This is a genomic window from Halobaculum gomorrense (genome assembly GCF_900129775.1).
GTDB lineage: Archaea > Halobacteriota > Halobacteria > Halobacteriales > Haloferacaceae > Halobaculum > Halobaculum gomorrense.
Map to the genome: position 1 here is coordinate 445,532 of NZ_FQWV01000002.1, position 55,684 is coordinate 501,215.

The window sequence follows — 55,684 nt, forward strand, 5'->3', positions numbered from 1 at the left end:
GGGGGGTGGTTACTGTGATAATCGAAGCACTCATCGGAGTGACGTTCCTCGCCGCGCTGGTCGTCATGCTGGCGCCCGACGAGTACGCAGGCAAGCTCGCGTTCGCGCTGAGCCTCCTGCCGGTCGCCGGGAGCCTGTGGATGTGGGCCGGCTTCGACGCCGGCGGGAACGCGCTCATGGCCGGGAGCATCGCCTACCAGACGCAACTCGACTGGCTGACCGTCGCCGGCTACGACCTGCAGTGGTTCGTCGGCGTCGACGGGATCAGCCTCCCGCTGGTCGTCCTCTCGACGGTGCTGTCCTCGCTGGCGATCGTGTCGGCGTGGACGCCCATCGACACCCGACAGTCGCAGTTCTACGGGCTCATGCTGTTCATGGAGGCGAACCTCCTGGGCGTGTTCACCGCGCTCGACTTCTTTTTGTGGTTCGTCTTCTGGGAGGCCGTGCTGGTGCCGATGTACTTCCTCATCGGCGTGTGGGGCGGCCCGCGCCGGAAGTACGCCGCGATCAAGTTCTTCGTCTACACGAACATCGCCAGCCTCGTCATGTTCATCGGGTTCATGGCGCTGGTGTTCAACCTCCCCGTCAGCTCCTTTGGGCTGCCGGAGATAACGCAGGCGCTCCAGGCGGGCAAACTGTCCGGGTTCGTCGGGCTCGACCCGGCGACGCTGAAGCTCGCCGCCTTCACGGCCATGTTCGCGGGCTTCGCGGTCAAGGTGCCCATCGTCCCGTTCCACACGTGGCTGCCGGACGCCCACGTCGAGGCGCCCACGCCGGTGTCGGTGATGCTGGCGGGCGTCCTCCTGAAGATGGGGACGTACGCGCTGCTGCGCTTCAACTTCACCATGCTGCCTGATGTGGCGACCCGACCGCTCGTGGCGACGGTCATCGCGGCCGTCGCCGTCGTCTCGGTCATCTACGGCGCGATGCTCGCGCTGGCCCAGCAGGACCTCAAACGCATTGTCGCGTACTCCTCCGTCTCGTCGATGGGGTACGTCATCCTCGGCCTCATCGCCTACACGGGGCTGGGGATCGGCGGCGCGACGTTCCAGATGGTCGCCCACGGCCTCATCTCTGGGCTGATGTTCATGGCGGTCGGCGTCATCTACAACGTCACCCACACGCGCATGGTGGGCGACATGTCCGGGATGGCCGACCGGATGCCGGTCACGGTGGGAATCCTCGTCGCCGGCGCGTTCGGCTACATGGGCCTCCCGCTCATGGCCGGCTTCGCCGCCGAGTACTTCATCTTCCAAGGCGCGTTCGCCTCCACGGTGATCCCGTCGGCGCCGCTGTTCACCGCGGCGTCGATGTTCGGCATCGTCATCGTGGCGGGCTACCTGCTGTTCGCGATGCAGCGCACGCTGTTCGGGGAGTTTTCCCTCGAGACGGACTACGAGGTGCGCCGCGCGCACTTCCACGACGTGGCGCCGCTGGCGGTGCTGCTGCTGTGCACCATCGCGCTCGGCGTCGCACCCAACATCTTCTTCGAGATGATCACTGACGCGATCGAGCCGGTCGTCGCGGTCGTCGGGGGTGGTGCCTGATGGAGCCCGCGCTCTTGCAGGCCGATCAGCTCCCCACGTGGACCGCGCTCGCCCCGGTACTGGCGCTCGCGGTGACGGGCCTGCTGCTGCTCGTCATCGACAGCATCGACCCGAACGACACGCGGCCGACGCTGCTGGCCGGCGTCGGCACCGTCGGCGCGCTCGCCGCACTGGGCCTGGCCGGCTGGTTCCTCTCGGCCGGCACCGGGCAGCCGAGCACGAACGGCGCCATCACGCTCTACGGCGATGCGCTGATCGTCGATGGGATGACGCTGTTCTTCCAGGCGCTGTTCGCCTCCGTGACCGCGCTCGTCGTGGTCGCGAGCTACGACTACCTCCGCGGTCGCGCCTACCAGGCGGAGTTCTACGCGCTGATGCTGTTCGCGGCGACCGGGATGGCGCTGATGGCGGCCGCCAACTCGCTGGCCGTCGCGTTCGTCGCGCTCGAACTCGCATCGCTTCCGTCGTACGCCCTCGTCGCGTTCCTGAAGCGCGACACGGGCTCGGTTGAGGCGGGGCTGAAGTACTTCCTCATCGGCGCGCTGTCGTCGGCGGTGTTCGCCTTCGGCATCTCGCTGGTGTACGCCGCGACCGGCAGCCTCCTGCTGCCGGACGTGTACGAGGCGCTCGCGGGCGATCTCACGGGGCTCACCGGCGTCGCCGGCGTCGGCATCCTGATGGTCGCCGGCGGCTTCGCGTTCAAGACCGCCTCCGTCCCGTTCCACTTCTGGGCACCGGAGGCGTACGAGGGCGCGCCCGCGCCCGTCTCCGGGTTCCTCTCGTCGGCGTCGAAGGCAGCCGGCTTCGCGGTCGCGTTCCGCGTGTTCGTCACCGGCTTCCCGCTCGAGGCCGGCGTCGACTGGGTGCTCCTGTTCCAGGTGCTCGCGGTCGTCACGATGACGCTGGGTAACTTCGCCGCGGCGACCCAGGAGGAGGTCAAGCGAATGCTCGCGTACTCCTCGATCGGGCACGCTGGCTACGCGCTCATCGGGCTGGCCGCGTTCACGGGCGCCGCCGGCGGCGACGTGCTCGGCGCGTCGATGGCGCACCTGCTCGTGTACGGCTTCATGAACACCGGGGCGTTCCTGTTCGTCGCGCTGGCCGAGCACTGGGGCGTCGGTCGGACGTTCGACGACTACGCCGGCCTGGCGAGCAAGGCGCCGGTGGCGTCGGTCGCCATGTCGGTGTTCATGTTCTCGCTGGCGGGGCTGCCCCCGTTCGGCGGGTTCTTCTCGAAGTACTTCCTGTTCATGGGCGCCGTCGACGCCGGCTTCTGGTGGCTGGCGGCCGTCGGCGCGGTCAACAGCGCGCTGTCGCTGTTCTACTACAGCCGCGTCGTGAAGGCGCTGTGGCTCGACGACGCGGTCAGCGAGTTCGAGCTCGGGTCGACGCCGACGGCGCTGTACGCCGCGGTCGTGTTCGCGGCGCTCGCGACGGTTCTGTTGTTGCCCGGCTTCGGGCCGGTCATCGAGACGGCCCAGTCGGCCGCGGCGGCGATCGTCCCGTAACCCGGAGGCGCGTTTTCCGCCGGCGCGGTTCCGCCAGCACAACCCGCGATACCGTTCTGTTCTTGTCGTCTTCACCGGTGTCATCGTCGCCTCGCGCCCGATCGCGATCCGGGAGCCTCGCTCCGCCGGAGGACGGCAGGGTTTTCCCCGATCGGGACCGATTCGACCGTGTAATGCGTCGGCTGGTGCTCGGCTGTGGAACAGTCGGCAGCGATATCATCGAGGCGCTGACCGGCCGGACCGGCGACCTGCACGTGATCACCGACGACAGCGGTCGAGTGTCCGCGCTGCGCGACGAACACGTCGCGGCGCTGGAAGCCGACCCCCGCGACCCGGACAACTACCCCGATCACGCCAACCTCGTCGTCGTGGCGGGGGCGTCGGCGACGGCGAACCTCACGGTCGCCGACCGCGCGCGAGAGCGCTTCCCCGACGCGGCCCTCGTCGCGTACGCCGGCGACGACGCGACCGAGGCGGACCTCCGGGCGCTGCGCGAGCTGGCGGACCGCGTCATCGACCCGATCGGCGTCGTCGCCGACCGCGTGCTCGACGTGGCGACGGGTGCGACAGCAGAGCGCCTTCGCGGGCTCGTGCGGACGCTGCGCTCCGTCGAGGGGACGCTGGCGGTCGTCGCCCACGACAACCCGGACCCAGACGCGATCGCCTCGGCGATCGCGCTGGTTCGGATCGCCCGATTCGCCGGCACCGACGCCGAAGCGTGCTACTACGGCGACATCTCCCACCAGGAAAACCGCGCGCTCGTCAACCTCCTCGACATCGAGATGCGCCAGCTCGACCCGGACACGGACCCCCGCGAGGAGTTCGCCGGGTTCGCGCTCGTCGATCACTCGCGGCCGGGCGTCAACGACTCGCTCCCGGAGGAGATCGATCCGCTCGTCGTGATCGACCATCATCCGCCGCGCGAGCCCATTGACGCCGAGTTCCTCGACCTGCGCGACGACGTGGGCGCCACGTCGACGCTGCTGGTCGAGTACCTCGACCGCCTCGGGGTGACGCCGGACACGCAGGTGGCGACCGCGCTGCTGTACGGCATCCGGATCGACACCAAAGACTTCACGCGGGAGGTGAGCGAGGCGGACTTCGACGCCGCGGCGTCGCTGCTGTCGCACGCGGACGCGTCGGTGCTCGACCGGGTGGAGTCGCCGAGCTTCGACCCCGCGGTGCTGAACGTGCTCGCGCGCGCCATCGGGGCGCGTGAGCAGCGCGGCTCGGTCGTCGCCTCCTGCGTCGGGGAGATCGCCGACCGCGACGCGCTCGCACAGGCGGCCGAGCGACTGCTCGACATGGAGGGCGTCAACACGACTCTGGTGTACGGCTACCGCGACGGGGTGGTCTACGCGTCCGGCCGGACGCGCGGTACCGACCTCGACTTGGGTGAGACGCTTCGCGACGCGCTCGATCAGATCGGCTCCGCGGGCGGGCACGCCGACATGGCCGGCGCGCAAATCTCGCTGGGCATCCTCGGCGACGTGGGCGAGGACTCGAAGGAGTCGCTGACCGAAATCGTCCGCGACATCGTCGCCGGTCGGTTCTTCGAAACGCTCGAGGACGCTCCGGCGACACCCACCCGTTCGGCCGATCGAGCGGTCTCGTTCCCCGACGAGGGCTGATCGCCGCCGAGAGGAACGCTTACCTCGGCGCCGTCCGAACCGAGCGACGAATGAACGACGGCGCGAGCGAGCTGTCGGCGCCCGAAGTTAAGGGGTACATGACGCGCGAGGTGGCGACGGTGTCGCCCGACGACACGGTGCGCGAGGCCGTCGATCGGATCCTCGATAACAACCACAACGGTTTCCCCGTGACTGACGGACGCACCGTGGTGGGGTTCGTCTCCGCGCGCGATCTGCTGTCGGCCGACGAGGACGCCCCCCTGTTCACCGTCATGAGCGACGACATCATCGTCGCGCACCCGGAGATGGACGTCAACGATGCCGCGCGAGTGATCCTCCGATCGGGCATCCAGAAGCTCCCGGTCGTCGACGACGCGGGCAACCTCGTGGGCATCATCTCCAACACCGACGTGATCCGCTCGCAGATCGAGCGCGCGACCCCGGAGAAGGTGGGAAAGCTGATGCACACGCTCGAGGAGATCCACGGCGTCGCCACGAGCGAGGAGCGACGGGAGGTCCGCCTCGACGACCTTATCCCGACGCAGGCGCGGGTGTACGCCGACGAACTCGAAGGGCGGCGCTACGAACTCGAACGGGGACTCGCCGAGCCGCTCGTCGTCATCGACAACCCCAGCGCCAGCGGCGAGATCGAAGACGACGGCACGCTCGTGCTCGCCGACGGTCACCACCGAGTGATGGCGGCCCACCGGCTCGGGATCAAGGAGATGGACGCGTACGTCATCGCCATCGCCGACCACGTCGAACTCGGCATGGAGAAGACGGCGCGCAAGGAGGGCCTCCAGTCGATCACCGATATCGAGGTGGTCGACTACGCGCGCCACCCACTGGTCGAGACGACGAAGCGGTTTCAAGACGAGTAGGGATCGGTCGCTCGCCCCCGCTATCGGGATGACTCCTCGGACAGATCGAACGCCTCCTTCCAGTCCGTCACCAGTTCGTCCGCGCGCTCGCGGTCGCCGACCCGTTCGCGTCGGTAGCTGCGACCGTCGGGCGCCTGTTCGAGTCGGTCGAGCCGGACGACGTAGCTGCCGTCCGCGCGTTCGCGAACGCGCAGGGTCGCGTAGCCGTCCGCGCGTTCCCACTCGTCGTACCGCTCCGTGGTCTCGACCTCGCTCCATGGCATGGCCGTCCCTTCGGGTTCCCCCGTCGTCAACGCGGCGGTTACCGTTCGATCGGGACGCCCAGAACGGTCTCTCCGGTGCGGCGTGCGGTCCGTCGGAGCCGTGACGCGCCGCGAGTCGAACCGTGGCGGTCAGAGGGCGTCGACGATGTCGAGGAAGCCGGACCCGTAGTACGCCTTGTCGTAGCCGTCGGGAACCTCTGCGGCCTTCTTGAGCGCGCTCTCGGCTTGGTTCGCGTTGTAGTCGGGATTCGCGCTCTTCACCAGCGCGGCCGCGCCCGCGACGTTCGGTGCGGCCATCGACGTGCCGGCCTTCCAGCCGTACGTGTACTCGACGGACGCGATCCCGACGATGTCGCCGTCGGCGTCGGTCTCGTAGGTGGGGATCGCGAGGGTGTTGAACACGAGATCGAGGTACCACGGGACGCCGGTCCCGATGGCGTCGAGGTCGGCGTCGCCGCCGGGCGCCCCGAGGGTGATCGCATTGGTGCCGTAGTTCGTGTAGAACGCGGGGCTCTCGGGCGGGGCCGCGAAGTCGGTCGTCTCGCCGTCGGCGTCGGCGTCCCAGCCGAACCCGATCGGGCCGGTCGCTGCGACCGACACCGCCTGTGCGCCCTCGTTTGGCAGACTGATGAGGTTCTTGTCGTGCTGGAGGTCGGCGGCGTCGTTGCCCGCGGCGACCACGAGCAGTGTTCCCTCCCTGTTCGCGTACGTCATCACGCTGTTGAGCACCTTCCCGTAGAACGACCCGAGCCCCTGACGGGGGATCGGGTACGCGCCCAGCGAGAGGTTCGCCACGTCGGCGCCGATCGCTGCGCTGTAGACGACCGCCGCGAGGATATCCCCGAAGGACGCCAGCGCGTTCGGCGAGAACACCCGGCAGTCGACCAACTCCGTCTCGGGGGCGGTGCCGACCACCCCATCCCCGTTGTCGAGGGCGGCGACGATACCGGCGACGTGGGTGCCGTGATCACCGCCAGCGGGGACCGCGGCTCCGAGTCCGTCGCCCGTGAAGTTCCGCGAGAGCGACTCGTTCACCTTCAGGTCGGGGTGGCCGGCGGCGACGCCGGTATCGATGACCGTCACGCGGGTGCCCGCTCCCCGCGTCACCCCGTGTGCGTCCGGGACGTTCAGCGCCTGCTTGTCCCACTGGAGGGGATAATACGGCTCGTCTGTCGGACTCGCGGTCGACGACGGGGCGTTCACGTCCGCCTCGTCGACGGTCGGCGCTCCCGTGTTCACGTCCGGATCGTCCAGTTCGACCTCGATGTCGGCCGCGTAGCTCTTCACCGCCTTCGACCGCCTCATCTCGGACTCGCTCCCCTCCACGACCGCGAACTGCACGCCCGGCATCTCGTGGACCACGTCGAGATCCGAGGGCAGGCGCTTGCCGTTCGTCCCCACGATGAACCGATCGGTGCGCTCGGCCGCCGTGACCGTGCTTCCGGCGAAGACACCGCCCAGTACGCCACCGCTCAGCTTCAGGAACGTCCGTCGTCCGTGTCGGGACATACCACCCATTGAAGATTGATTTGATATAAAATTTCGTAAATGCTGCCTGGTATTCTGTTAATCACGCGCTAACCATAGCCGATACAACAGCCGGCGTCACTCGTGACCGGACACCCGGACCGGCTCGTACGGCTCCTCGAGGTACGCCATGTCCGACGACGACAGCGAGATGTCGAGCGCCTCGACCGCGTCCTCGAGGTGTTCGGCGCTCGTGGTCCCGACGATGGGGGCGTCGACGGCGTCCTGCTCGAACAGCCACGCGAGCGCGATCTGGGCCATCTTCACCCCTCGCTCGTCGGCCAGCTCTGCGACGCGGGCGTTGACTTCCTCGCCGCCCCCCTCCAGGTACGGATGCCGCCGGGCGTGCTCCTCGCTCTCACCGCGCGTCGTGGCGTCGAGCTCGTCGACCGGGCGGGCGAGCCACCCGCGCGCGAGCGGCGACCACGGGATCACGCCGACGCCCTCGCGCTCGCACAGCGGCAGCATCTCGCGCTCCTCCTCGCGGTACAGGAGGTTGTAGTGGTTCTGCATGGTGACGTACCGCTCCAGCCCGAGGTCGTCGGCCGTGTGCAGCGCGTCGGCGAACTGGTGGGCCCACATCGATGAGGCGCCGACGTAGCGCGCCTTGCGGTCGCGGACCGCCTCGTCGAGCGCCCGCACCGTCTGCTCGACGGGCGTGTCGTCGTCCCACCGGTGCGTCTGGTACAGGTCGACCGTCTCCATGCCGAGCCGGTCCAGCGAGTTGTCGAGTTCCTGCTGGATCGTCTTCCGGGAGAGGCCGCCCGAGTTCGGGTCGTCCTCGCGCATCTGGAAGTAGCCCTTCGTCGCGACGACGAACTCGTCGCGGTCGTACTCGGCGAGCGCGTCGCCGAGCACGCGCTCGGAGGCGCCGTCGGAGTACATGTTGGCGGTGTCGAAGAAGTTCACGCCGAGTTCGATCGCGCGGTCGACGAGTTCGGTCCCCGCCTCCTCGTCGAGGACCCACTCGCGCCAGTCGGGATCGCCGAAGCTCATGCAGCCCAGACAGATCCGCGAGACGGTCATTCCCGTGTCGCCGAGGGTTGTGTACTCCATGCGCGGGGGGTCGCCGGCGCGGGACAAAAATCCGAGTGTCGCCCCCCGCCGTGCCGGGGCCAGAAACGTTCCAACGCGACCCAAACGATTATTCCTCATAGTATCTACGGTCCGCGTATGCCGGTCGACTACGACACCGCCGTCGCCGACTTCGAGTGGGACATCCCCGACGACTACACCCTCCCCTCGGTCGTCGAGGGCCACGCGGAGGCGTTCGGCGAGCGCGTGGCCGTCACGTTCCTCGACGACGAAGGGGGACGCGCCGAGCGCACGTACTCGGCCATCCACGGCGACATGAACCGCTTCGCGAACGCCCTCGCGGAGCTGGGCGTCGGCGAGGGTGACCGCGTGATGCACCTCCTCCCGCGCCACCCGGACGTGTTCGCGATCCAGTTGGGCGTGCTCAAGCGGGGCGCGCTGGTCGTCCCGTGCTCGGAGATGCTCAAGCCGAAGGATCTGGCCTTCCGCGCGAACGACTGCGAGGCGACCACCGTCGTCGCCCACGAGTCGCTCGTCGACATGGTCGATCCCATCCTCGACGAGACGCCCGTCGACACCCTGATCGCGGTGGGCGGGGAGGGGCTCGACGGGTGGCACGCCTTCGACGACCTGCTGGAGGGCCAGGAGACCGAACACGACGGGCCCGACGTGGGCGCGCAGGACCCGATGAGCATCAACTACACCTCCGGCACCACCGGCCAGCCGAAGCCCGTGCTCCACAAGCACCGCTGGATGCGCGCGTTCGAGCTGGTGAACGCGCCGTACTGGTGGGGCGTCACCGCCGAGGGCACCGACGCGCCGGGGGTCGAGGACGACGAGGTCGATCTGGACGAAGAGCTGCTGTGGGCGACGACCGGCACCGGCTGGGCGAAGTGGTTCTGGTCGCCCGTCGGCGTCGGGATCACGACCGGCGCGCGCCAACTGCTGTACGAGGGCGAGTTCGACGCCGACGAGTTCCTCTCGGTGATGGAGCGCGAGGGCGTCACCCGCCTGTGCGCCGTCCCGACGCAGTACCGGATGTTCACGCAGACCGACCTGAGCCGGTACGATCTGGACCTCACGGAGGCGCTGTCGGCGGGCGAGCCGCTCAACCGCGAGCCGATCGAGGCGCTGCAAGACGCCTACGGCATCACCCCGCGCGACGGCTACGGCCAGACCGAGACGGTGTGTCTCGTCTCCAACTACCCCGGCATCGACGTGAAGGAGGGATCGATGGGAAAGCCCACGCCCGGCCTCGGAACTACGATCATCGACACGCAAGAGGAGACTGAGGTTGAGCCCGGCGAGATCGGCGAGATCGCGGTGCCCGTGGGCTGTCCGGGCATCTTCGAGCAGTACTACGAGAAGCCGAATCTGGACGACAAGACGTTCTCGGGCGACTACTATCGAACCGGGGATCTGGCCCGTGAGGACGAGGACGGCTACTTCTTCTTCGAGGGCCGCGCCGACGACATCATCCTCTCGGCGGGCTACCGAATCGGCCCGTTCGAGGTCGAGGACGCGCTCGTCTCCCACGAGGCCATCGCCGAGGCGGCCGCGGTCGGCTCCCCGCACGACGAGCGCGGCAACGTCGTGAAGGCGTACGTCGTCCTCGCCGACGGCTACGAGGGGAGCGACGAGCTGACCGACGAACTGCAAGAGTACATGAAAGAAGAGACGGCGCCGTACAAGTACCCGCGGCGGATCGAGTACGTCGACGAGCTCCCGAAGACCTCCTCCGGGAAGACGCGGCGGATCGAGCTCCGCGAGCGCGAACAGGAGAAGTTCGGCGAGTAACGCGACACGAGCGGGGCGGAGCCCCACTCGGCGCACCACTCGCCTCCGCGCTCGGCGCACCACTCGCTCGGGACTTATCCTGGACCGCTGAGCTGACGGAGGCATGGCAGCCGCGCCCTCCACCGACAGCGAGGACGGCTGTCCCGAGTGGGGCCACACCGACGCGGAGCTCGGAACCAGCTCCGCCACCGGCGGCGTTCACGAGACGCACAGCCTCTCGTGAGCCGATCGGAACCCAGGGAAGTCCGATGGCGGTCTAACCGCGCTGTTCGACATCCGGACCAACTCGTTCCGGGTGGTCTCGTGCACGAACTGCGGCTCTCGGAGCTGTACCGCGACACCGGCTCCGCAGGCAGCGACCTCGTGGACGTGTTCCGCGGGTAGATGGCCGGCGTCGGCATCGCCGTCGGGCTGTTCGTGCTGCTCGCGCTCGCGGCGCCGCTCGCGGTGTCCCTGCTGGTCCGCGAGGAGCGCGAGCGCGACGCCGCGACCGTCGCCGATCGCGAGACGGCCGAGCGGGCGACCCGGCGCGACACTCGCGAGCGCTGAGTCGGCCGGCGAGCGGACGGTGGATGGGAGATGCGACGCGGCCCCGCTGTGTCCCGCCGCAACGCCCTTGCGCCCGGCGGCCGTGGATCGGTTCGTCGCGCCCGGACCGGCCGGGCCCTCTCCACCCATGACCGTCTGGCTCCTCGGCGACCAACTCCACCCCGACGCCGCACCGCTGCAGTCCGACGACCACGTCCTCATGATCGAGGCGCACGGCTTCGCCGAGCGCATGCCGTACCACCCGCAGAAGCTCACGCTCGTGTTCTCGGCCATGCGCCACGCCCGCGACGCCCTCCGCGCGGACGGTTACGACGTGACGTACCTCGAAGCGGAGTCGTTCGGCGAGGGGCTCGACCGCTACTTCGAGGCGAATCCCGGCGACTCGCTGGTGCTCCAGCGCCCGGCGAGTCACGACGCCGGCGCGCGGCTGAAGGAACTGGTCGAGGCTCGCGGCGGCGACTGCACGCTCGTCGCCAACGACGGCTTCCTCACGACGCCGGACGACTGGGACGAGTGGGTCGCCTCGCGCGGCGGATCGTCCGCGGGCGACGGCGGCGGCACGTACCGACAGGAGCACTGGTACCGCCACGTCCGCCGGGAGACGGAGATCCTGATGGACGACGACGGCGACCCCGTGGGCGGCGAGTGGAACTACGACGACGAGAACCGCGAGACGCCGCCGGACGACTGGTCGCCCCCGCCGGTCCCCGAGTTCGACCCCGACGAGATCACCCGCGAGGTCCACGAGTTCGTCGTCGACCGCTACGGCGGCCACTGGGGGAACGCCGAGCTCGACGGGTTCGCGTGGCCCGTCACCCGCGAGGAGGCGCTGCACGCGCTGGCGCAGTTCGTCGAGGTCCGGCTCCCGGAGTTCGGCCCGTATCAGGACGCGATGGTCGAGGGAGAGTGGGCCCTGGATCACTCGCTGCTGTCGCCGGCGATCAACCTCGGACTGCTTCACCCCCGCGAGGCCGTCGAGGTGGTCGTCGACGCCTACCGCGACAGCGGCGGCTCCGACGGCGCCGACGGCGCGGACGGGGCCGTTCCGCTCAACTCCGTCGAGGGATTCGTCCGGCAGGTGATCGGCTGGCGGGAGTTCGTGCGCCACGTCTACCGCGAGTCGATGCCCGAGATGAGCGAGGCGAACCAGCTCGACCAGACCGAACCGCTCCCGGAGGCGTACTGGACCGGCGACACCGACATGGTCTGTCTCTCGGAGGCGGTCTCACACGTCCGCGACCGCGGCTACGCCCACCACATCGAGCGCCTGATGGTGCTCGCGAACTTCGCGCTCGTGTACGGCACGGACCCCCACGAGCTGAACCGCTGGTTCCATCTCGGGTTCGTCGACGCATTCCACTGGGTGACGACGCCGAATGTCGTCGCGATGGGGTCGTTCGCCACGGATGTGCTCTCCTCGAAACCGTACGCTTCCTCGGCGAACTACGTGAACGAGATGAGCGACTACTGCTCGGGGTGTCCGTACTCCCACACCAAGACCACCGGCGAGGGGGCCTGTCCGTTCAACGCGCTGTACTGGGACTTCCTGAAGCGCAACGAGGAGACCCTCCGCGGGACGGGACGAATGGGCCTGATGTACTCCCACGTCGACGGGAAAGACGACGAGGAGTGGGACGCGATCCGGAAGCGCGCCGACGCGATCCGGGAGCTGGGCGCCAACGGAACGCTGTAGCCGAAAGAGTGGCCGAAGATCGCTCTCCTCAGCGGAACCGTCTCAGCAGGCGGTAGCGTTCGTCGGGGTCGTACGACCGGAACGCCATGCTGTTGGCGAGCACCGAGACGCTGGAGAACGCCATCGCGGCGGCCGCCAGCGCGGGCTGGAGCAGCCCCAGCGAGGCCAGCGGGATCATCGCCGTGTTGTAGCCGAGCGCCCAGAAGAGGTTCTGCTTGATCTTCGCGAGCGTCCCCTCCGAGACGTTGATCGCCTTCACCACGTCCTCGGGGTCCGAGCGCATCAGCGTCACGTCGGCGGCTTCGATGGCCACGTCGGTGCCCGAGCCGATGGCGACGCCGACGAACGCGGCCGCGAGCGCGGGCGCGTCGTTGATGCCGTCGCCGACCATCATCGCCCGCGAGCCGTCCGACTGGATCGCCTCGACGGCGTCGGCCTTGTCCTCCGGCAGGACGCCCGCGCGGACGTTCCCCGGCTCGATCCCGACGCGGTCGGCGACCGCGCGGGCGGTGCGCTCGTTGTCGCCGGTGATCATGTGGACCACGATCCCGCGTTCGTGGAGCGCCTCGACCGCGGTGACGGCCGACTCACGCACCTCGTCCGCGACCGCCAGCACCCCGAGCAGCTCGCCGTCGAGGGCGACGAGCATCGCCGTCTTCCCCTCTGACTCCAGCTCGCGCATCCGTTCCAGCCCGGGCTCGGGGGCCACCTCCTCCTCGCGCAGCAGTTCGGGTTTGCCGACGACGACGGTGCCGTGCTCGGTTCGCGCGCGGATCCCCTTCCCCGAGACGTTCTGGAGCACCTGTAGCTCGGCCGGCTCGACGCCGCGCTCGCGGGCGCCGGCGACGACCGCCTCGGCGATCGGGTGCTCGCTGCCGCGCTCGGCGGTCGCGGCCGCCGCGAGCAGTCGCTCGGTCGCGTCGCCGAGCCCCTCGGCGTATTCGGCGCCGGCGGCCCGCTCGGCCTCGTCGGTCGGTTCGAGTTCGTCTTCCCCGGCGGGCACCGCACCGTCGGGCGCGGGCGAGATGGGCACCGCGTCGGTGAGCGTCATCTCGCCGCGCGTGAGCGTCCCGGTCTTGTCGAACACGACGGCGTCGGTGTCGCGGACGCGTTCGAGCACGTCGCCGCCCTCGAACAAGACGCCGTGCTGGGCGCCGATGCTCGTGCCGACCATCGTCGCCGCCGGCGTCGCCAGCCCCAGCGCGCACGGGCAGGCGATGAGCACCGCGGAGGCGAACACCAACACCGCGAACTCCGTCACCCCGACGGCGGCCGGGCCGCCGGCGGCGAGCCCCCACAGCGGGAGCGCCGAGACCAGCCCGGCGAGCGCCTCGGGCGCGACGTACCAGACGGCCCCCCACAGGAGGGCGTTTGCGATGACCGCCGGGACGAAGTACGCCGAGATGCGGTCCGCGAGGTTCTGTATCTCCGGCTGGCGAGACTGGGCCTCCTTCACGCGCTTGACGATCTGCTGGATCGCGGTCTCCTCGCCGACCTTCGTGGCCTCGACGACGAGCACGCCGTTCTCGTTGACCGTCGAGCCGATCACCTCGTCGCCCGGCTCCTTCCTGACGGGGACGGACTCGCCGGTGACCATCGACTCGTCGACGGCGGACTCGCCCTCGCGGACGACGCCGTCGGTCGGGACGCGCTCGCCGGGGCGCACCTTCAGGCGGTCGCCCACGGCGATCTCGTCGACGGGGACCTCCTCTTCGGTGCCGTCCTCGTGGATGACGGTCGCAGTGTCGGCCTCCAGCTCCAGCAGCGACCGGATCGCCTCGCCGGCCTGCGACTTCGAGCGGGCCTCGAGGTAGTTCCCGAGCGTGATGAACACGAGGATGAGCGCGGCCGTGTCGAAGTACAGCCCCGCTCGCGGCAGCACGCCGAGTAAGGCGATCACGGAGTAGCCGTACGCCGTGGACGACCCGAGCGCGATGAGCACGTCCATGTTGGCGCGGCGGTTGACGACGAGCGCCTTGTAGGAGTTCACGTAGAACTCGCGTCCGAGGACGACCTGCACGGGCGTCGCGAGCGCGAACGCGACCCAGCCGAGGGGCAGTCCGGTTCCGGGGAGCTCCTCGGGAAGGGTGCCCGGCGCGAACAGTTCGAGCGCGAGCATCGCGAGCAGCGGCGCCGCCAGCGCCGCACCGAACAGCGTCAGTCGGCGCTGCCGCCGCAGTTCCGCCGCCCGCGCGGCGTCCTTCGCGGACTCGCCGTCGTCGTCGCCCTCGTCGCGGATCGGCTCGTACCCGGCGTCCTCGACGGCGTCGTCTATCTCCTCGCGCGTCGTCACCGACGGCGCGTACCGCACCGTCGCCTCGTCGGTGGCGTAGTTCGCGTCGACGCTCACGACACCTGGGAGACCGCCGACGGCGTCCTCGATGGTCGCCGAGCAGTTCGCGCACGTCATCCCGGTGATGCCGACGGTGACGGTCTCGGCGATTGGATCGTAGCCGGCCGACTCGACTGCGTCGAACACCTCCGACAGCGAGACGTGCTCTGGGTCGTACTCCACGGTCGCCTCGTCGGTGGCGTAGTTCGCCGTCGCCGCCGCGCCGTCGAGGTCCGACACGGCGTCCTCGATGGTGGCGGCGCAGTTGGCGCAGGTCATGCCGCCGACATCTATCCGGACGGTCCGTTGTTCACTCATTAGATGTCTATACGGGGGCCATACTCATTCGGTTTGTGACTTCGAGACCCGCACTAATAGACCTCTGAATAGTTTGATTCCGAACTTCACAGCGCCAGAAACATTCGAGAGCAAACCGAGCACCGATCCCCGACCGAAACAAGAATGACACTCCGGCCGCTACGGCGAGGTATGACGACGACGATGCGGATCACCGGCATGACCTGCGGTGGCTGTGAGGCGAGCGTCGTGGAGGCACTGGAGGGCGTTGACGAGGCGACGGCGGACCACGAGGCCGACGAGGCGGTCATCGAGGGCGACGCCGACCCGCTCGACCTCATCGCGGCCGTGCCCGGAGAGTACGAGGTCGAGTCGACGGCGTAACGCCGTCCGGGTCAGTAGGCGGCGTCCGTCGCCCGGTCGCCAGCGGACCAGCCGGCCGTCTGCCGCCTACCGCCCCATCGTGTAGAACTCCTCGTTGGGGCGCCAGTCGGCGAACGTCGCCATCCGGTTGCTGAGGTTGAAGAATGCAGCGACCATCCCGATGTCCCACACCTCCTCCTCCGTGTAGCCCGCCTCGGACAGCAGGTCGAGGTCGTCGGTCGCTACCGCGTCCGGCTCCTCCGTCAGCTTCACCGCCACCTCCAGCATCGCCATGCGTTCGTCGCTCACGTCCGCAGTCCGGTGGTTGGACACGAGCTGGTCCGCGAGGTGCGGGTCCTTCGCGTAGATGCGCACGAGCGCGCCGTGGGCGACGTTGCAGTACAGGCAGTTGTTCCGCCCGGAGACGGCGACGACGATCATCTCCACCTCCTCCCGGTCGAGCGTGGTGTCGTCGACGAGCGCGTCGTGGAACGCCATGAACGCCCGGAAGTGGCTGGGCTTGTACGCCAGCGCCGACATGACGTTGGGCGTGAAGCCGGCGCGCTCGGTTTCCTCCTCGAGGCGCTCGCGGATGTCCTCCGGAACCTCGTCGTAGTCGGGTATCGGGAAGCGTCGCTGCGCGTCGTCGAGTAGCTCCGGTCGGGGGGACTCCTCGCTCATGTGCGTGTGGATTCGGCGACTCGGAGTAAAGGGCTATCCCTCGCCCGCCCGGCTCAGATCGCCACGCCCTGCGCCGCCAGCGCGACGGCGGCGGCCATCGCGAACACGCCGAGGGCGAACAGCCCCCAGTTCCACAGCGTCGAGTCGGCGGTCGTGAGAGACAGCGACCACTCCCGCGGGTACGGCCACAGGAAGTTGACGCCGGCGGGCGTGATCACGTCGCCCAGCAGGTGGGCGAGGACGGCGCCGAACCCCAGCAGGAAGCCGAAGGCGACCATCGACACGCCGCCGGGGACGGCGATCGAGAACACCGGCTCGACGAGCGAGGCGGCGCCCGCGAACGCCGCGCCGACGACGCCCGCGAACAGCAGCGAGTGGGTCGGCCCGCGGTGGGAGATGCCCGGGATCCGGTGATCCACGTCCGGGAGCATCGCGAGGTACAGCACCGTGCCGGCGACGAGGACGGCGAACGTCGGATAGCCGTCGACCAGCAGCCAGAACGTGATCGGCGCGAGCGCCAGCATGGCGGCGCCGAGGTGACCCCGTCGGTACACACACGTCACTCCCGCCCGCTCGGATACAAACGTTCGGGCCGACGGCCGGCGGCGGCCTCGGATACAGCGCCGTCGTTCCGGCCACCGACGGCGAGTCCGCTCCGTGAGCCCGGAGCGGCGAGGCGACTACCGATTCCAGGCCGCCCCGTCGGGGTCGATGACGCGCTCGCGAACGTCGTACGCCGCGATGCGCGCGAGGTCCTCCTCGTCCAGTTCCAGTTCCCGCGCCTCGTAGTTCGCCCGGACGTGGTCGCCGGTGGCCTTCGGGATGGGCACGAGCGCCTTCTGTGCGAACGCCCACGCGAGACACACCGCGGCGGTGCTGGCGTCGTGCTTCTCGGCGATCTCCGTGAGCAGCGGGTCGTCCAGCGCCTCGCCGCGCCCGAGCGGCGAGTAGCCCACGAGGGAGTGACCGTGCTCGACGGCGTACCTCCGGAGTTCCTCCTGCGGGAACAGCGGGTGACACTCGACCTGGTGGGCGGCGACCGGTGAGTCGAGGACCGCCCGCGCCTCGTCGAGCAGCTCGGGCGGGAAGTTCGAGAGGCCGACGTGGTCGCACAGCCCCTCCTCGCGGAGGTCGCCTATCGCGCGCAGCGTCTCCTCCGGGTCGTACGCCGAGGTGGGCCAGTGGACGTACAGCAGGTCGACCGCGTCGAGCCCGAGTCGGTCCAGCGACTCGCGGGCGGTGCGCGTGGCGTCGTCGTACGCGAGGTTGTCGGGGTGGACCTTCGTCGCCACCACCACGTCCTCGCGGGGCACGTCCGCGCGGCGGATCCCCTCGCCGACGGCCGTCTCGTTGTCGTACATCTGCGCGGTGTCGACGTGGCGGTAGCCCAGTTCCAGCGCCGCCCGGACGGTCTCGGCGCACTCCTCGAAGTCGTCGTTCGCGGAGGTGCCGAGTCCCGGCGACGGGAGGTCGAAGTCGGTCATCGGGGAACGTGGGTGCGTACGCGGGGAAAGCGTTCGGGAGGCGGAAGGCGACGGCACCGAGGCGGTGACGAAGCTCCCTAGCTCCCGGGGCCAGCATGTCGGCGACTCCCCTGCGGCCGGCACGACCACGCGCTTCCGGTTTCCGACCGTTGGACAACAGCCATGGGGCGTCGAGTGATCGGTCCGTCTGTGTCCCGATCCTCGCAACTGATCGCCGCCGTCTCCGGTATCGCCTCGACCGTGTTCGCCCTCGGTGGAGTCGCCCTCGCGGTCGCGCTCGCCCCGTGGTTCTCGGTGACGGCGAACGCGCTCTCGGATCTCGGCGTCGCCGACAGCGCCGTCGTCGCCGCTGCGTTCAACGGCGGTCTGCTACTCGCGGGTATGCTCGCGCTTCCGTACGCGTGGGCGCTGTGGGTCGCGGCCGGCGACGCCGCGGGCCGCGCGGTCGCCGCGGCGTTCGCGGTCGCGGCGCTGCTCATGGCCGGCGTCGGCGCGTTCCCCTCGGGCTCACCGCTTCATTACCCCGTCGCGGTCGGCCTCTATCTCGCGATCACGGTCGTGCTGGCGACGGACGGCCTCGGGCGGCGCGCGACGGCGGCCGGGCGCCTCTCGGGGGTCGCGGCCGCGGTCCACCTCGTACAGTGGTCGCTCTACGTCGAGGGCGTGCGCCTCGGCCCGGGACTAGCGATCCCGGAACTCGTCGGCGCGGCGCTGTTGGCCGCGTGGGTGATCGCCGGGTCACCGGTCGCGCCGGTCGACTCGTGGCAGGAAACTGACGAGTGACGGAGCAATCAAGCCGATCGCGCCTGTGCGTCGAGCAATGACCACCGGCGCGACCGGGCGAGCGCGCTCGCTCCCGGAGGAGACGGCAGCGTTGGTCGACCGACACGAGCGGATCCGCGCGGCTCGCGACGGCGAGTTCGCGGCCGCGAAGGCCCTCGTGTCCGAACTGGGCGCGCACGTTCGCGACGACCACGCGACGGTCGGGATCTGGACGCCGGGCCTCGTGGAACACGACGTGCCGGCCGGAGCGGTCGCTCTGGAGGTGCTGACCCCGCCGGCCGACGCCGACCCCGGGGAGACGGCCCCGCGCGAGGTGTCGTTCGAGCGCTCGCTCGTCGAGACGCGGCGCGCCGGCGAGGTGACCTACGCCGCCGTCGAGGGGATGGCCGCCGGCACCCGCGACCGCCTCGGCTCGCTGTACCAGCTGGTGTACGACCCCGCCGACGCCGGGAGCGACGCGGCGCCCGCCGACCTCCCCGGGGAGGTCGGCGAGGACGGCCTCGCGACGGTGCAGGACCCGCTGGCCGACTCCGTCCCGTTCGGCGCGTTCGCGCCGGCGGAGCTGTACGACCGGGGCCGCCTCGACCGCGAGCGCGAGGACCGCGAGTACTTCGACGCGCTCGGCACCGACGCCGAGCGCGTCGCCACGAGCGCCGACGACGGCCTGCCGCGCGTCGACCCGGCGACGAGCATGGTCGAGATCCACCCCGGCACCGCGACCGCGGCGGGGTCGCTCGCCGGCCTCGCCGAGTTCGTCGCGGGCATCGGCGACAAGCGGCGCGCTGGCGAGCCGCTGACCCCGTTCGAGGAGACGGTCGCCGGCTACGACGCCGTCCAGCTGATGCCGGTCGAGCCGCTGACGGAGCGCTCGGACGCGGCCGGGAGCTGGCGGGGGCTCTCCCGCGACGGCGACGCGGCGACCGCGACGGTCGCGCGCCCGGACAAGGTGAACTGGGGGTACGACGTCGTCGTCCGCGGGTTCGGCGCGCCGTGTCCGTCGGTCCTGGAGTCGGGGCGCCCCGACGAGCTGGTCGACTTCATCGCCGCCTGTCACGGGCTCCCCGAGCCCGTGAAGGTCGTCTTCGACGTGGCGCTCGGACACGCCGACGACGGCGGCCTCCGGCTGCTCCCGGACCGCTTCTTCCACGGGCCGGGGATGTACGGCCAACACCTGAACTACCTCGACCCCATGGTCCGCGCGCACGTGCTCGACCTCCAGCGCCGGAAGATGGACTGGGGGGCCGACGGCATCCGCGTCGACGGCGCACAGGACTTTCGCAACTACAACCCCGAGACCGACGAGATGGAGCACGACGACGCGTTCCTCGCGGAGATGGACGCCGTCACCCAGGAGGTGGCGGGCACGGAGTACCGGCCGTGGCTGATATACGAGGACGGCCGCCCGTGGCCGCGCCACGACTGGGAGCTCGCCTCCACCTACCGGACGCTCATCGAGCGGCACCCCCACTCGTTCCAGTGGTCGCCGATCACGTTCGCGCACAACAAGCCCGCGATGCTCACCTTCTGGGCGAGCAAGTGGTGGCGCGTCCGCGAGGTCGCGGCGATGGGGCGCAACTGGGTCACGGGCGTCGCGAACCACGACACCGTTCGGCGCGGGACGCAGGTGGACGTGCCCGAGTCGTGGGAGGGCGACCCGATCAACCGCTACCTCGGAGACTCACCGCCCGAGATCATTGACCGCGCGTACGACAACCCCGCGACGAACGCCTTGCTGCACTGCCTGCTGCCGGGCGTCCCGATGGACTTCTTGAACGCCAACGCGCGCGGTCCGTGGGGGTTCGTCCGCGACACGGACGCCGAGTGGAACGTGAAGGTCGTCGCCGACGAGCACAACCTCCTCGACTGGCAGGTGCGCCCCGAGCACTACGCGGCCGACGAGCACTTCCGGCGGCTGAAGGCGCTCGGCTTCGAGACGCGCGGCGACCTCGACGCGTTCGTGAAGGCGCTGGCGGCGACGGTCGACCCGACCGACTACGACCGCGAGACGATGGCGGCGATGCTGTCGCAGTTGGACCTCGCGGTCGACCCGGACCCCGAGTTCCTGGACGCGTTCGCGGACGCGTGGATGCGCGACGTGGCGGACTTCGCGACCCTCTCGCACTGGCGCGACGCGCAAGCGGGCGAGCGGACCGGCTTCGCCCGTCGCGTCCGCGAGTTCCGACAGGCCCGACCGTGGCTCCGCGAGTCGATGGCGCTGCCGGACGCCCCGGAGGTCGACGCCGACGTGACCGCCGACCGGGCGGCGACGGACCGCTTCGGCTACCGCGAGCCGACCGACGGCTCGGTTCTCTACTACGGCCTCCGCGAGTCCCCGGACGGCGGGGAGCGCGTGCTGTTCGTCGGCAACATGGAGGGAGCCGCCGCGAGCGTCACGCCCGGTGAGCTGTTCGACGACGTCGACCCGGACCCGGCCGCCTTCGACGCGGCGCTCGTCGCCCCGGACGTCGAGGCTCGCCGCGACTCGGCGCCGGCGGTCGACCGGCCCGTCCGCCTGGCGACCGGCGAGGCGGTCGTGTTCGTCGCCGACGTGGAGTGAGCGACGCGGCCGGGCGGCGACGGTTCCGACCGCCCCGCTCTCACGCGAACCGCCCGTTGAATCGGTTCACGGCGTCGTCGGTGCCGGCGACGACGAGCCTGTCGCCGTCGATCACTTTCGTGTCCGGGCCGACGTCCGTGAGGAGGTCGCCGTCGCGTTCGACAGCAACGACCGTGACGCCGGTCGCGGCGCGCACGTCCGCGCCCGCGAGGGTCCGCCCCTCCAGCCGCGGCGCCGCCGTCCGCACGAGGTCCACCTGCGTCTCGGGTCGGAGCACCTCCTCGTCGAGCAGGTGCGAGGCGAGCAGGCGGCCGGAGACCGTCGACAGCGAGAGGACGTAGTCGGCGCCCGCGCGGTACAGCTTCCGCACCGAGTCGGCGTCGTTCGCGCGGGCGATCACCTCCGCGTGGGGCGCGACCTGTCGCACCGCGAGCGTGGCGAAGATCGTCGTGGTGTCGGAGTCGAGTGCGATCACGACCGCCCGGGCGTCGTCGACCCCCGCGGCCTCCAGCGTCTCGCGGTGTGTCGCGTCGCCGACGATGTCGACGCCCGGGGCGTCCGCCTCGTCGACGACGACCACCTCGTCGCGGGGGCGAAGCTCCTCGGCGGCGCTGTGTCCGACCATCCCGTACCCGGCGACGATGACGCGCCCGCGCCGCCGCCGTCGGGTCTCCGACAGCGTGAGTTCCTTCAGCGACTCGAGCTCCGACTCGCCGCCGACGACGAGCAGCACGGTGTGCTCGTCGATGAGGCGGTCGGGCCGCGGCGGCGACTCGAACTCGCCGGCGTCCCATGCGCCGAGGACGTTCGCGCCGGTGCGCTCGCGGATCGCCGACTCGCCGACCGTGTCGCCCACCAGGGGGCTGCCGCTGTGGACGAGCAGCTCGGCGACCTGGAAGTCCTCGCCGATTTCGACGCCGTCGCCCAGCTCGTCAGCGACGCTGGTCGTCGCCTTCGCGCCGAGGCTCTCGCCGAGCAGCCGCCGCGGCGACAGCACGCGGTCGGCGCCGGCGTAGCGGTGGTAGTCGGCCACGTCCTCGTCTTCGACGAGGCTGACGACGCGCAGCGCCTCAGAGCACTCGCGCGCCGAGAGGACGACGCTCGCGTTCGTCTCGTCGTCCGCGTCCGCGACGAGCGCCCGCGCCGACCCGACGTTGGCGCGTTCCAAGGTCTCGACCGCTTCGGGATCGCCGTGGACGACCTCGTGGTCGGCCGCGAGGTCGACCGCGCGGTCGGCGTCGGGGACCACGACCACGTACGGCTGGTCGCGCGAACGCAGCTCTCGGACCAGCGTCTCCCCGCGCGGGGTGAACTCGCAGATGACGACGTGGTCCGTCAGGGTCGTCGTCCGCGGCGGCGAACTCGTCAGTGCCTCGTTCACCAGCGGGACGACGACCGCCGGCAGCGCGAGGAAGATCAGCCCGACCCCCGCCAACTGCATCGCGGCCATCAACACGAGCATCTCGTCGGAGCTCCACCGGTCGGCGTCGAGCCCGAACCCGGTCGTGGTGAACGTCTCCACGACAACGTACAGCGAGTGGATGTAGTCGACCTGCTCGCCCTCGAACGTCGCGAACCCCCACTGGTAGACGAACGCGAGGAGGAGCATCACGCCGAACGCGCCCAGCAGGTACTCGGTCGCTCGGCGGATCGCCGAAACCATACCCCGCCTTCCGCGGCGGGTGAATTAAACACCACGCACGCGGACCGCTGGACGTGACGGACCCCCTTCGAGACGGCGGCACCGACCGCCGCCGGAGTCATGGTTCGCCGACCGTCGGCGGCGTGATGGGGGCGCCGCCCGTGAACTGATGAGCCTCGGCATCGAAGCGCGGGCCGTGCGCGAAGTCACCCTCGACGGGACCGGGCCGCTCCGGCTGGACGAAGACGACATCGACGAGGAGTACGGCGACATCGCGGTGTGCCGGTGCGGACTCAGCGAGGAGTTCCCGCTGTGCGACGGCTCTCACCGGCGAACCGATGGAGAAGCGGCGGGGGTCCGATACAAGTACGTCGACGGCGAACGGCGTCGGGTCGAGGAAATCCGACTCGTGGCGGCGGAAGACGACACGGAGTAGTCGAGACGAGACCGGCGCCGCGATCGATTACGCGCCGACCTCAGCGCCAACGTACAGCGCGACGACGAGGAAGATCCAGACGGCGTCGACGAAGTGCCAGTACATCGAGGCCGTCGTCACGGAGACGTGGCGGTCGGCGGAGTACTGGCCCTGGAGGGCGCGGACGAAGACGATGGTGAGCAGCACCGCGCCCATCGAGACGTGCAGCCCGTGGAGCCCGGTGAGACCGTAGAATGCCGAGCCGAACAGCCCGGAGGTGAGCGTGAACTCTTCGTGAACGATGAACTCGTAGTACTCGTACACCTGGCCGCCGATGAACACGACCCCGAGCAGGAGGGTGACGGCGAGCCAGCCGAGGAACTTCTTGCGGTCGTTCCGTCGGATCGCGCCGTGAGCGAAGTGGAGCGTCACCGACGAGACGATCAGGAGCGTGGTGTTGATGATCACCAGCGATCCGAGCAGGTGGGGGAGGTCGGCGGCGACCTCGGCCCACGCGTTCTGCGAGCGGATGAAAAAGAAGTAGGTGAAGCCGGCGCTGAAGGTTGCGATCTCCGAGCCGAGGAACGCGATCATCCCCCACCGGAGCTTGCTCGCGCTGTGTTCGTCGGCGCCGCGCTCCCAGAAGTGCGTGACGAACGCGTGGTACATCCACCCGTATATCCCGACGAGGAACAGGCCGATGCTCCCGACCAGCACGCCGGGGCCGACCATCGGCCCGACGATGTTCCGCTCGCCGACGGACATGAGGTACAGCGCCGCACCGATGTAGATCCCCGCCCCGCCCAGCGCCGTGACGAACGGCCACCACGAGGCCTCCCCGAACCCGCGCGGCCAGTCCTCGACCGCGGGGAGGTGGTGCCCCTCGTCGTGGGCGTCTTCCGTTTCTGTAGCCATGCGCGCCGGTAGCCGACGCGGAGACAAAAATCCTCCCACCTGCGTCGGCGAGCGCGGGGTCGACGATCGGACGACGGCGGCCGACAGATCCCGTCGCATCCGCGACGCCGGCCGCGGTAGGTTCCGCGAACGGCCGACACACATACTACGATACGTGACGAGATACCATTGTATGCCGGAGTGTAGGAACTGCAGTTCGTTCGTCACCGAACGGTACGTCAGGGTGTTCGCGCCCGAAGGGATGAGCAACGTCCGCGTTTGCCCCGCCTGCGAGGACATGGTGCGCGAGGGTGCAGACGTGCGAGAAGCCCGATCGAAGCGAGTGTAGCCTGCGAGAGACAGTTCTTCGCTACCTTGACAGGCCCCCAATCGCCGGTGGAGTTTTTATTGGCGGGCGTTGCCGTCCGGTGATGGCGCTGTACGACACCGCTCTCGGCGCGCTCGACCGAGACAGCGCCGACGTTCCGTCACGCGCACGCTTGATCGGCGTCCCGGCGGAGTCGCCGCGTCGGCTACGCGCGGTCGTCGACGAGGTTCGCCCGGCGCTGGCGCCGCCGCCGGCGCTCCTCGACGACCACGCGGACGCCGCGGCCGCCTTTCGGATCGACGGCCTGTGCGAGTCCGGCGCGCACAACGCCGCGTGGGACCGCGTCGACTTCGCCGAGCGCTACCGCGACCACCTCGCGACCGACCCCGACGCCCAGACCACGGTCGACGCGCTGCGCGCGGATCTGGCCGCCGGCGATGACCTCGCGCTCGTCGGTCCCGAGTCCACCGACGAACTGCGCAGCCACCGGACGGTCCTTCGGGCGGTGCTGACAGACGAGGAGGGGGGGCCCGACGCCGACACCGATCGCAGCGGCGGGACGGCCGACTGACCGCGGCGGCGACCCGACCGTCGCAGCCGCCGCCCCCGCGACGGTTTCGCAAGCTACTCGGCCGCCCGCTCTCAACTGCGAGTGATGGATCGCCACTCACGCAGCGCGCGCGTCGTCCGCCGCGCGGTTCCGCTGGCGTCGGCAGCGCTGGCCGCGCTCGCGAGCGCGTCGCGCGCCGCCGCGCACGCCGGCGGCGTTCGCAGCGCGACGCGCGAGACGGTGACGGTGCCGACGTGGCTGTTTCTCGCCACCGGCGGCGCCGTCGTTGGCGCCTCCTTCCTCCTCGCGTCGGCGGTCACCGACCGCGCGTACATCCGCCGGATCGACACGTGGGGGCGCGCGCTCCCCGACGCCGGCCGCGCCGCCCGAGTACTCGCGAGAGGCATCGGGGTCGCTGCTCTCCTCATCACGGTCGTCGCCGGGCTGTTCGGTCCTGTTGCGCCCACCGAGAACGCGGCCGTCCTGATCGTGTGGGTCGGCTGGTGGGCGGCGTTCGTCCTCTCGGCGTACCTCCTCGGCAACGCCTGGCCCGCGGTCGACCCGTTCCGGGCGATCGCCGGCGCGCTCCCCTCGCTCGACCGCCCGTACCCCGAGCGGCTCGGCTCGTGGCCGGCGACCGCCGGCCTGCTCGCGCTCGTGTACCTCGAGGTCGTGACGCCGATGGCCGACGACCCGCGGCTGCTCACCGGCCTCGTGCTCGCGTACCTCGGCGTCTCTGTCGCCGGGAGCGTCGTCTTCGGCGCCGACGACTGGTTCGTCAGCGCCGACCCGGTCTCGCGGTTGCTGGCCGCCTACGGGCGGGTCGCGCCGGTCGCGCGCGCCGACGACGGCGGCCTCCGACTCCGGCTGCCCGGAATGGCGCTGACCGACGCCGAGTGGATCGACGGCCGCGACGACATCGGGTTCGTCGTCGCGGTCGTGTTCGTCACCACCTACGACGGCTTCGTCGGCACCGCCGCCTGGGCCGGCGTCGCGCGCCCGCTCGTCGAGGCCGGTGCGCCCGCCCTGCTCGTCTATCTGCTCGCGATGCTGGTCGGGTACGGCCTGTTCCTCGCGCTGTACCTCGTGTCGGCGCGCGCGGCCCGCCGGACGGCCGACACCTTCCTCGCGCCCGGCGAACTCGCCCGGCGGTTCGCCCCGTCGCTGCTCGCGATCGCCGCCGGCTACCACCTCGCGCACAACCTCGCGACGGCGCTGTCGCTGTCGCCGACGCTGGCGGTCGTGCTCACGTCGCCGCTGTCGCCGCCGGCGACGATCCCGGTGTTGCTCGTGCCCGGGTGGGTCGGCGGCGTCGGCGTCGCGGCGGTGTTGGGCGGACACCTGCTCGCCGTCTGGGTCGCTCACGCGACCGCGTACGACCTGTTCCCCGACCGACTGCAGGCGGTCCGGAGCCAGTACGGCGTCACCGTCGCGATGGTGGCGTACACGATGGCGAGCCTGTGGATCGTCTCGCGTCCCGGAGGTGCGCCCCCCTTCGTATGAGCCGCGACGACGCTTCCGCCGACGCGGCCTCCCGCGCCGTCGACGCGACCTCTCGCGCCGCCGACGCGACCGCATCCGAGACGGGCGACTCCGGCGCGGCTGCGAGCGCGCCCGCCACCGGCGCGCGCGGCCGACCGGCCGCGCCGTACGACGTTCCGCCGGGCGCGACCGCGTTCACCTGCTCGCGCTGCGGTCGCCCGTTCGCCCGCGAGCGCCACCGCGACCTCCACCTCGGCCAGGTCCACGCCGAGCTCGACGGCGACGAGCGCGCCGCCTACGAGGCCGCTCGCGACGAGGAGGCCGACGACCTCCGACGATTCCGAATCGTCTCGCTGGGCATGCTGGTTGCCCTCTACTTCGGCTTCCTCTTCTTGTACGCCGTCGCCGGGTGAGTCGGCGGGAGCCGACGCCTCCCGAACCTGTCAGATCAGCACACGAGCGCGTCGGACGGCTGTCCGACCAGGCGGAAGGTATTTGCGTCGGACGCAGCGATGTACCGCCGATGGACGGCGAAACAGTCGAAACGGTGACCGGATGGGGGTCCGAGCCGCTCTCGGGGGGGATCAACGGGCTCCGCACGTTGCAGTCCCGGGAGTTCACCGGGGCGGTCACCGAGGGACACGCGTGGCTGTTCATGTTGAACGGTCGCGTGGTCGGCGTGTTCGACGGGTCGCTGGACTCGTTTGCGGACGCCGACGGCACCGCATACGTCGCGCCCGACCCGTCGCTGCCGCTGTTGTTCGCGATGCGCGAGCGCGGCGGAGAGACGAAGGCGCGCTACTACACCAACGACACGGCTCTGTCGGCCGCGGACGCGAAACTCTCCTCGGGGAAGTTCACCGGCTACGTCGAGCTGTCGGAGAACGTCCTCTCGGGCGATTACTACGCGGTCTACTACGGCGGTCGCCGCCTCGCGTGCGCGTTCGTCGGCACCGGCGAGCAGAAGCAGGTGCTCACCGACGACGAGGCGTTCGAGGCGGCCGACGACGAGGTCGGCATCTACGAGGTCGTCGCCGTCGACATCGACGTCGTCGACATCCCCGACCCGGAGCCTGAGCCGGAACCGGAGCCGACTCTGATGCCCGACGACGGGACGACGGGATCGATCGGGGGCGCGGACGACGGCACGGGCAACGGCTCCAGTGCGGGCGACGACGACCAGCCCGGAGGCGACTCGCCAACGAGCGTCACGTTCGGCGGCGCCGGCGGATCGACCGACGCCGGCGGATCGACCGACGCCGACGAGTCCGCGGCGACCGCGTCCGCCGCTGACGCGAGCGAGGACGCAGCTCCCCCGGACACCGCGGCGACGGAGTCCGGCGCAGCGGACGCGACGGCCGAACCGGATGCGGCGGCGGAGTCAGACGCGGCGACTGCGACCGCAGACGCCGGCGGCCCGACCGCCGAAGCGCCGGCGGACAGCGATGCGACGCAGGGGCGGATGCGGCCGACCGGCGACCCCGCCGACGGCGACGGCACCGAAAACGAGACCGCGCCGGTCGAGTCCGCTCCGGTCGACTCCGGCCGGTCCGTGTCGTCGCGACCGGCGGAACCGCCACGGAACGCCGCAGGCGACGACGAGTCTGACGGCGACGGCGACGGCGACCCGTTCTCCGCCGAAGAGCAGTGGCGCGAGACCAGAGCGATCCCGTCTCTCGACCCGTCTCGAACGGCGACGGGCGACGCCGATAGAACGCCGGCGAGCGGGTCGGCGGGCGCCGACTCCCGTCGTCGCCGTGATCGGTCGGCCCGCGACCGCCCCTCGGACGCGACCGGCCCGTCGGGGGCTCGCGGTGAGGCATCCTCCGCCGCCGACAGCGACGCCGACGGCCGTGATCGGCGCTCCCCGGACCGGGATGGCGGCCCGGCCGCTCGCGACGAGGGAGCCGGCACCGACGACGAGCCCGCGGCCGCGCGCGAGGCGCTGGCGACGGCCCGCGCCGAGCGCGACCGAGCTATCGAGGGCGCTCGCGAAGCGCGCGACAAGCTGGAGTCGAACGAGAGCGAACTCGCTCGACTCCGCGAGGAGAACGACCGTCTCACCGAGCGGGTCGAAGCGCTGGAGTCGCAGCTCGCGGAGGCGCGCGAGGAGCTGTCGGCCGCGCGCGAACACACCGAGGGCGGCGGCGGAGACGGGGATGACGCACCCGCCCGGACGGTCCCCGCCGACCGAGCGCTGGCGGGGACGAACCTGTTCGTCCGCTACGACTCGAAGGGCGGGGCGACGCTGGCGAAGGCGCACGCCGGTGGCACGAGTCGCTCGGACGTGAACGACAACCTCCGTCTGGAGGTCCACACCGACTTCGAGGCCGACGACGCGGTCGTCGACGGACGGCCGTTCCGGGAGTTCCTCACCGGCACCATCGAGTACGGGTTCGTCGAGTGGGCGGTGCGAGAGCTGTTGTACGAGATCCAAAGTACCGGCAACGAGTCGGCGCTTCGCGACCTGTTCGACGCCATCCCGGACGTCGACCGCGCGGAGCTGAACGGCACCGTCGCGCTCGACGGCGAGGACGGCGCGACCGAGCACACCTTCGACGTGGTGTTGCGCGACCGGATGGGCAACCCGCTGTTGGTGGCCGACGTGACCGAGGGTCGCGACGCGACCACCGAGTCGATGCTGGACGGGCTCGTGGGCGACGCGAGCGCGGTCGCCGACGCCGACGACCACCTCGCGGCCGGCTTCTACGTCACCGCGTCGTTCTTCGAGCCCGGCGCGCTGGAGGCGGCCGCGGACGCGACGGGGGGCGGGCTGCTCTCGCGCGGCAAGCGCAAGAGCTTCGTGAAGCTCTCGCGCAAGCGGGGCTTTCACCTCTGCCTGGTCGAGTCGCGCGAGGGAGAGTTCCACGTGAACGTCCCCGAGCTGTAGGCGAGCCGCTCGGGGCGCCGCCGACCGGTCTCCGGCCGCGCGGCTCGGCGCCGCGACGAACGTGAGAAGAGAGACGGATCGACCACTCGTAGACCGCAGCGAGCGTCCGCTAGATCCGTGATCGGGCGCAGATCAGCCTTCCAGTTCTGGCGCGTCCTCGATCCGCATGCCGCCGATCTTGTCGACGATCTCGTCGATCTTGCCGTCGAGTTCGTCGACGAACTCGGCGGTTCGCTCGGTCGTGATCGCGCCCTGACTGGACGGCTCGATGAGGTTCTCCTCCTCGAGCACGCGCAGCGAGTAGCGGACCTTGTGGTGGGGGTATCCCGTCTCGTTGGACATCTTCACGATCCCGATCGGTTCGTTCTCGATGACCATTCGGAGGACTTGGAGGTGCCGCTCCAGCATATCGACCTCCTTCTCTAGTCTGTCTATCATGGCACGTGTTAACTCGTCCGTCCACCTTTTAAAAGTTCTCCTCCCGGCCGGGATCAGGTTCCCGGACCGTCACGATGTCGGGCGGTTCTCGATGCCAACTCCGGTGTGGGTGTGGTTAACGGTTACGCCCGCGGGTCGCGGCTGTGATGCGTGGACTCGGATACCGCCGATATCTGCCGTCGATCGATATCCACACCTGTGGATCATCTCCGCAAACGGACCGTAATCGGTTTACCGCCCGGCGCGGAACCGACGCCCGGTATGACTGTCACCATCGTCGGATCCCAGCTCGGGGACGAGGGCAAGGGCGCCCTCGTCGACCTGTGGGGCGGGGACGCCGACGTCGTCGTGCGGTATCAGGGCGGCGACAACGCCGGCCACACGGTCGTCGAGGGCGGCGAGGAGTACGCACTTTCGCTGGTGCCCTCCGGCGCCGTCCGCGGCAAGGTCGGCGTGCTCGGCAACGGCTGCGTCGTGAACCCGCGGACGCTCTTCGAGGAGATCGGGACGCTGCGCGAGCGCGGGCTCGACCCGGACGTGCGCGTCGCCAAGCGCGCACACGTTATCATGCCGTATCACCGACGCCTCGACGGCATCGAGGAGGAGGCCAAGGCCGACTCCGACTCCGGCGTCGAGGTCGGCACCACCGGCCGCGGGATCGGTCCCACCTACGAAGACAAGGCGGGCCGCCGCGGCGTCCGTATCGGCGACCTACTCGACCCGGACGCGCTGTGCGACCGGCTGGAGTACGTCGTCCCGCAGAAGCGCGCGCTCGTCGAGGACGTGTACGGACTCGACGCCGGCGAGGCGTTCGACGTCGACGCGCTCCACGAGGAGTACGCCGAGTTCGGTCGCCGCCTCCGCGAGGAGCGGATGACCGTCAACTGCTCCGACTTCCTGTACGAGCGCCGCGCGGCCGGGGAGAACGTCATGTTCGAGGGCGCGCAGGGCACGCTCATCGACGTGGATCACGGGAGCTACCCGTACGTCACCTCCTCGAACCCGACCGCCGGCGGCGCCGCCACCGGCACCGGCGTCGGCCCGACCGTCACCGGCCGCGGCGAGGTCGTCGGCGTCGTGAAGGCGTACCTCTCGCGCGTCGGCGAGGGGCCGATGCCCACGGAACTCGACGGCGACGAGCGCGAGGAGGCGCTTGCCTCCGACATCCGCGAGAAGGGCGGCGAGTTCGGCACTGTCACCGGCCGGCCGCGCCGCATCGGCTGGCTCGACGTGCCGATGCTGCGCCACGCCACCCGCGTCAACGGCTACACCGGCATCGCCGTCAACCACCTCGACGTGCTCGCCGGGCTGGACGAGCTGAAGGTCGGCCACGCGTACGACCTCGACGGCGAAGAGCGCCTGTCCCTGCCGGCGACGACTGAGCGCTGGGCCGAGTGCGAGCCGGTGGTTCGCGAGTTCGAGCCCTGGGAGGCGTTCGACGCGACCGCCGTCGCCGAGGAGGAGTACGACGCGCTTCCGGCGGCGGCTCGCGAGTATCTGGAGTACCTGGAGGAGCAACTCGACACCCCCGTGTACGCCGTCGGCGTCGGGCCTGACCGCGAGCAGACGGTCGTGCGAACGAACCCCTGGGAGTGACGCGACCGCACGCCCGGGCGCCGCCGGCCGACCCCGATTCCGTCTCTCAGCCGTCGTCGGCGTCGCCGCCCGCCGCGACCGCTACAGCCGCCGCCGGACCTCACGGGTGGTCTCCTCGCGCACGCGCGTCTCCGCGCGGCGCATCGCCCGACGCGCCTCGTCGGTGAACTCCACGCGCATCTCCGGCAGCCCTCCGGCCAGGAGTCCGCCGACGCCGCCGAGCAGCTCGCCGGGGTCGATCGTCACCGCCAGCCGGAACGCGTCCGGGTAGCGGGCCATCGGCTCGGTGAACTCGAACCGCTCGTCGACGAACCGCAACGCTCGGTCGACCGTGAAGACGTCCGCGAGCGCGTTCCAGAAGTCGTCCTCGTCGCTGTCGAGCAGCGGCTCCACGTCCTCGACCAGTCTCCGCTGGCGGGCGAGCAGCGCGTCGCGGATCTCCTCGCTCCGGTCGTCCGAGAGGTCCGACCGCATCGCCAGCGCGTACGCGTCGTGCGCGAGGATCCGGTCGCGGTGCGCCTCGAACGGCTCCTCGGACTCGACGGCGTCGAGCGCGGCGTGAAACTCCGCGAGCACCCGGTCGCGGTAGTCGTCGAGTTCGGGTCGGACGACCCGGCGCTCGAGCAGTTCGTTGCGCTTGAGCAGCCGCTCGGTGACGCCCGGCGGTCTGTTCCCCCCGCGGAGCGCGTTCACGACGGAGAACTCCTCGTAGGTCGCCCGGACCGCGTCCTCGACGAACCGCTCGAACCCCTCCTCAACGGCGGCGCGCGTCATTACCGATCCTGAAGGCGGCGAGGTGGTAACTCCGTCGCCCGGTCGGGAAACGCATACCCGACTGTGGGCCCTGCATCCGGTATGCCCGATTCGACGGCGGCCGGTGCGCCCGCCCCGACGTTCTCCTTGCGCAATCTCGGCCCCGGCCCGGACCCGTACGGCCTCGCGGACGCCGCCACCGACAACGACGCCCTCCTGTTGCTGTTCCAGCGCGACTACCTCTGTGGCAACTGCCGGAAGCAGGTCGCCCGCGTGAAGACGCGGTACGAGGAGTTCGCGGCCGTCGACGCCGAGGTGGCGTCGGTGCTCCCCGAGTCGCCCGAGCGCACCCGCGACTGGCAGGAGTCGGTCGAGTTGCCGTACCCGGTGCTCGCGGACCCCGACGGCGAGACGAGCGACGCCTACGACCAGCCGGTTCGGTTCGGCGTCCTCGGCAACCTGTTCGACCTCGTCGGGCGGATGCCACTGGCGCTCGTCGTCGACCTCCGCGACGAACCGACCATCGCGTCCGCCTTCCCCGGAACGCGACCCGCCGACCGGCCGGCTATCGACGACCTCCTCGCGGCCTGTCGGGCCGTGACCGAGGGAGCGTCCGGCGGCTCCGACCCCGAGCGTGCGTAGGCGGCTCCGCGCACTGTGGCGGATGACCCGACCGTCACAGGTGCTGCTCATCGTCGTGGTGTACTGGCTCGGCGTCGCCATCGCACTCGCTCGCGGCGGGTCGTTCGACGCCGTCGCCGTCGCTGCCGGTGCGGGTGCGACCGTCGCGACGGCCGTCACGGTCCACTACGCCAACGAGTACGCCGACTACGACACCGACCGCCGAACCGAGCGCACGCCGTTTTCGGGTGGGAGCGGGGCGCTCGTCGACCTCGACGTGCCCGACCCACGGCGCTTCGCGTGGCGAGCGACGGTCGTCAGCGGCGTCGTCGCCGTCGCCGCCGTACTCGCGGTCGGCGCGGTCGGCGTCTCGCTGGCGACGCAGGCGTCGTTGCTCGCGGTGTTCGGCCTCGGGTGGGCGTACTCGCTCCCGCCGGTTCGGCTGATCGCTCGCGGGGTCGGTGAGGCGACGAACGTCCTCCTCGGCGCACTCGTGCTCCCGCTGGCGGGGTACGCGACGGTCGCCTCACCCGACGCGGTGGCGGTCCTCGCGTTGGCGCCGTTCGCGTGGCTGGTCGTCCCGAACCTCCTCGCGACCCACTACGCCGACCGCGAGGCCGACGCCGCGACGGGCAAGCGCACGCTCGCAGTTCGCCTCTCCGTCTCGCAGGTGCGGCGCTTGGGCGTCGTGTTCGCCGCGGGCTATCCCGTCCTCGTGGCCGTCGTCTCGCTCGTCGGTCTGTTCCCGTCCGTCGTCGTCGTCGCCCACGTGCTCGCAGTCCTGCCGGCCGCGTGGACCGCGCGGACGCTCACGCGGCGTCGCTCGCCGCTGCCCGCCGTCGCCGCGATGGTGACGCTGGCGGCGACGACTTCGCTCGCCTGGACGTGGACGTGGCTCGCGCACGCCTGAGTAATCCCCTTTGTGGTCGCGGCCCCACTACTGGTCGTGAATCACCCCGTCGAAGACGACGAGTCATCGGCCGCCGCCACTGACCCGCTCGTGGTGAGTCGCGCGTTGCTGGTCGGCGTCAAGCGCGGGGTGTCGGTCGAGGCGGAGCGTGCGTCGCTGGCGGCGCTTCCCGAATCGGCGTTGGACACGCTGGGGCCGGCCGAACGCCTCGCGTGCTGGCTCAACTGCTACAACGCCGCCGCCCAACTGCTCGCCGCCGACCGGCCCGCCCTCTACGAGTCGCGGCGGCGGTTCTTCGCCGCGGACGCGCTGACGGTCGCCGGCACGGCGCTGTCGCTCGACGACATCGAACACGGCCTGCTCCGCGGCCGCTCGAAGTATGGCCTCGGCTACCTCCCGCGCGTGCGTCCGTCGGCGTTCGAGCGCCGCCACCGCGTCGACTCGATCGAGCCTCGTGTCCACTTCGCGCTCAACTGCGCGGCGGCGTCGTGTCCCGCCATCGCCGCGTACTCGACCGACGTGGACGCCGAACTCGACGACGCGACGGCACTGTACCTCGACCGCACCGTCGAGTTCGACCCCGACGCCGGACCGTTCGGCCGTGGTGTCGTCCGCGTGCCGCGCCTGTGTCTGTGGTTCCGTGGTGACTTCGGCGGGGCCGCGGGGGTTCGGTCGCTGCTGCGCGAGTACGACCTGATCGATACGGACGACCGCCCGTGGGTCCGGTATCGAGGCTGGGACTGGACCCGACGAGTCGGGCGGTTCCGCGACGGCGAGGCGTGAGACTGCGGGACGGGGAACCCGCATACTTTTGGCCGGCCCGCGCAAGGTTTCGGGTAATGAAGGAGTCCCTGTTGGACATCGTCTGCTGTCCGCTCGACAAGCACGACCTCGACCTCGAGGTGACCGAGCGCGAGGCGGGCGAGGACGGCGAGATCACCGCGGGCACGCTCACCTGCACGGACTGCGGCGAGACGTACCCCATCGAGGACGGGATCCCGAACCTGCTGCCGCCGGACATGCGCGAGTAGGGATCGGACGCGCCGCCGCGAGCGATCCGCCCTCGCCGCGGCGACGAACTTTTTTACCGTGTCGACGGGAGGAGAACCCGTGTCGTCAGAGGCAGCCGTCCTGGGGGTGACGCTGAACCGCGACAGACTCAACGAGGTGACCGTGCCGGAGTCGTTCGCGACCGACGGGTCGTTCGCCGTCGAACTACGTAACGAGGGGGAGCCGGTCCATGTCCACCTGCGATTCGCCGGACCGCTCGCGGAGATCGCGTCGGTCACGCCGCCCAACCACTACGTCGACGGCGAGTCGACCCGCACGGTTCGGGTGTCCGTCGCGTCCGTCGACCCCGCGGTCGAGGGAGCGCTGTCGGTCATCGTGGGTCACGGCGCCGAGGAGGCGACCGTGCCGCTCCGGGTCGACCCGTCGGCGAGCGCGGACGACGGCGGGTCCGCGGGTGCCGAGGAGGCGGGCACCGATCCGGCCGGCGTCGGCTCGGCGACCGACGAGCGCATACGCGACGGCCGAGCGGGGTCGCCCTCGGCAAGCGCCGCCGGCGGACCGACGGGCGACCCGTCACAGGGTCCGGAGTCGGACGATCACGGCGACTGGGCATCGACTGCGGTCCTTCGGCCGATCGACGAGGGGATCGCGCGCGCTCGCGACGCCGCGCGCGCGGCGCTCAACGGCGAGGTCGACGTTCCCTCGCCGGAGCCGGGGACGATCGCGGTCGGCGCGCTCGCGGCCGCAGCGCTCGTCGGGGCGGGGATCGTCGCCACAACGCTCGACGGGCTCGCGGTCACGCTTGGAGTGGTCGCGGTGTGCGTGGCCGTGCTGGTCGCCGGGTTCCTGCTGCTCGGGTAGGACGGCTGGCGGCTGGTCCCTGGAGGCGACGCGGATCGGGTCTCGGGAGACGGGTCCAACCGTGTCAGAAGTCTTATTTAACGGCTTGTTCGACCACCATTCCGGGATGGGATTTCGCAGATGGCTCCTCATCGGGATGCTCGCCGGTGGCGGAGTGGCGCCGGTTCTGCAGGGGTTCTCGAAGAGCCTCCTCGAGAGCCTGAACGAGGACATGTTCGAAGCGATCCAGTTCTTCCGGTCTGTCGGCGTCTACGTCCCGACGTTTTCCACCGGCCAACTGGAGACGCTGGGTGCCCTTCTGGCAGCCCTGACGACGATCACGTGTGTCCTCCTCACTGGACTCGCGTTTCTAACAGGCAGTAGTTACACGGGCAAGTTCTTCTCTGGTGCGGGGGCCTTCCTCGGCGTTCACGCCGGATCGCTGATGATTGGACTGCCCGCCGGGTACGCGTTCACGTCGGTTCGATCGGCGATCGTGCTCGGTGTGTACTCGATTTTGGTGAGCTTGTTCGTGATCGTCGGCTCCGCAGTCGCGCTGTTCGGGCTGCGTCTGTGGATACGACTGTAAGCACGGCTCCGGGAGAACGCAGCGTCACCGGGTCGTCTCACGTGGGTCACAGAACGCGACCCTGCGGCGGGCTCGCCGCCCGGCCGGATCGAAGGCGTCTCCGCCGGTCTGTTGACGGAGGCGGGACCGATACGACACCCGGCCGCCAGCGTAGAATCGCCATCCGGACGAGACCGTTCGGTCGGCCTCTCGTGGCTACTCGGCTTCGTGGTGCTCCTCGGGATCGGTGGGAACCCCGCCGAGGTTGCCGTGGTCGTCGAACAGCTTCGCACGGAGGTAGCGCGTCCGGTAGCGGTTGGCGTCCTCGTACACGTCGGCCTCGCGGATCTCGTCGACCCGGCCGTCGGCGACCGCGTCGAGGACCCCCTCGATCTGCTCTTTCTCGCTGGGGGTGAGGCGGAACGTGTACTCGCGGGGCTCTTCTTCCTCCAACTTCGTCCACTTCCGACCGGCGGCGATCACGAGCGAGCACGGCTCCCGGCACGGGAACGCGCCCGTCCCGCCGTCGGCGGCGAGTTCGTCGTCCGCGCTGTACTGCCACTCCCGCCGCTTCACGCACTGGGAGTCGTCGCAGGCGGCCTCGGCGACCCACTCGACGGCCTCGCGGGGCAGCTCCGAGACGACCCCGTAGATGCCCGTCTGGCGGTCCGTCGTGTCCGTCCAGTGGTCGATGTCCAACTCCCCTCGCTGCTCGCGGTACCAGTTCGCGACCGTCGCGGGGTACAGCGTCTCGACGGTCTCGACTGCGTCGCGCCAGTCGAGGCCGTGGAATGCCCAGCCGGTCGGCATGTTCGCGCCGGTCTTCAGCGGGCGGTACATCCCGTCGTAGTCGTACTTCGCTAGTTCGCGGGCGCCGAGCGGGTCGTCGTGCCGCTCCAGGTCCGCGACCGCGCGGTCGGCGTCGTCGACGTGGCGCACGTCGTACCGCCGGGAGCCGTCGCCGTCGCCCGACAGCGTCGCCTCGATTCGGAGTTGGCCCCACTCGGTGACCATGCCGTCGCCGAGCGCTTCGTGGCGTGCGGCGGCGTCGTGCTCGTCGGCGGCCTCGGCGCGCCGGAGGAACGCGCGACGGGGCGAGTCGTGACGCTGCACCTCGCGCTCCCAGAAGTACCAGTTGGTGACGTACGGGCTCCCCTCGGCGTGGGCGTGAAGCTCGGACTCCGAGAGGCCGGTCGCCTCGTGTGCAGGGGTGGCGAAGGTGTAGCCACCGGCGTCTGCGGCCGCGCCATCCTCGGCGTCACCGCCGCCCTCGCGGGCGACGCGGAGGCCGTCGAACTCGACCCCGCCGTCGGCGTCGGCGGCCCTCAGGAGGGCGTCGAACTGTCTCGCGAGCATTCAGTCGTCCGCCCCCGGGGCGACGCGGGTCGTCTCGCGGACGGATTCGATGGCGGCGCCCACGTCGGCGCCGGCGTCGGCGGCGCGCTCCAGCACCACGTCGGCCATCAGCGACTCCGTGCCGACGGCGCCCGCGTACCAGACCCGGTGGCCGTCGACCGCGGCGGGCACGTCGTAGCCCGTGCGGTAGTCGTCGGTGAGCCCCATGTCCTCGGGGATGTCCTCTTGGGTGTGGAAGCCGTCGGAGATGAACAGCGGGACGACGACCACGTCCTCGACGGTGAAGTAGTCGGTCACGTCGTCCACCTCGGGCTCCTCGTCCATGTACAGCGCCTGCACCTCGTCGAAGCGGTCGAGGTCGCGCACGCGCTCGGCGTGGTACTCGATCGCCTTCGCGGAGTTCTCGTTGCGCTCGGTGCCGTGGCCGACGACGGCGAACCCGAAGCCCTCCCCCACGTCCGGGTCGTTCGTCACGCTCTCGGCGCGCCGTACCAGCACGTCCGTCATCGACCCGTGGGTGCCGACCGGCCCGCAGTAGTGGACGGTCTGGCCGGTGTCCGCGGCGGTGTAGGTGGCCACGTCCGCCGAGAGACCGTCGGAGTCCCAGTCGGCCACGTCCCAGTCGTCGAGGCGGAGTTCGCGGGGGATCACCTGCTCAGTGAAGTACCCCTCCGAGATGAACATCGGGACGACGTACACCTCGTCGGCCTCGCAGGTGCGCAACACCTCGCGGAGGCTCGGTTCCTCCTTCCAGAACCCCGTCCGGACCTCGTCGAACGCGCCGGCCGCGCGGATGGTGTCCGCGTGGTCGTAGGTGGGCGCGCTCGATCCGGGGTTCAGGTGCGACCCGTGGGCGACGATAACCAGCGCCTGACTCATGGACGAATCGAGGGCCGGAGCGACCTTATCGCCTTCGGCAGGAGAGGTACCCCGCCAGGGTCCGGCGCCGGGGTGGTAGAGGAGGGCGCGGACGATGGAGAGAGAGGCGCGTCAGCGGCGACCGCGACCCGACCGCTTCAGACCTCGACGCAGGCGCGGGTTCCGGGGAGACAGACCCGTCGGCGACGCCGGCGTCCGAGCCTGCTCCATGCGCCGGCCAGCACTGTCCGTCCGACCGCCGCCGCGACCGCGCCGGCCAGCGCCGCGCCGACCAGCGGGAACGCGAAGGCGACGAACGTCGCCAGCGCCGCCACAGACACCGCCACCGTCGGGCCGACCGATACGTCATCCGGGTCGGGAACCCCGCGGTCCCCGTGCAGTGGTCGTCTCATTGCAGCTGATCGATCGAATCCCACCCACTAAACGATACTCTGAATGATATTTTTGTCCCGCAGCTTACTGAACCCCGTTTCAGCCGGGGTCCAGCCCGCCCCCGCCCGCTCGGCCCCGTCCGGCCGCCCGACTCGTCCCGGCTCGACCACCCGACCTCCGGGAACCGCCGCCGTTATGCCCGACGCGGCCGCGACTCCGCGCATGACCGTCGCCGAGGAGACCCGCGCCGCCGTCCGCGAGCGACCGTTCCTGCACGACGCGCTCCGCGCCGGCGTCGTGAACTACGCGGCCGCCGCGGCGACGCTCGACATCGACGCCGACCGCGACGCGGTGGCGACGGCGCTGCGGCGGTTCGCGGACGACCTCGCCGCCGGCGCGGGGGGAACGACCGACGGCGACGTCGTGGACGCCCGGGTCACGATGGAGCGTGGGGTTGGTCGCGTCGACGGCGGGGGCGACGCCGGCAACGGGGCGGACGCAGCCGCCACCGACGGCGACGCCGTGGACCACGAGGCCCTGCTGTCGGTCGGCGACGCCGCGTTCGCCGTCGATGCCGGCGACGCGACGGCGGTCCTCGCCAGGGGGACCGTCGACGCGATCCACCTCGAGCGGGTCCTCGGACGGCTTCGGACCGCCGGTGTCCCCGTCGAGGCGGCCGGCGTGACGCCGTCGGCCCTGCTCGTCGTCGTGGGGCGCAGGGACGGGGCGACTGCCCTCCGCGTCGTCGAGACGGCCGTCGAGGGCGACGGCCCGCTCAACGCCTGACCCGATCCGATCTTCGACCGTTTAACACGGAGGACCGCGTAGCGGCGCCCGATATGGGTCTGTCCGTGACCAACACCCTGACGGGCGAACGGGAGGCGTTCGAGCCGGCAAGCGACGACGAGGTCCTGCTGTACGTCTGTGGGCTGACGGTCTCGGACGACGCGCACCTCGGGCACGCCCGGCTGTGGTTCCACGCCGACGTGCTCCACCGGTGGCTCGACCACCTCGGCTACGACGTGCACCACGTCGAGAACGTCACCGACGTGAACGAGAAGATCGCCGCGCGCGTCGGCGAGCGCGAGGAGTGGGACACCGAGGCCGACGTGGCCCGCCACTTCACCCGCGAGGTGATCGAGGACATGCGCGGGCTCAACCTCAAGCGCGCGGCGGTGTACCCCCGCGTCTCTGAGCACGTCCCCGAGATCGTCGCGCTCGTCGAGCGGCTGATCGAGTCGGGCCACGCCTACGAGGCCGACGGCTCGGTGTACTTCGACGTGACCAGCTTCGACGACTACGGCCACCTCTCGAACCAGCGCCCCGAGGAACTGGAGGCCAACGAGGGGGAAGACGAAGACGTGCTCGCCGAGAAGCGCCACCCGGCGGACTTCGCGCTGTGGAAGGCCGACGGGGTCGGCGCCGACGCCGTCCACGAGCACCGCAAACACGAGCACGAGGGCGACCTCCCGACGGGCCAGACGTGGGAATCCCCGTGGGGAGAGGGCCGCCCCGGCTGGCACATCGAGTGCTCGGCGATGTCGACGACGCACCTCGGCGACACCCTCGATGTCCACATGGGCGGGCGCGATCTGGTGTTCCCGCACCACGAGAACGAGGTCGCCCAGAGCGAGGCTGCGACGGGCCACACGTTCGCGCGCTACTGGCTCCACAACGGCCTGCTGGAGACAAAAGACGACAAGATGTCCTCCAGCCTCGGCAACTTCTTCACCGTCTCGGACGCGCTCGACGAGTTCGGGGTGAACGTCCTGCGCACGTTCTACCTCGGCGCGCAGTACCGCGGTGATCAGGTGTTCTCCGAGGACGCGATGCGCGAGGCCGAGGAGCGCTGGGAGCGCCTCGAACGCGGCTACGAGTCCGCCGTCGACGGCTGCGACTCCGTCGACGCCCGCGCGAAGGCGACCGACGACGACCTCCGCGGGGCGGTCGACGAGGCGCGCGAGACGTTCGTTGCGGCGATGAACGACGACCTGAACGTCCGCGAGGCGTTCGGCGCGCTGCTGGATCTGGCCGGTTCGGTACACCGGCACGTCGAGCGCGTCGACGACGGAGGCGACGGCGACGGTGACGCTGACGACACGGCGGCCGACGCCTACGACTACCGCGGCCTCCGCCGCGCGGTCGAGGCGTTCGAGGCGTTCGGCGGCGACGTGTTCGGGCTCGAACTCGGGGCCGAGGCCGGCGGCGACGTGGAGCTCGTCAGCGACCTCGCGGACCTGGTGCTCGACGTGCGCGAGGCCGAGCGCGAGGTGGGCAACTACGAGCGCGCCGACCGCCTCCGCGACGACTTGGAGGCGCTGGGGCTCACCGTCGAAGACGGCGACGACGGGCCGACGGTTCGCTTCTGATCGGCCGCGGGTCGGTCACTCATCGCCCCGTCGCTCGCGGGTCGGTCACTCGGGCGACTCGCCGTCAGCGCCCGCCTCCGCGTCGACCGATCCCTCGGCGTTCTCGAACGTCTCGGCGGACGCCGGCACGACGAGTACGGGGCGGTCCGCGGCCCGGAGGATCCGCTCGGCGACGGATCCGAGCACGACCCGGCGGACGCCCGTTCGGCCGTGGGTTCCGACGACGACGAGGTCCGCGTCGGCGTCTCGGGCGTACCCGCAGACCGCCCGGCTCGGCTCGCCCGCGATCATCTCGGCGTCGGCGTCGAGGCCGGCGTCCTCGGCGCGCTCCAGCACTCGATCGACCGCGTCGCCCGCTCGCTCGCTCAGCGCCCGCTTGACCGACTCGATCGTCTCGTTCGTGAGCACGCCGCCGCCGACGTTCGCGAGCGTCCGCGCCTCGTCGATCGCGCTGACGGCGGTGAGGCGCGCGCCCAGCGTCGCCGCGAGGTCGACGCCGATCCGCTCTGCCGGGACGACGGCGTCGCTGCCGTCGGTCGCGACCACGAGCCGGCTCTCGGACCCCCACTCGCGGCGCTCGCCGTCGCCGTGGACCACGAGCACCGGCACGTCCGCGGTGCGGACGATCGCCTCGGCGACCGACCCGAGGAGCACCCGCCGTGCGCCGCCCCGCCCGTGCGTGCCGACGACGACCACGTCCGCCCCGACCTCGTCGACGCACGCGAGCAGTTCGTCGGCCGGCACGCCCTCCCGGAGGGTCGCGACGGCGTCGACGCCGGCTTCCTCGGCCCGCGACGCGATCGATTTGACGCGTTCCTCCGCCTCCTCCCGGTGGTCCCTGAGGTCGGTGAGCTTCTGTCCGGTGGGGAAGGGGTTCACCACCGTGCAGGCGTGCAGCCTCGCGCCGGTGCCGGCGGCGAGCCCGATCGCCGCCTCGACGGCCGCGGCGGCCGGGTCGCTCCCGTCGGTGGCGACGACGATGTCCGAGAGTCGAGTGTCGTCCATACCCGAGTCTTGTCGCGATCGAAGAATAAAACCGCCGCCCGGGTTCGGGGGGGTTGGGCGGACCCCCGACTTCGCTCACTCCGTCGTGAACAGGGCAGTGTCCTCGGGGATCGCGAACAGTCCCATGCGGACGCCGCAGTCGAGCCACCCGTAGCCGTAGGAGTACGACGCCAGCGCGTTCACGGGATCGTCGGCCTCGCGGAAGTGCCGTCCGTCCTCGAGGTAGGAGACGGCCATCTCCTCGCACTCTTCGGCCATCCCGTACAGCGGCGTCCCCTCGGGGACGCACACTTCCGCCTCCTCCAGGGCGGACGCGAGCATCTCCCCGTAGCGGGTCGTCTTCTCGTCGAGATCGGCGGGCATGCGTGCGTCTGCGTGGCCGCCGCCCGTGAGGGTGTCGTTGTTCCTCACCCGCCGCTGATTCGTATTGTCTATTGTTTGCAATACTGTCGTTCGCAGTCCGAGCACGACAGCACAACCTACATACCCCGTTCGACCCTACCCGAAGCTAATGACAGACACCTCCGATATCGTCGAGCACCGCCCGCTGATCATCGCCGGGACCGGCGCGGCCGGGCTTACGGCGGCCATCTACGCGGCCCGCTCCAACAACGAGCCGCTCGTGTTCGAGGGCGACGAGCCCGGCGGACAGCTCACCCTCACCTCCGAGGTCGAGAACTTCCCGGGCTTTCCCGAGGGAATCAACGGCGCGGAGTTCATCAACAACGCCAAACAGCAGGCGACGCGCTTCGGCGCCGACGTGCAAAACGGCGTCGTCGAGCGCGTGGACGATTCCGAGCGCCCGTTCCGCGTCGAGCTCTCCAACGGCGACGTGTACACCGCCGACGCCGTCATCGCCGCCTCCGGCGCGTCCGCGCGGACGCTCGGCATCCCCGGGGAAGACGAGCTGATGGGCTTCGGGCTGTCGACGTGTGCGACGTGTGACGGCGCGTTTTTCCGCGGCGAGGATATGCTCGTCGTCGGCGGCGGCGACGCCGCGATGGAGGAGGCGAGCTTCCTGACGAAGTTCGCCGACACGGTGTACATCGCCCACCGCCGCGAGGAGTTCCGCGCGGAGGACTACTGGATCGACCGCGTGATGGACCACGTCGACGAGGGGAACATCGAGATCATGCGAAACACCGAGGTGACCGAGCTCCACGGGACGGCCGAGGCGGGCGTCGAGTCGGTCACCCTCGTGCGCAACCCGGAGGGACACCCGACCGACAAGCTCGACGATCCCGACACCGAGGAGTGGGAGTTCGAGGTCGGCGCGGTGTTCTACGCCATCGGCCACACGCCCAACACCGGCTACCTCGCCGACACGGGCGTTGAACTCGACGACGACGGCTACCTGCAGACCGTCGGCGGCACCGGCGGCGGCCAGACCGAAACCGGGGTGCCCGGGCTGTTCGGCGCCGGCGACGTGGTCGACTACCACTACCAGCAGGCCGTGACGGCCGCCGGGATGGGGAGCAAAGCGGCCATTGACGCCGACGACTACCTGGAGGACCTGAAGCGGGAGGCGGCGGCTCAGGCCGAGGAGGAGCCCGCGGCCGCAGACGACTAGAAACCTCTTTTCACCTCGGGTTTCCTCGCGGCCAGCTTCGCCGACCGCTGCGGGAACCGCTCGGCGAAAACTCGTTCATGCTGTCGAATTCGACGAATTCGACCGCTAATCAGACGCCGACGCCCGTCTGATGATGTCGTCAGAATGCGGAGCGTTCTGACTACTAACCAGAATCGCTCCGTGATTCTGGTGATGCCAAAGCCACTCGCTCGCCAGCCTTCGGCTGGCTCGCTCGCGGTATAATAACCTCCCCGACCGTGACGCAGTACCAGACCCACGGACCTTTATGTCCGGTAACCATCCGGAGAGCCATGGTTGGAACTGAAACCTACACGATCACCGGTCCGGACGGAGACAGCGACGAGGTCGACCTCCCCGAGGGGCTCGTCGACATGCTCGCCGAGCAGGGCGAAAATCCCAGCGAGGTCATCAGCGACGTGGTCCTCCAGGCGTTCGCCCAGCAGGCACACGCCATCGCCCACCACAGCGAGGGCGAGGCACCCCAGGACGTGCTCGACATCAACGAGAAGGCGGAGGAGCTGTTCGAGGAGCGCTTCGGCCAGAGCCTCTCGGATGCGATGGGCCACTCCCACTGAGCCGCTGATCCGGCCGCGGCCGACGTTCTTCCCGCTACACCGACGTGACCGACAGCAGCGGCACCATCGCCGCGACCCCGACGATGACGCCGGCGACGAGCTCGCGCTTCCCGTCGCCCGCGAGCCCATCGCCCAGCTCCAGCGCCTCCGGGATGAACTCCGTGAGCACGAGGTACACCATCGCCCCCGCGGCGAAGCCGAAGCCGATCGGAAGGAACCGCCGAGCCAGCGTGACGAAGTAGAAGGCGATCACCGCGCCGACCGGCTGCGGAAGGCTGGAGAACACCGCCCACCACACCATCTTCGGCGGCGACACGTCCATCGACCGAAGGGGGATCGACACCGCCACCCCCTCTGGGACGTTGTGGACCGAGATGGCGACTGTCATGAACACCGCCAGCAGCGGCACCGCAGTGCCGAACAGCACGACTCCGCCGGGCGTGTCGAACCCCAACTCCGCGAAGGAGACGCCGACGGCGACGCCCTCGGGGAAGCTGTGGACCGTGAGCACGCCGAGGATGAGCAGGAGCTTCCGGTAGTCGGCCTGCTCGTACTGCTTCGGGTGCACCTCTGCGCCCTCGATGACCTCGTGGGCGACGACGACGAGCAGGACACCCGCCAGCGCGCCGACGCCCAACTCCACGGGGCCGCCGTACGCGAGCCCCTCGCTCACCAGCCCGAACAGCGACGCGCCGAGCATGATCCCCGAGGCGAGCCCCCACAGGACCACGTTCCAGCGGTCGCCGATGTCGTCGACGAGCAAAAAGGGGATCGTGCCCAGCCCGGTCGCGAGGGCGGTTACTACCCCCGCGACGAAGACGAACACGTACGCGCCGGCGTCGACCATATCAGAGCTACCCGACCCGCGGAGTTAAGTTTCACGTCACTGACTATTTTCGGCCGACCGAAACCGACGGGACAGACGATCCCGAACACGTGCGGGAGATCGTCGGAGCCGTCAGTCGCGCGATCCTGCTCAGAAATCAGTCACTTCCCGGGGCTACGCCGTCTTCCAGTCGCGGTCGGTTCGGTTCAGACGCACGCAGCCGTCGTCGGTGACGACGACGAGGTCCTCGATCCGGACGCCGAACTCACCGGACAGGTAGATTCCGGGCTCGACGCTGAACACCATGCCCGGCTCCAGTTCTCGCTCGCCGCCCGAGCCGACGAACGGCTCCTCGTGCACGTCGAGACCGACGCCGTGGCCCGTCCGGTGGACGAACTCGTCGCCGTAGCCGGCCTCCTCGATGACCTCGCGGGCGGCGGCGTCGACCTCCTCTGTCGTGACGCCCGGCTCGCCCGCCTCGACGGCGGCCTCCTGCGCCTCGCGGACGACGCGGTGGACCTCGCGGAAGCCCTCGGACGGCTCGTCGTCGCCGAACACGAGCGTTCGGGTCTGATCTGAGGGATAGCCGTCGACGCGCGTGCCGAAGTCGAGGACGACGGGGTCGCCCGCCCCGATCACGCGGTCGCCGTGGGCGTGGTGGGGCATCGCGCCGTTCGGTCCGGAGCCGACGATGGTCTCGAAGGAGACGCCGGTGCCGCCGTGGGCCTCCAAGCGGTCCTCGATGCGGTGCGCGAGGTCGGTCTCCGTCATCCCGACGACCTCCTCGCCCCATTCGCGCAGGTCGCGGATCACCGCGTCGGCGGCCTCGCCCGCGCGGCGGAGGGCAGCGACCTCGGCGTCGTCCTTGGTCACGCGCAGGTCCCCGAGCACGTCGCCCGCGAGCCCGAACGTCGCGTCCGGGAGCACCTCGCGGAGGTCCTGCGTGAACCGGGCGTGCATGGTGTCGTCGACGAGGACGCGGGGCGAACCGCCGTGGCTGTCGTCGCCGTCGTCGTCGCGGCGGGTCAAGCCGAGGCCGTCCGCGACCGCCGCCAGCGCGGCGACGGGATCTTCGCCGTCGGCCCACGTGCGCACGTCGTTGACGGCGGCCTCGGCGCGCACCTGTTCGCCGGACAGTTCGGGGACGAGGAACACGGGGTCGCGATCGGGGGTGACGAACAGCAGGAAGTGGCGCTCGCTGGGGTGCTCGCTGTAGCCCGTGAGGTAGCGGAGGTTCGTGCTCGGGAACAAGACGAGCGCGTCGGCGTCGGCGGCGAGGCGGTCCCGGGCGGCGTCGAGTCGGCGGGCGTACGGGTCGTTGGAGGCGGACGAGGCGTCGGGGGCGGACGAGGCGTCGGAGGCGTCGGAACCGTTCATGCGCGACGGTTCCGTCGCCGCCGAATTGAACGCGTCGGAAAGGTCGCCTGCGGTCCGGGCTCGGAGCCGGTCGCCGACTCAGTCGCCGCGGACGAACCGGTCGTACGCCGACAGGAAATCCTCGTCGGACTCGGCGGTGCGCGCCCAGTCGGCGAGCCCGCGCTCCTCGTTGGTGCCGGGGATCAGGTTGTCGAGGGTGAACGCGACGACGCCGCCGACGCTGATGGCCGTCGACCCGACGACGAACACCGTGTCGGCGACCACATCGGTGCCGAGCACCGCGCCGAGGACCGGCACCGCGGCCATGCTCTGCGCGAAGAACGCTGCGCCGCCCATCCCGTCGGGCGCGGCGGCGGCGACGTTGCCGAAGTACTCGGGGACGAACAGTCCGGCGAACAGCGACACGCCGAGCACGAAGAGGTTCCGCTGGGAGTCCAGGTCGACGTACTTCAGGTTCGAGAGGCCGACGCCGACGATCTGGCCGAACATCGCGACGTAGAGACCGCCGACGACCGGGTCGGGAATGCTGGCGATGAGCGCGCCGAACGGGCCGAAGAAGCCGACCACGAGCATCGCCGCCGCGCCCACCTGCACGACGTACCGCGAGGCGACGCCGGTGAGCCCGATGGCGCCGATGTTCTCCGAGTAGGAGGTAGAGCCGCCGGCGCCCATCAGCCCGGCGAAGACGTTCGCGATCCCCTCCATCCCGATGCCGTGGGTGATGCGCTTCTCGGAGGGCGCGCCGACGCCTGAGAGCCGCGCGACTGCGTGGTAGTCGCCCAGCGACTCGATGATCGACGCGATCACGCCCGCGAGCATCCCGACGACGAAGCTCGCCGTCACCCGCGGGACGCCCCACTGGAGGGGGTAGATGGCGACCGCCAGCGGCGCCTCCGCGACCGGCCCGAGGTCGACGTAGCCGGGCGTGCCGGGCGCGTACACGCCCGCCGCAGACAGCGCGAGCGCGACGGCGTAGGCGACGACGATCCCCAAAAGCACCGGGAACAGCCGGAACGCCCGCGAGCGGTCGCCGAGGAACTGCGAGAAGGCGGCGATGAGGCCGAACGTGAGCAGCAGCAGCGGCCAGTTTTGCGTCGCGCTGGCGACCTGCGGGGCCGAGAACAGCGTCAGCCCGATGAGGACGATCACCGGCGCGATCACGACCGGGGAGACGTAACGGCGCAGGCGCCCCACCAGCCCGAGGTAGCCGATGGCGACTTCGAAGAGGGCGGCGACGACGATCGCTCCTTGCAACTGCAGCAGGGCGGCGCGCCACGCCGCCACCCCGCCGCCGGGCGGGTTCGCGACGACGACGCCGACGATCGCCAGCGCGGGCGCCAGCATCGAGAACGGCGCCCCCTGCACGATCGGGTAGCGGTTCCCGAGCGTCGTCTGTGCGAGCGTGGCGATCCCCGAGACGACGAAGAACGTCCCGACGAACCGCGGAACGAACTGGTCTGGCATCCCCATCGCGCCCGCGAGGATCAGCGGGACGGCGATGTTCGCCCCGACCATCGTCAGGTAGTGCTGGAGCCCCAGCCCCAGCGACTGGAGGAACGGCGGCCGGTCGTCGATCCCATAGGTGATGAGCGACGATCCGCCGTCGCCGCCGTCGGTGCGTGCGCGGTCCGCCGAGGCGGACGGGTCGCTCGGCGGATCCGTTCCGCCCTGGCTGGTATCCCCTGGCATCTCTGCCGAGTCGTTCGCAGTTTCGGACTTCACGCTGTCGCTCTCGGGACGAACGTGTCGACGGGACGACGACAGACGACCGCGACGACGGATGACCGGACGGACGGGTCGGCCTCGCCTTCGGCTACCGGTCGGTCAGGAACCGATCGACCGCCTCGCGCGTCGGAATCGCCGCCATCGCGCCCTGTGCGGTCGTCGCGCGGGCGCCGACGGCGTTGGCGAACCGCAGCGCCGCCCCCAGCGACGCCCCGCCGTCGAGCGCGTCGACGACGCCCGCGGTGAAGGCGTCGCCCGCGCCGGTCGTGTCGACCACGTCGGCGTCGAATCCCGGGTGTTCGGCGTGCCCCGCACCCCACGGGGCGCCGGCGGTCGAGCGGGCAGTCGCCCCCGCGGCGCCGCGGGTGATCACCGCGGTGTGTGGCCCGTCGGCGACGACGGCCGAGGCGAGCGCCTCTGCGGTCCCCTCGTAGCCGGCCGGTTCGAGGTCCTCCGCGGAGGCGACGAGCACGTCCACGTCGGGCAGCGCCCGCGCGAGCGTGTCGGTGTAATCGAACTCGCGCCACAGCGAGGGGCGCGCGTTCGGGTCGAACGAGACGGTCACGTCGGCGGGAACGCGCTCCAGCAGGTCGAAGACGGTCGAGCGGACCGGCTCGTGGGCCAACTCGACGCCGCCGACGTGGACCCAGTCGAGGTCGGTCAGCGCCGCGTCATCGACGGTCGCGGGGTCGAGGGCGGCGGCGGCCGTCCCCTCCAGGTACAGCGAGAACGACCGCTCGCCGTCGGCGTCGAGGGCCACGAGCGCGAGCCCCGTGGGCGCGTCCGGGTCGCGTTCGACGTACGCCTCCGGGATCGCCTCCTCGCGGAGCGTGTCCGCGAGGAAGTCGCCGAAGCCGTCGTCGCCGAGGCGGGTCCACAGCGCCGGCGCCTCGCCGAGGCGCGCGAGGCCGACCGCGACGTTCGCGGGCGCGCCGCCCGGATGGCGCACGTACGCGTCCGCGTCGCCGAGGTCGCCGGCGGCGGCCGCGGCGGGGTGGAGGTCGACGATGCACTCGCCGACGACGAGCCGGGTCATTCGTCTCCCTCTCGGTCGCTTCGATCGCTGCGAGCGGCCGCCAACAGCTCCTCGATCCGATCGCGGCTGTGCCCGAGGTACGCCGCGTCGCGGGTGAACACCTCCGCAGAGAGCGTCCCCGTCCAGTCGTCCGGCAGCGCGCCGAACAGCCGCTCGAAGTCGACGAATCCCGCGCCGATCGGGAGGTGCTCGTCGTCGGGGCCGCGCACGTCGTTGCAGTGGAAATGCGAGATCCGGTCGGCGCGCTCGTCGATCAGCGCCGCGATCCCGCCGTCGTCGCGGCCGTCGACGCGGGCGTGGCCGGTGTCGAGACACATCGACACGTCGGTCCGGTCGAGCAGTTCTCCGATCCGGTTCGTGTCGAACCGGCCGCGAGGGATGTTCTCGGCGACGATCTCGACGCCGCGGCCGGCGGCGTACGCGTCGAGGTGGCGGACCGACTCGACGATCGCGTCGCCGACCGTCTCGTCGTCATGTGCGGGCGCCCACGCGTCGGTGGTCGGGTGCAGCGTCGCCTTCGTCGCCCCGAGGTCGGCCGCGAGGTCGACGTGCGCCTCCAGCTCGGCGACGGCGCCCGAGCGGACGGCGTCGAAGGGGGAGCCGGGGTCGATCGACCCGAACGGGAGGTGGACGGTGCAGCCGATCCCGCGCTCCGCGAGCGCAGAGCGAAGGTCCTCGCGGCGCGGGGCGAGGCTGTTGCGGGCGCCGGCGCCGTCGAGCATCACCTCGACGTAGTCGTAGCCGCGGTCGGCGGCCGTCGCGACCGCCTCCAGCGGGTCCATTCCGAGTTGGGTGACGAACCCGACGTCGACGTTCATACCCACCGTACCACGCGTCGCCACTTCGACCCTCCGACCGCGGACGGCCGTCCCGGGAGTGCCGTCGACCCGCGGCCGCGTCGGCAGAACGCTGCGGCGGCCGTGGTCGGCTCAGCTGTCGTCGCCGGTCGTCTCGCCCGGCGTCGACTCCCCGAGCGGTCGCCACTCGTCGGGGCCGCCGTCGGCGCGCTCGGCGCCGGCGGCGACCCCCCACGGGTCCATCTGGTCGAGCGCAGTCGGCGGATCCGCAGTCGGTTCGGCGGCGCGGAGGCACACGATCACGACCGTGCCGATGTCGTCGAGCGACTCGTGCGCCGGTTCGTCGGCCGCCGCGTCCCCGCCGTCGAGGAAGGCGAGCTCGCCGTCGACGCCGTCGACGATCCACCGGACCAGCCACAGGCCGAGCCCGCTGGCGTGGCGAAGCTGCGTCTCGTGGCCCGACTCCACGGCCGCGCGGTCCTCCTCGGGGATCCCAGGCCCGTCGTCGGCGATGCGGAGCTCGACCTCGTCGGAGCCGGCGGTGAGCCCGACCGCCACCCGCGCGCGCTCGCCGTCGTGGTGGCGCACGGCGTTCTCGACGACGTTCCACACGGCGGTTGCGAGCAGCTCGTCGGCGTACGCGGCCGCGTCTGCGTCGGCGTCGACGGTCACCGTGGCCGTCGGGAATCGCTCGCGGGCGCGGGCGGCCACCTCCTCGACGACGCGAGTCACGTCGACCGGTCGCCCGCCGTGGTCCGTCCGACGCAGCGTCTGGTCGACGCCGCGGACGCGGGTGCCCAGCGAGGCCAGCCGCTCGGCCGAGCGCTGGATCCGTTGTGCGTACTCGGCGGCGGCGTCGCCGGCGGTGGATTCGATCACGTCGGCGTAGCCGAGCACGACGTTCAGTTCGTTGCGCAGGTCGTGCCGGAGAACGCGCGTCAACACGCGGAGGCGCTGCTCGTAGCGGTCCCGCCGGGTCTCGTCGCGGAGGGTGAGCAAGTAGCCGCCGATGTGCGGGTCGTGAAAGCGGTTGACGCCGACGCCGTCGAGGATCCGCCAGCCGCCGTCGCGGTGTTCGACCCGGAACGAGACCCTGACGCGCTCGCCCGGCCGCCCGAGGCTCTCCGCGAACCGCTTTGCGACCGACCGGCGGTCGTCCGGGTGAATGTACTCGGTGAACTCGCCGCCGGTGACCTGCTCCGGATCGTATCCGAGCACGGTCTCCACGGCGGGGCTGACGTATTCGAGAACCCCGTCGGCGTCGGCGACCGCGACGATGTCCTCGGAGTGTTCGACGTACGAGCGGTAGCGCCGCTGGATCTCGGTCTGTTCGGTCACGTCGCGAAACACGAGGAGTCGGACCCCCTCGCGTCCGAGCGACTCGCAGGTCGCCTCGAAGTAGCGCGGCCCCGCGGCGCCATCGCCGAACACTCCGCCCGCCGGGGCGTCGTCGTCCCGCGGGTCGAGCACGATCTCCGCGTCCTCGCCGTCGAGGAGGTCCGTCTCGACGACGGCGTCGGGAAGCACGTGCGCGGCGTCCGACCCCACCCAGTCGTCGCCGAGGGCGAACGCCTCGCACGCGGCCGGATTCGTTTCGAGCACGCGCTCGTCCTCGTCGACCACGACGATGGCGTCGTCGAGTTCCGCGAACACCGTCTCGTGGGCGACGGCGGCCACGTCGAAGAGGTCGTACCTGGCCATCGCAAGCAGCAGCGCCAGGCTGACCGTCCCGAACGCCACGGGGGTCGCGTCGAACGGCGGCGCCCACGACGGCCGGAGGACGAACAGCGACGCGGTCGCGACCGGCACCGCGGTCCCGCCACAGAGCAGGGCCGCCTGCATCCGGTATGAGTCGGACGACCGCAGCGCCGCCCGGCCCAACAGCGAGACGAACACCACTCCCGCGAGCACGCCGTACGCGACGTGCGCGACGAGCACGGGACCGGGGTCGCCGACGAGCAGCGTCGCGCCGTAGGCCGTCCGCGCCTCGATGTCGGCGAAGAAGAGGCCGGCGGGATTCACCACGGCGATCGCCCCGACGAGCGCCGGCTCGACCGCGAGCGCGGCGACTCGCGGCGGCGTCAGCCACCCGCCGTGGCCCGCGTACGTGACCGCGAACAGCAGCGACGTCGTCACGACGGGGAGCGAGACGATCCACTTCAGTCGCGCCAGGTCGGCGGCCTGGGCTGTCGTCCCGGCCATCGTGTGGAGGCCGAACGTCGTCGCCCACACCGCGACGATTCCCAGCGTGACGGCGATGGCGCCGCCCGCGTGGTCCGTCCGCTCGCGAGTCCGGAGAAACGCGAGCGCCCCTGCCGCCGCCGACACCAACGCGGAGCCGAATGCGGCGGCGGCGAGCACGTCTGAAGCGTGGACCATTGCGAAGGGTGGATCCGGGTGACTGGAGTCCGATTATAAATTCGACTCCAGAATTATCAGATCGGATTGTCCGGCGTTCGACCTCGGACGCAGCTGTTTGGGCTGGCCGGACCCCGCTTACAGCCCGAGTTGCCGACCGATGATGAGGTGCTGGATTTCGCTGGTCCCGCTCGAGAGCCCTCGCTCGTTCGCTCCGCTCGCGGGTCGCGTGCGCTTCCCGCTCGCATCGCGGCCTCCCGCCGGTCGGCCGCGCGTCTCACTCGCTCGCCCTTTTCATGTCAAACAGGTTACAGTCCGAGTTGTCGACCGATAATGAGGTGCTGGATTTCGCTGGTCCCCTCGCCGATCTCCATCAGCTTCGCGTCGCGGTAGAACCGCTGGGGCGGGAAGTCGGTGGTGTAGCCGTAGCCGCCGTGGACCTGCACGGCGTCCTCGGCGACCTCGCGGGCGGCTTCGCTGGCGTCGAGCTTCGCGAGCGCGGACGCGCGCGTCACGTCGTCGCCGTCGTCGTACATCGTCGCGGCCTTGTGGGTGAGCAGGCGCGCGCGCTCGGTCTTGCGGTGCATGTCGACGACCATGTCGCGGACGGCGTCGAACGTCGAGATCGGCTTGCCGAACTGCTCGCGCTCGCCCGAGTACTCCTTGGCCGCCTCGTAGGCGCCCTGTGCGAGGCCGGTGGACAGTGCCGCGATGGAGATGCGGCCGCCCTCCAGCGTCTTCATCGTCTGGGTCCACCCCTCGCCCTCGGCCCCGAGCAGGCGGTCCTCGGGCACGCGCACGTCGTCGAGGCTGATCTCGCAGGTCGGCGAGCAGTTCAGCCCCATCTTGTCCCAGACGGTCGCGACCTCGAAGCCGTCGTCGTCGGGGTCAACGATGAACGTCGAGATGCCGTCGTAGCCGGCCTCGGGGTCGGTGACGGCCTTCACGAGCACGCTATTGGCGACGCTGGCGTTCGTGATGAACTGCTTCGTTCCGTTCAGGACGTACTCGTCGCCGTCCCTCTCGGCGACCGTATCCATGTCGGAGGCATCCGACCCCGAGCCGGGCTCGGTCAGCGCCCACGCGCCCAGCTCGTCGCCCGCGGCGAGCGGGCGAAGCCACTCCGCTTTCTGCTCGTCGGTGCCGAACAGCTCGATCGGCTTCGAACCGAGCGAGGTGTGTGCCACGTACGACAGCCCGATCCCGCCGGAGACGCGACCGAGCTCCTCGGCGACGACGGAGTACAGCAGCGTGTCGCCGCCGAGCCCGCCGTACTCCTCGGAGATAGGGACGCCCATCACGTCAAGCTGCCCGAGCTGCTCGAAGATCTCCTCGGGGAAGCGGTGCTCGTCTTCGATCTCCTGGGCGATGGGGGCGATCTCCTCCTCGCAGAACTCCCGCACCTGATCCCGGATCATCCGGTGTTCCGCGGGTAGATCAAAGTTCATGACGGAACCACGGGCGGCGTCCCGAATACCTGTTTCGATGGGTTTCGGTCGGCGCAATATCCGCGCGTTCCGCGCCGCAACGATTTATCCCCATCGACCGACTACCTCCGACTCCATGGACCTCCAGCGTCTCCTCCGCGGGACCGTCGAGTGGGACCGGCTGGAGGCGGTCGCGCGCGGCCTCGCCGCCCGCTACGGCGACGGGAGCGCGCGCGTCGAGTTCCTCGACGCGGACAACTGGCTGTCGACGCCGTTCATCCTCCGGACGGGCGCAGAGGCGTACTTCGTGAAGGTGGTGAGCCGACAGAACTCCGTCGTTCACGCACTGTTCACCGCCGGGCGCAACCTCGGGGCGTTCACCTCGGGTTCGGAGGGCTTCTTCGCGCACGTCGGCACGCCCGCGGAGATGGCCCGCCACGAGCTGGAGGCGACCGAGGAGATGCGCGCTATCGGCGTCAACGCGCCCGAGCCGGTGGAGGCGCTCGAGATCGACGGGCTGGGCGTCCTCGTCGTGGAGTACCTCCCCGAGTTCCGTCCGCTCGACGAACTGGACGCCGACGCCGAGCGCGACCTCGCGCCGGAGCTGTTCCGGGCGCTCGGCCGACTCCACGACAACGGGCTCGCCCACGGCGACCTTCGGGCAGAGAACGTGCTCATCCTCGACGGTGACCTCTACTTCATCGACGCGACGAGCGTCCGCGAGCCGGGCGCGCTCGACGCACGCGAGTACGACCTCGCGTGCGGGCTCGCAGCGCTGGAGCCGCTGATCGGCGCGGCCGACGCCGTCGGGGCGGCGCTCGCGGCGTATCCGCCGGAGGAGGTGCTGGCCGCGCGCGAGTACCTCGACTTCGTCGCCATTCGGCCGGACCACGACTTCGACGGGCCGAAGCTGAAGGGGGAGATCGAAAAGCGCGTCGTCGAGGGTAACGAGGGCGACCGAAAGGAGGTCTCGAACGGCGAACGGCGCGACCCGTGAGCGCAGCGCGGCGTGCGTCCCGCACAGCGCACGACCGAGGACGGGGTCACTCACACGGCAGCGATGCGTCGAGTGATACGTCTCCGACGAGGACGGCGCCGCACATCGCACCAGTGCCGTGGATGGTGCAGAAGTACTCGTAGACGCCGGGTCTGCGGAACGTATGCGACGCCGACTCGCCCTCGCCGTAGTTACCCGAGAAGTAGTCCCACTCGGCTGCCGTCTCGTGGAACGCCGCGCTCTTGACGTTGTGCGCGTACGGGTCCCGATTCACCCACTCGACGGTCACCGGCGGGTCGACCGAGAGCCGGAGGGGCGTGAACGCGCTCCCGCGCAGCTCGACGGTGGCGGTCGTCGGCTCGCCCACCACGGTGGGAACGCGGGTGGTCGTGGTCGGGTCCGTCGTCGCCGTCGCGGTCGGGTCCGTCGTCGCCGTCGCGGTCGGGTCCGCGGTCGATGGCGACCCGTCGTCGGCTCCGTCTCCGTCGCCGGCGCACCCGGCCACCCCGAGCACGAACCCGACCGCCGCGCGGTCGAGGAATCGTCTGCGGTCCATGCGTTCTCTCGACGCGAGTCCGGGAAAACTGTTGTCCGAATTCCGACCGGAATCGCCCCGGTGCCGCGTCGACGCCGCGCTGTGGGGTCCGAGATTACGGATAATCGAGGAGAAAGTCCCGCGCTTCAGGGCGGGGATGGTGTCACTCCTCGGAGATCTCGATCTGCACCGGACCCTCGTCGTCCGCGGTCGCAGGCGTCGTCTCGTCGTCGTCGCCATCCGTCGCGACGAACTCCTCGATGTAGGAGACGTTCCACATGTTCGCCTTGAGGACGGCGTCGAATACCGGGCCGATGACGGGGATCGATCCGAGCGCCGCGTCGGCCGTCACGTTCGCGAGCATGCGGACGACCGTCGACAGCGGCACGCCGAGATAGGCGGCCTCGGCGACGATGTACAGCGAGACGCCCGCGGCGACGGCGTCCCCGGCGCCCGGTACCACGCCCAGCACCGGATCGAGGCCGACGCGGATATCGGTTCCCGGGATCCGAACCGCCTCGTCCATCACGCGGGCGACGGTCTTCACGCGGCGCACCGCAGGCTCGTCGGCCGATTCGGGCAGGTCCATCACG

54 protein-coding genes (2 of these 54 cut by a window edge) are annotated in these 55,684 nt (G+C 70.7%); 29 read left to right on the forward strand and 25 right to left on the reverse strand.

Features of this window, described 5'->3' with window-relative positions; all coding sequences use genetic code 11:
• From nuoL to BUE16_RS05815, 5 genes are all read left to right on the forward strand, one after another.
• Positions 1 to 18, forward strand: partial view of an NADH-quinone oxidoreductase subunit L gene (nuoL, locus tag BUE16_RS05795; protein WP_073307460.1) — the 3' portion only. Its footprint begins 2,034 nt before the window's first position; 18 of the gene's 2,052 nt are visible here — the last part of the coding sequence; its start codon lies off the left edge, out of view; it ends in the stop codon at positions 16 to 18.
• A complete protein-coding gene (locus BUE16_RS05800; protein WP_073307462.1) occupies positions 15 to 1,547 on the forward strand; it encodes a complex I subunit 4 family protein in 1,533 nt (510 codons plus the stop codon). Before nuoL ends, BUE16_RS05800 begins: the two co-directional genes overlap by 4 nt.
• Positions 1,547 to 3,055, forward strand: coding sequence for an NADH-quinone oxidoreductase subunit N (locus tag BUE16_RS05805; RefSeq protein ID WP_073307464.1), 1,509 nt, complete (start codon positions 1,547 to 1,549; stop codon positions 3,053 to 3,055). Before BUE16_RS05800 ends, BUE16_RS05805 begins: the two co-directional genes overlap by 1 nt.
• Positions 3,056 to 3,228: 173 nt before the next feature.
• Entirely contained in the window at positions 3,229 to 4,686 is a 1,458-nt protein-coding gene (locus tag BUE16_RS05810; protein ID WP_073307466.1) for a DHH family phosphoesterase, read from the forward strand.
• A gap of 50 nt (positions 4,687 to 4,736) precedes the next feature.
• On the forward strand, positions 4,737 to 5,567 hold the full coding sequence (locus BUE16_RS05815) for a CBS pair associated ParBc domain-containing protein (RefSeq protein ID WP_073307468.1): 831 nt from the start codon (positions 4,737 to 4,739) through the stop codon (positions 5,565 to 5,567).
• Positions 5,568 to 5,587: 20 nt separating this feature from the next.
• On the opposite strand, the gene BUE16_RS05820 is transcribed toward BUE16_RS05815, so the two are convergent.
• From BUE16_RS05820 to BUE16_RS05830, 3 genes are all read right to left on the reverse strand, one after another.
• Positions 5,588 to 5,830, reverse strand: a complete 243-nt coding sequence (locus BUE16_RS05820) for a DUF7543 family protein (protein ID WP_073307470.1) — start codon at positions 5,828 to 5,830, stop codon at positions 5,588 to 5,590.
• A 129-nt stretch (positions 5,831 to 5,959) separates the two neighbouring features.
• Positions 5,960 to 7,339: a S8 family serine peptidase gene (locus BUE16_RS05825; RefSeq protein WP_073307472.1), complete on the reverse strand. Its 1,380-nt coding sequence runs from the start codon at positions 7,337 to 7,339 to the stop codon at positions 5,960 to 5,962.
• A 96-nt stretch (positions 7,340 to 7,435) separates the two neighbouring features.
• A complete protein-coding gene (locus BUE16_RS05830) occupies positions 7,436 to 8,413 on the reverse strand; it encodes an aldo/keto reductase (RefSeq protein ID WP_073307474.1) in 978 nt (325 codons plus the stop codon).
• 117 nt (positions 8,414 to 8,530) lie between these two features.
• Here BUE16_RS05830 and BUE16_RS05835 point away from each other — a divergent pair, with 117 nt between their 5' ends.
• The 3 genes from BUE16_RS05835 to BUE16_RS05840 all read left to right on the forward strand — a co-directional run bounded on the left by BUE16_RS05835 (position 8,531) and on the right by BUE16_RS05840 (position 12,431).
• Positions 8,531 to 10,189: an acyl-CoA synthetase gene (locus BUE16_RS05835; protein WP_073307476.1), complete on the forward strand. Its 1,659-nt coding sequence runs from the start codon at positions 8,531 to 8,533 to the stop codon at positions 10,187 to 10,189.
• 384 nt (positions 10,190 to 10,573) lie between these two features.
• On the forward strand, positions 10,574 to 10,738 hold the full coding sequence (locus BUE16_RS16905) for a hypothetical protein (RefSeq protein ID WP_200778380.1): 165 nt from the start codon (positions 10,574 to 10,576) through the stop codon (positions 10,736 to 10,738).
• A gap of 127 nt (positions 10,739 to 10,865) precedes the next feature.
• On the forward strand, positions 10,866 to 12,431 hold the full coding sequence (locus tag BUE16_RS05840) for a cryptochrome/photolyase family protein (RefSeq protein ID WP_073307478.1): 1,566 nt from the start codon (positions 10,866 to 10,868) through the stop codon (positions 12,429 to 12,431).
• A gap of 28 nt (positions 12,432 to 12,459) precedes the next feature.
• On the opposite strand, the gene BUE16_RS05845 is transcribed toward BUE16_RS05840, so the two are convergent.
• On the reverse strand, positions 12,460 to 15,081 hold the full coding sequence (locus BUE16_RS05845) for a heavy metal translocating P-type ATPase (RefSeq protein ID WP_073307480.1): 2,622 nt from the start codon (positions 15,079 to 15,081) through the stop codon (positions 12,460 to 12,462).
• A 171-nt stretch (positions 15,082 to 15,252) separates the two neighbouring features.
• Between BUE16_RS05845 and BUE16_RS05850 the strand changes: the two genes are divergently transcribed.
• A complete protein-coding gene (locus tag BUE16_RS05850; protein ID WP_073307482.1) occupies positions 15,253 to 15,444 on the forward strand; it encodes a heavy-metal-associated domain-containing protein in 192 nt (63 codons plus the stop codon).
• Positions 15,445 to 15,510: 66 nt separating this feature from the next.
• On the opposite strand, the gene BUE16_RS05855 is transcribed toward BUE16_RS05850, so the two are convergent.
• The 3 genes from BUE16_RS05855 to BUE16_RS05865 all read right to left on the reverse strand — a co-directional run bounded on the left by BUE16_RS05855 (position 15,511) and on the right by BUE16_RS05865 (position 17,588).
• On the reverse strand, positions 15,511 to 16,104 hold the full coding sequence (locus BUE16_RS05855; protein WP_073307483.1) for a peroxidase-related enzyme: 594 nt from the start codon (positions 16,102 to 16,104) through the stop codon (positions 15,511 to 15,513).
• Positions 16,105 to 16,157: 53 nt separating this feature from the next.
• Entirely contained in the window at positions 16,158 to 16,658 is a 501-nt protein-coding gene (locus tag BUE16_RS05860) for a metal-dependent hydrolase (RefSeq protein WP_073307485.1), read from the reverse strand.
• Positions 16,659 to 16,784: 126 nt separating this feature from the next.
• Positions 16,785 to 17,588 (reverse strand): aldo/keto reductase, encoded by an 804-nt coding sequence (locus BUE16_RS05865; protein ID WP_073307487.1) that lies wholly within the window; start codon positions 17,586 to 17,588, stop codon positions 16,785 to 16,787.
• A gap of 189 nt (positions 17,589 to 17,777) precedes the next feature.
• Here BUE16_RS05865 and BUE16_RS05870 point away from each other — a divergent pair, with 189 nt between their 5' ends.
• Both BUE16_RS05870 and gghA read left to right on the forward strand, forming a co-directional pair.
• The gene (locus tag BUE16_RS05870; RefSeq protein ID WP_200778381.1) at positions 17,778 to 18,371 is read left to right on the forward strand and encodes a DUF998 domain-containing protein; all 594 of its coding nucleotides are present in this window, start codon (positions 17,778 to 17,780) and stop codon (positions 18,369 to 18,371) included.
• 37 nt (positions 18,372 to 18,408) lie between these two features.
• Positions 18,409 to 20,928, forward strand: coding sequence for a glucosylglycerol hydrolase (gene gghA / locus BUE16_RS05875; protein WP_073307491.1), 2,520 nt, complete (start codon positions 18,409 to 18,411; stop codon positions 20,926 to 20,928).
• 40 nt (positions 20,929 to 20,968) lie between these two features.
• On the opposite strand, the gene BUE16_RS05880 is transcribed toward gghA, so the two are convergent.
• Positions 20,969 to 22,591, reverse strand: coding sequence for a potassium channel family protein (locus BUE16_RS05880; RefSeq protein ID WP_073307493.1), 1,623 nt, complete (start codon positions 22,589 to 22,591; stop codon positions 20,969 to 20,971).
• Positions 22,592 to 22,739: 148 nt separating this feature from the next.
• On the opposite strand from BUE16_RS05880, the gene BUE16_RS05885 reads away from it, so the two are divergent.
• Complete coding sequence (locus BUE16_RS05885) at positions 22,740 to 23,006, forward strand: CDGSH iron-sulfur domain-containing protein (RefSeq protein ID WP_073307495.1); 267 nt, start codon at positions 22,740 to 22,742, stop codon at positions 23,004 to 23,006.
• Positions 23,007 to 23,033: 27 nt separating this feature from the next.
• Here the strand turns inward: BUE16_RS05885 and BUE16_RS05890 are convergent, their stop codons facing one another.
• Entirely contained in the window at positions 23,034 to 23,900 is an 867-nt protein-coding gene (locus tag BUE16_RS05890) for a cytochrome c oxidase subunit 3 (protein ID WP_073307497.1), read from the reverse strand.
• Positions 23,901 to 24,072: 172 nt separating this feature from the next.
• On the opposite strand from BUE16_RS05890, the gene BUE16_RS17140 reads away from it, so the two are divergent.
• The 5 genes from BUE16_RS17140 to BUE16_RS05910 all read left to right on the forward strand — a co-directional run bounded on the left by BUE16_RS17140 (position 24,073) and on the right by BUE16_RS05910 (position 29,129).
• Positions 24,073 to 24,228, forward strand: coding sequence for a DUF7563 family protein (locus BUE16_RS17140; protein ID WP_234972332.1), 156 nt, complete (start codon positions 24,073 to 24,075; stop codon positions 24,226 to 24,228).
• Between the two features lie 82 nt (positions 24,229 to 24,310).
• Complete coding sequence (locus BUE16_RS05895; protein ID WP_073307499.1) at positions 24,311 to 24,778, forward strand: DUF488 family protein, N3 subclade; 468 nt, start codon at positions 24,311 to 24,313, stop codon at positions 24,776 to 24,778.
• Between the two features lie 84 nt (positions 24,779 to 24,862).
• Positions 24,863 to 26,260: a hypothetical protein gene (locus BUE16_RS05900; RefSeq protein ID WP_079991513.1), complete on the forward strand. Its 1,398-nt coding sequence runs from the start codon at positions 24,863 to 24,865 to the stop codon at positions 26,258 to 26,260.
• On the forward strand, positions 26,257 to 26,652 hold the full coding sequence (locus tag BUE16_RS16910) for a DUF7410 domain-containing protein (RefSeq protein ID WP_073307501.1): 396 nt from the start codon (positions 26,257 to 26,259) through the stop codon (positions 26,650 to 26,652). Before BUE16_RS05900 ends, BUE16_RS16910 begins: the two co-directional genes overlap by 4 nt.
• Positions 26,653 to 26,762: 110 nt before the next feature.
• Positions 26,763 to 29,129: a DUF7527 domain-containing protein gene (locus BUE16_RS05910; protein ID WP_073307503.1), complete on the forward strand. Its 2,367-nt coding sequence runs from the start codon at positions 26,763 to 26,765 to the stop codon at positions 29,127 to 29,129.
• 132 nt (positions 29,130 to 29,261) lie between these two features.
• Here BUE16_RS05910 and BUE16_RS05915 read toward each other — a convergent pair whose 3' ends face one another.
• The gene (locus tag BUE16_RS05915; protein WP_073307505.1) at positions 29,262 to 29,567 is read right to left on the reverse strand and encodes a hypothetical protein; all 306 of its coding nucleotides are present in this window, start codon (positions 29,565 to 29,567) and stop codon (positions 29,262 to 29,264) included.
• 261 nt (positions 29,568 to 29,828) lie between these two features.
• Between BUE16_RS05915 and BUE16_RS05920 the strand changes: the two genes are divergently transcribed.
• Entirely contained in the window at positions 29,829 to 31,163 is a 1,335-nt protein-coding gene (locus BUE16_RS05920) for an adenylosuccinate synthase (protein ID WP_073307507.1), read from the forward strand.
• 81 nt (positions 31,164 to 31,244) lie between these two features.
• Here the strand turns inward: BUE16_RS05920 and BUE16_RS05925 are convergent, their stop codons facing one another.
• On the reverse strand, positions 31,245 to 31,937 hold the full coding sequence (locus BUE16_RS05925; protein ID WP_073307509.1) for a hypothetical protein: 693 nt from the start codon (positions 31,935 to 31,937) through the stop codon (positions 31,245 to 31,247).
• A gap of 81 nt (positions 31,938 to 32,018) precedes the next feature.
• Between BUE16_RS05925 and BUE16_RS05930 the strand changes: the two genes are divergently transcribed.
• The 6 genes from BUE16_RS05930 (at position 32,019) to BUE16_RS05955 (ending at position 35,887) form a co-directional block, all read left to right on the forward strand.
• Entirely contained in the window at positions 32,019 to 32,558 is a 540-nt protein-coding gene (locus BUE16_RS05930; protein ID WP_073307511.1) for a redoxin domain-containing protein, read from the forward strand.
• A 22-nt stretch (positions 32,559 to 32,580) separates the two neighbouring features.
• Positions 32,581 to 33,447, forward strand: a complete 867-nt coding sequence (locus BUE16_RS05935; RefSeq protein ID WP_079991514.1) for a prenyltransferase — start codon at positions 32,581 to 32,583, stop codon at positions 33,445 to 33,447.
• Between the two features lie 36 nt (positions 33,448 to 33,483).
• Positions 33,484 to 34,230: a DUF547 domain-containing protein gene (locus tag BUE16_RS05940; RefSeq protein ID WP_073307514.1), complete on the forward strand. Its 747-nt coding sequence runs from the start codon at positions 33,484 to 33,486 to the stop codon at positions 34,228 to 34,230.
• A 56-nt stretch (positions 34,231 to 34,286) separates the two neighbouring features.
• A complete protein-coding gene (locus BUE16_RS05945; RefSeq protein ID WP_073307516.1) occupies positions 34,287 to 34,478 on the forward strand; it encodes a methytransferase partner Trm112 in 192 nt (63 codons plus the stop codon).
• A 79-nt stretch (positions 34,479 to 34,557) separates the two neighbouring features.
• Positions 34,558 to 35,319, forward strand: a complete 762-nt coding sequence (locus tag BUE16_RS05950) for a DUF7524 family protein (RefSeq protein ID WP_073307518.1) — start codon at positions 34,558 to 34,560, stop codon at positions 35,317 to 35,319.
• Positions 35,320 to 35,425: 106 nt separating this feature from the next.
• Positions 35,426 to 35,887: a hypothetical protein gene (locus BUE16_RS05955; protein ID WP_073307520.1), complete on the forward strand. Its 462-nt coding sequence runs from the start codon at positions 35,426 to 35,428 to the stop codon at positions 35,885 to 35,887.
• Between the two features lie 195 nt (positions 35,888 to 36,082).
• Here the strand turns inward: BUE16_RS05955 and BUE16_RS05960 are convergent, their stop codons facing one another.
• From BUE16_RS05960 to BUE16_RS05970, 3 genes are all read right to left on the reverse strand, one after another.
• Positions 36,083 to 37,222 (reverse strand): DR2241 family protein, encoded by a 1,140-nt coding sequence (locus BUE16_RS05960; protein ID WP_073307522.1) that lies wholly within the window; start codon positions 37,220 to 37,222, stop codon positions 36,083 to 36,085.
• A complete protein-coding gene (locus BUE16_RS05965) occupies positions 37,223 to 38,101 on the reverse strand; it encodes a CbiX/SirB N-terminal domain-containing protein (protein ID WP_073307524.1) in 879 nt (292 codons plus the stop codon). It lies immediately after the preceding gene.
• 137 nt (positions 38,102 to 38,238) lie between these two features.
• Complete coding sequence (locus BUE16_RS05970) at positions 38,239 to 38,493, reverse strand: hypothetical protein (RefSeq protein WP_073307526.1); 255 nt, start codon at positions 38,491 to 38,493, stop codon at positions 38,239 to 38,241.
• Positions 38,494 to 38,695: 202 nt separating this feature from the next.
• On the opposite strand from BUE16_RS05970, the gene BUE16_RS05975 reads away from it, so the two are divergent.
• Positions 38,696 to 39,259: a DUF7523 family protein gene (locus BUE16_RS05975; RefSeq protein WP_073307529.1), complete on the forward strand. Its 564-nt coding sequence runs from the start codon at positions 38,696 to 38,698 to the stop codon at positions 39,257 to 39,259.
• 53 nt (positions 39,260 to 39,312) lie between these two features.
• Complete coding sequence (gene cysS / locus BUE16_RS05980; RefSeq protein WP_073307531.1) at positions 39,313 to 40,842, forward strand: cysteine--tRNA ligase; 1,530 nt, start codon at positions 39,313 to 39,315, stop codon at positions 40,840 to 40,842.
• A gap of 45 nt (positions 40,843 to 40,887) precedes the next feature.
• On the opposite strand, the gene BUE16_RS05985 is transcribed toward cysS, so the two are convergent.
• Entirely contained in the window at positions 40,888 to 41,847 is a 960-nt protein-coding gene (locus tag BUE16_RS05985) for a universal stress protein (RefSeq protein WP_073307534.1), read from the reverse strand.
• A 75-nt stretch (positions 41,848 to 41,922) separates the two neighbouring features.
• On the reverse strand, positions 41,923 to 42,210 hold the full coding sequence (locus BUE16_RS05990; RefSeq protein ID WP_073307684.1) for a DUF357 domain-containing protein: 288 nt from the start codon (positions 42,208 to 42,210) through the stop codon (positions 41,923 to 41,925).
• A gap of 64 nt (positions 42,211 to 42,274) precedes the next feature.
• Between BUE16_RS05990 and BUE16_RS05995 the strand changes: the two genes are divergently transcribed.
• Both BUE16_RS05995 and BUE16_RS06000 read left to right on the forward strand, forming a co-directional pair.
• Entirely contained in the window at positions 42,275 to 43,417 is a 1,143-nt protein-coding gene (locus BUE16_RS05995) for an NAD(P)/FAD-dependent oxidoreductase (protein ID WP_079991515.1), read from the forward strand.
• A gap of 311 nt (positions 43,418 to 43,728) precedes the next feature.
• Complete coding sequence (locus BUE16_RS06000) at positions 43,729 to 44,013, forward strand: DUF7545 family protein (protein ID WP_073307536.1); 285 nt, start codon at positions 43,729 to 43,731, stop codon at positions 44,011 to 44,013.
• 34 nt (positions 44,014 to 44,047) lie between these two features.
• Here BUE16_RS06000 and BUE16_RS06005 read toward each other — a convergent pair whose 3' ends face one another.
• From BUE16_RS06005 to BUE16_RS06035, 7 genes are all read right to left on the reverse strand, one after another.
• Positions 44,048 to 44,860 carry a ZIP family metal transporter gene (locus BUE16_RS06005; RefSeq protein WP_073307538.1) on the reverse strand — a complete coding sequence of 271 codons (813 nt, stop codon included), beginning with the start codon at positions 44,858 to 44,860 and terminating at the stop codon, positions 44,048 to 44,050.
• Between the two features lie 153 nt (positions 44,861 to 45,013).
• A complete protein-coding gene (locus BUE16_RS06010) occupies positions 45,014 to 46,216 on the reverse strand; it encodes an aminopeptidase P family protein (RefSeq protein ID WP_073307540.1) in 1,203 nt (400 codons plus the stop codon).
• Between the two features lie 78 nt (positions 46,217 to 46,294).
• Complete coding sequence (locus BUE16_RS06015) at positions 46,295 to 47,905, reverse strand: uracil-xanthine permease family protein (protein ID WP_079991526.1); 1,611 nt, start codon at positions 47,903 to 47,905, stop codon at positions 46,295 to 46,297.
• Between the two features lie 124 nt (positions 47,906 to 48,029).
• The gene (locus tag BUE16_RS06020) at positions 48,030 to 48,977 is read right to left on the reverse strand and encodes a carbohydrate kinase family protein (protein ID WP_073307542.1); all 948 of its coding nucleotides are present in this window, start codon (positions 48,975 to 48,977) and stop codon (positions 48,030 to 48,032) included.
• Positions 48,974 to 49,795, reverse strand: coding sequence for a sugar phosphate isomerase/epimerase family protein (locus BUE16_RS06025; RefSeq protein ID WP_073307544.1), 822 nt, complete (start codon positions 49,793 to 49,795; stop codon positions 48,974 to 48,976). Before BUE16_RS06025 ends, BUE16_RS06020 begins: the two co-directional genes overlap by 4 nt.
• A 111-nt stretch (positions 49,796 to 49,906) precedes the next feature.
• Positions 49,907 to 52,153, reverse strand: a complete 2,247-nt coding sequence (locus BUE16_RS06030) for a histidine kinase N-terminal 7TM domain-containing protein (protein ID WP_073307546.1) — start codon at positions 52,151 to 52,153, stop codon at positions 49,907 to 49,909.
• Positions 52,154 to 52,440: 287 nt separating this feature from the next.
• Positions 52,441 to 53,580 carry an acyl-CoA dehydrogenase family protein gene (locus tag BUE16_RS06035; protein WP_073307548.1) on the reverse strand — a complete coding sequence of 380 codons (1,140 nt, stop codon included), beginning with the start codon at positions 53,578 to 53,580 and terminating at the stop codon, positions 52,441 to 52,443.
• A 115-nt stretch (positions 53,581 to 53,695) separates the two neighbouring features.
• Here BUE16_RS06035 and BUE16_RS06040 point away from each other — a divergent pair, with 115 nt between their 5' ends.
• On the forward strand, positions 53,696 to 54,556 hold the full coding sequence (locus BUE16_RS06040) for an RIO1 family regulatory kinase/ATPase domain-containing protein (protein WP_073307550.1): 861 nt from the start codon (positions 53,696 to 53,698) through the stop codon (positions 54,554 to 54,556).
• A gap of 46 nt (positions 54,557 to 54,602) precedes the next feature.
• Here BUE16_RS06040 and BUE16_RS06045 read toward each other — a convergent pair whose 3' ends face one another.
• Both BUE16_RS06045 and BUE16_RS06050 read right to left on the reverse strand, forming a co-directional pair.
• A complete protein-coding gene (locus BUE16_RS06045) occupies positions 54,603 to 55,112 on the reverse strand; it encodes a cupredoxin domain-containing protein (RefSeq protein WP_073307552.1) in 510 nt (169 codons plus the stop codon).
• 142 nt (positions 55,113 to 55,254) lie between these two features.
• Positions 55,255 to 55,684: the 3' portion of a DUF4112 domain-containing protein gene (locus BUE16_RS06050; RefSeq protein WP_073307555.1), read on the reverse strand. Its footprint extends 20 nt past the window's final position; only the last 430 of its 450 coding nucleotides appear in the window; the start codon falls outside the window, past its right edge; it ends in the stop codon at positions 55,255 to 55,257.

Excerpts from the sequence above, each read along its gene's own strand:
- BUE16_RS05805 (WP_073307464.1), top strand. The coding sequence starts at position 1,547 with ATGGAGCCCGCGCTCTTGCAGGCCGATCAGCTCCCCACGTGGACCGCG.
- BUE16_RS05810 (WP_073307466.1), top strand. The coding sequence starts at position 3,229 with ATGCGTCGGCTGGTGCTCGGCTGTGGAACAGTCGGCAGCGATATCATC.
- BUE16_RS05815 (WP_073307468.1), top strand. The coding sequence starts at position 4,737 with ATGAACGACGGCGCGAGCGAGCTGTCGGCGCCCGAAGTTAAGGGGTAC.
- BUE16_RS05820 (WP_073307470.1), bottom strand. The coding sequence starts at position 5,830 with ATGCCATGGAGCGAGGTCGAGACCACGGAGCGGTACGACGAGTGGGAA.
- BUE16_RS05825 (WP_073307472.1), bottom strand. The coding sequence starts at position 7,339 with ATGTCCCGACACGGACGACGGACGTTCCTGAAGCTGAGCGGTGGCGTA.
- BUE16_RS05830 (WP_073307474.1), bottom strand. The coding sequence starts at position 8,413 with ATGGAGTACACAACCCTCGGCGACACGGGAATGACCGTCTCGCGGATC.
- BUE16_RS05835 (WP_073307476.1), top strand. The coding sequence starts at position 8,531 with ATGCCGGTCGACTACGACACCGCCGTCGCCGACTTCGAGTGGGACATC.
- BUE16_RS16905 (WP_200778380.1), top strand. The coding sequence starts at position 10,574 with ATGGCCGGCGTCGGCATCGCCGTCGGGCTGTTCGTGCTGCTCGCGCTC.
- BUE16_RS05840 (WP_073307478.1), top strand. The coding sequence starts at position 10,866 with ATGACCGTCTGGCTCCTCGGCGACCAACTCCACCCCGACGCCGCACCG.
- BUE16_RS05845 (WP_073307480.1), bottom strand. The coding sequence starts at position 15,081 with ATGAGTGAACAACGGACCGTCCGGATAGATGTCGGCGGCATGACCTGC.
- BUE16_RS05850 (WP_073307482.1), top strand. The coding sequence starts at position 15,253 with ATGACGACGACGATGCGGATCACCGGCATGACCTGCGGTGGCTGTGAG.
- BUE16_RS05855 (WP_073307483.1), bottom strand. The coding sequence starts at position 16,104 with ATGAGCGAGGAGTCCCCCCGACCGGAGCTACTCGACGACGCGCAGCGA.
- BUE16_RS05865 (WP_073307487.1), bottom strand. The coding sequence starts at position 17,588 with ATGACCGACTTCGACCTCCCGTCGCCGGGACTCGGCACCTCCGCGAAC.
- gghA (WP_073307491.1), top strand. The coding sequence starts at position 18,409 with ATGACCACCGGCGCGACCGGGCGAGCGCGCTCGCTCCCGGAGGAGACG.
- BUE16_RS05880 (WP_073307493.1), bottom strand. The coding sequence starts at position 22,591 with ATGGTTTCGGCGATCCGCCGAGCGACCGAGTACCTGCTGGGCGCGTTC.
- BUE16_RS05885 (WP_073307495.1), top strand. The coding sequence starts at position 22,740 with ATGAGCCTCGGCATCGAAGCGCGGGCCGTGCGCGAAGTCACCCTCGAC.
- BUE16_RS05890 (WP_073307497.1), bottom strand. The coding sequence starts at position 23,900 with ATGGCTACAGAAACGGAAGACGCCCACGACGAGGGGCACCACCTCCCC.
- BUE16_RS17140 (WP_234972332.1), top strand. The coding sequence starts at position 24,073 with ATGCCGGAGTGTAGGAACTGCAGTTCGTTCGTCACCGAACGGTACGTC.
- BUE16_RS05895 (WP_073307499.1), top strand. The coding sequence starts at position 24,311 with ATGGCGCTGTACGACACCGCTCTCGGCGCGCTCGACCGAGACAGCGCC.
- BUE16_RS05900 (WP_079991513.1), top strand. The coding sequence starts at position 24,863 with ATGGATCGCCACTCACGCAGCGCGCGCGTCGTCCGCCGCGCGGTTCCG.
- BUE16_RS16910 (WP_073307501.1), top strand. The coding sequence starts at position 26,257 with ATGAGCCGCGACGACGCTTCCGCCGACGCGGCCTCCCGCGCCGTCGAC.
- BUE16_RS05910 (WP_073307503.1), top strand. The coding sequence starts at position 26,763 with ATGGACGGCGAAACAGTCGAAACGGTGACCGGATGGGGGTCCGAGCCG.
- BUE16_RS05915 (WP_073307505.1), bottom strand. The coding sequence starts at position 29,567 with ATGATAGACAGACTAGAGAAGGAGGTCGATATGCTGGAGCGGCACCTC.
- BUE16_RS05920 (WP_073307507.1), top strand. The coding sequence starts at position 29,829 with ATGACTGTCACCATCGTCGGATCCCAGCTCGGGGACGAGGGCAAGGGC.
- BUE16_RS05925 (WP_073307509.1), bottom strand. The coding sequence starts at position 31,937 with ATGACGCGCGCCGCCGTTGAGGAGGGGTTCGAGCGGTTCGTCGAGGAC.
- BUE16_RS05930 (WP_073307511.1), top strand. The coding sequence starts at position 32,019 with ATGCCCGATTCGACGGCGGCCGGTGCGCCCGCCCCGACGTTCTCCTTG.
- BUE16_RS05935 (WP_079991514.1), top strand. The coding sequence starts at position 32,581 with ATGACCCGACCGTCACAGGTGCTGCTCATCGTCGTGGTGTACTGGCTC.
- BUE16_RS05945 (WP_073307516.1), top strand. The coding sequence starts at position 34,287 with ATGAAGGAGTCCCTGTTGGACATCGTCTGCTGTCCGCTCGACAAGCAC.
- BUE16_RS05955 (WP_073307520.1), top strand. The coding sequence starts at position 35,426 with ATGGGATTTCGCAGATGGCTCCTCATCGGGATGCTCGCCGGTGGCGGA.
- BUE16_RS05960 (WP_073307522.1), bottom strand. The coding sequence starts at position 37,222 with ATGCTCGCGAGACAGTTCGACGCCCTCCTGAGGGCCGCCGACGCCGAC.
- BUE16_RS05965 (WP_073307524.1), bottom strand. The coding sequence starts at position 38,101 with ATGAGTCAGGCGCTGGTTATCGTCGCCCACGGGTCGCACCTGAACCCC.
- BUE16_RS05970 (WP_073307526.1), bottom strand. The coding sequence starts at position 38,493 with ATGAGACGACCACTGCACGGGGACCGCGGGGTTCCCGACCCGGATGAC.
- BUE16_RS05975 (WP_073307529.1), top strand. The coding sequence starts at position 38,696 with ATGACCGTCGCCGAGGAGACCCGCGCCGCCGTCCGCGAGCGACCGTTC.
- cysS (WP_073307531.1), top strand. The coding sequence starts at position 39,313 with ATGGGTCTGTCCGTGACCAACACCCTGACGGGCGAACGGGAGGCGTTC.
- BUE16_RS05985 (WP_073307534.1), bottom strand. The coding sequence starts at position 41,847 with ATGGACGACACTCGACTCTCGGACATCGTCGTCGCCACCGACGGGAGC.
- BUE16_RS05990 (WP_073307684.1), bottom strand. The coding sequence starts at position 42,210 with ATGCCCGCCGATCTCGACGAGAAGACGACCCGCTACGGGGAGATGCTC.
- BUE16_RS06000 (WP_073307536.1), top strand. The coding sequence starts at position 43,729 with ATGGTTGGAACTGAAACCTACACGATCACCGGTCCGGACGGAGACAGC.
- BUE16_RS06005 (WP_073307538.1), bottom strand. The coding sequence starts at position 44,860 with ATGGTCGACGCCGGCGCGTACGTGTTCGTCTTCGTCGCGGGGGTAGTA.
- BUE16_RS06010 (WP_073307540.1), bottom strand. The coding sequence starts at position 46,216 with ATGAACGGTTCCGACGCCTCCGACGCCTCGTCCGCCCCCGACGCCTCG.
- BUE16_RS06015 (WP_079991526.1), bottom strand. The coding sequence starts at position 47,905 with ATGCCAGGGGATACCAGCCAGGGCGGAACGGATCCGCCGAGCGACCCG.
- BUE16_RS06020 (WP_073307542.1), bottom strand. The coding sequence starts at position 48,977 with ATGACCCGGCTCGTCGTCGGCGAGTGCATCGTCGACCTCCACCCCGCC.
- BUE16_RS06025 (WP_073307544.1), bottom strand. The coding sequence starts at position 49,795 with ATGAACGTCGACGTCGGGTTCGTCACCCAACTCGGAATGGACCCGCTG.
- BUE16_RS06030 (WP_073307546.1), bottom strand. The coding sequence starts at position 52,153 with ATGGTCCACGCTTCAGACGTGCTCGCCGCCGCCGCATTCGGCTCCGCG.
- BUE16_RS06035 (WP_073307548.1), bottom strand. The coding sequence starts at position 53,580 with ATGAACTTTGATCTACCCGCGGAACACCGGATGATCCGGGATCAGGTG.
- BUE16_RS06040 (WP_073307550.1), top strand. The coding sequence starts at position 53,696 with ATGGACCTCCAGCGTCTCCTCCGCGGGACCGTCGAGTGGGACCGGCTG.
- BUE16_RS06045 (WP_073307552.1), bottom strand. The coding sequence starts at position 55,112 with ATGGACCGCAGACGATTCCTCGACCGCGCGGCGGTCGGGTTCGTGCTC.